Origin of the sequence: Amycolatopsis anabasis (assembly GCF_009765355.1) — a bacterium.
Classification (GTDB): domain Bacteria; phylum Actinomycetota; class Actinomycetes; order Mycobacteriales; family Pseudonocardiaceae; genus Amycolatopsis; species Amycolatopsis anabasis.
On record NZ_VTHK01000056.1, the window covers coordinates 1 to 52241 of the forward strand.

Consider the following 52241-nt stretch of genomic DNA (forward strand, 5'->3'; position numbering starts at 1 on the left):
AGATGCCACACATTGTCCGCGGTCACCGCGAAGAACCACTCCCACATGTTCTGGTCCTGCGCGCTGTTGACCAGATAACCGCTGCCCAGGTTCACCCATTGCCCGGCGAAGACGAGGAACGCGAGCAGCAGGTAGCCCAGCATGACCGCGGCGTCGACGCGCACCCGCGGCCACCAGGGCCGCCGGATCCGCACCGGCGTCGTGGGCGAATCCAGCAACGCGGTTGCATCACCTTCGGTCATGGCCGGACGACGCGGGCGAAGAAGTAAACCATGCCCGTCGTGGCGTGCCGCACGAGCAGCAGGAACGGGCGATCCACTTCGACGGTGACCGGATCGGTGATCGGCATGGACACCAGGCGCATCATCGCGGCGGTCGCCGCGGCGCCCTCCAGGCCCTGCTCGTCGATCCGCAGCACCGCCTGGTGCAGCACATCGGACACCACGATCCGCGGATCGTCGGTGAGACCGGCGAAATCGGCGGCGGTGGTGAACATGGTCCGCACGCCCAGTTCCTTGAGCGCCGTCGTCAGCTCCGCGCGAACGTCCAGTTCGAACTTCGGCAACGCCAGGGTCACCATGGTGTCCTGCTTGGCGGACAACAACTCCGCCAGCACGGAATCGTCCAGAGTGGACTCCTGCTCGGCGAGGTCACCGTCCGGGAGCAGGATCGTGGCGCTCACCCCGCCGACCGCGGGCAGTTCGACCAGTTGCCAGCCCGCGTGTGCCGCGTAGCCGAGCCGTTCCGCCTGGCGCATGGTCGGCACCTGCCGGGTTCCCCCGGGTGCGTGGAAGTCGGCGAGTTCGGTTTCCGCCTCGGGGAACGGAAAGGCCCAGGCGACCTTCAGGTAGAGCGCGTTGACGATGCTCGCCACGGTGTCGGGATCCACCGTCCCCGGGGGCAGCAGTTCCGGGATGAGGCCCCGGGTGGCCCGCTCGACGTCGGTGTTGATCACCCGCCGGGCGCCCTCGGGGTCGGCCACGAACGGCGCCGTGGCGACCGTGCCGCCCGGCCAGGTCGCCAGTTCGTCCGGGAAGGCTTCGTTCAGCGGCAGGTCCGCCCACACCCAGAGGGTGTTCGACACGCCGAGCACCGGCGCCTCGCCGCCGGTGGGCTCCCCCAGCGCGGCCGCGTCGCGCAGCAGTTCGGCGTGTTTGGCGATATCCGGATCGCCTCCGGTGAGCAGGGCGACCACCTCGTCGGCGGCCGGGCCCCGGGCGGCCCGGCTGACCAGGCCGAGCGCGCTCGCGATCGAATACGGCGAGAAGCAGGAGTCCCCGCCGTGCGCCGCTAGTACGCGGTGCAGCGTGAAGCAGAAGTTCAGGTGCGCGCGTTCGGTTCCGGCAAGCTGAGACACACCGCGACGTTACCGGACGAGGTGTGATATCCGTTTCATCCGGGCCGCCCCAGATGCCACGAATGCCATGCCTGTGCCTGCGCGTCGGTCAGCGAGGCGACCTGGTCGATCACCACGCGCAGCCGGGCCGCGTCGTCCGGGGCGGCGTTCCAGGCCGGGTGGAACAGCGAATCCAGCGATTCCGGCGCCCGCCTGGCCAGCACCTCCACCAGTTCGGCGAGCATCTGCCGCTGCCCGTCCTGCATGGCCAGCCGCCGGGGATCGCTCATCACGTACCGCAACGCGAGCGCCTTGAGCAGCGCCACCTCGGCGGCCACCTGCTCGGGCACCGCCAGCTCCGCCGCGTACCGGCACAGCGGGCCGTCCCCGTAGGCCTCCCGCGTGCCGGTGACCGCGGCCGCCGCGAACCGGCCGACCAGTTCGCTGGTGAGCCGTTTCAACGCCACCTGCGCGCCGAGCGTGTAGTCGTAACCGGGCCGGGCGAGCGCCGCGACCACCGGGAGCGCCAGCAGCTCCCGCGCCGCTCCCTCCACAGTGGACACCGGAAGCGGGGAGAAGTGCTTCGCGGCGAGTTCGGCCAGCGACGCCCGCTCCTGCGGATCGGCCAGCACGTGCAGCGAGATCCGGCCGGCGAGCACGCCGTCCTCCACGTCGTGCACCGAGTACGCCACGTCGTCCGACCAGTCCATGATCTGCGCCTCGAGGCAGGTCCGCCGGTCCGGCGCACCCGCGCGCAGCCAGGTGAACACCTCGAGGTCGTCGGCGTAGACCCCGTACTTCACCGCGTCCCGGCCGCTGCCCTTCGGCCACGGGTACTTCGTCGCGGCGTCCAGGCACGCCCTGGTCAGGTTCAGCCCGGCCGCGACGTCGCCGTCGGCGAGCACCTTGGGCTCCAGCCGGGTCAGGATGCGCAGCGTCTGCGCGTTGCCCTCGAAACCGCCGCACGCCCGCGCGGCCCCGTTGAGCGCGGACTCCCCGTTGTGGCCGAACGGGGGGTGCCCGATGTCGTGCGCGAGCCCGGCGGTGTCGACCAGATCCGGATCGGCGCCCAGTTCCTCGGCGATGCCCCGGCCGATCTGCGCGACCTCGAGGGAATGGGTGAGCCGGGTCCGCGGGACACCGCTCACCTCGGCGCCCTCGCCCGGCCCGACCACCTGGGTCTTCCCGGCCAGGCGGCGCAGCGCGGCGGAATGCAGCACCCGCGCGCGGTCCCGCGCGAACGGGCTGCGGCCGTCGGCGCGGGAGCCCGGCAGCGCGGCGCCCTTCGACGGCTCGGCGAGCCTGCGCTCGCGATCGTGCTCGGTGTAGCTCACACGATCAGCGTATGCGCTGGGACGGACAATCTCCGCCGATCAGCCGAGCCCGGTACCGCCGATGTCGTCGGCCGGGTTCTTCGAAAGCCGGTAGTACAGCAGCGCGCCGGTCTCCCGGAAGATGTACTTCGCCTGGGTCTCCCTGGTCTGCACGACCGGGCCCCGGTGCGTCGGCGAACCCCACGCGTCCAGGCCCTGGTCGTTGGCCATGGTGGTCGCCCGCAGCGAATGCCACGGATCGCTGACGATCACCGCCGTGCGCCACCCGCGTTCGCGCACCGCCGCGGACACCGCCTTCAGCGTGCCCAGCGTGTCCCGGCCCTCGCCGACCACGAACGTGTTCGCCTTCGGCACCCCGTGCTCGACCAGCCAGCGCGCCCCGGCGGCGCCCTCGGTGTAGGCGTCCCCGGCCTTGCTCCCGCCCGAGGTCACCACGGTCTTCGCGACGCCGGAGTCGTAGAGCTGCTTGGCGTGTTTGAGCCGGGCTTCGAGGATCTCCGAGGGCCGCCCGTTGTACTGCGCCGCGCCGAGCACCACGATCACGTCCGCGGTGGTCCGGTCGTCCTCCCGGGCCACCTGCCACACGCGCGCCGCGGTTCCGCCGATGACCAGGATCAAGATCAACAGCGTGCCGAAGAGCGCGCGGCGCACCCAGCTGGCCGCGCCCGGTGTGGTGGCGGAAGTCTTCATCGCGGCTATCTTTGCATTCGGCGTCCCGGCGACCGCCGTGGTACCCCTAGAGCCAGCCGCGCTCCTCGGTCAGCCGGATGGCCTCGGCGCGGGTCCGGGAGCCGGTCTTGCCGATCGCGGCGGACAGGTGGTTGCGGACCGTGCCCTCGGACAGGTGCAGCCGCTTGGCCACGTCGGCGACCGTGCCGCCGTCGCGCGCGGCCTCCAGCACCTGCCGTTCCCGCTCGGTGAGCGGGCTGGTCCCGGTGGCCAGCGACTCCGCCGCGAGCGCCGGATCGACCACGCGGAGTCCGTTGTGGACCCTGCGGACGGCGTCCACGAGCTGCTCCGGCGGGGAGTCCTTCACCACGAACCCGGCCGCCCCGGCGGCCATCGCGCGGGCCAGGTAACCCGGCCGCCCGAACGTGGTGCACACGATGATCCGGCAGGCGGGCAGATCGGCGTGCAACTCGGCCGCGGCCGTCAGTCCGTCCTTGCCGGGCATCTGCACGTCCAGCAGGGCGACGTCCGGCTGGACGCGCCGGGCCTCGGGGACCACGTCGTCGCCGGAACCGACCTGCGCCACCACCTCGATGTCGGACTCCAGGTCGAGCACGGTGGCCAGCGCACCGCGCACCATCGCCTGATCGTCGGCGAGCAGCACCTTGATCATGCGGGCGCACCCGAGATCTCGGCGGGACGCTCGGTCACCTCGGCCCGGACCAGGAGCCCGCCACCGGGACGCGGTTCGGCGGTGAGCGTGCCGCCGACCTGATCCAGCCGCTCGCGCAGCCCGCGCAGACCGTTCCCCGCGGTGACCGGCGCGGTGGCCGAACCGTTGTCCTCGATCTCCATCCAGTTCCTCCCGAAGCGGACCTTCACCTGCCCGGCGCCGGAGTGCCGGAGCACGTTGGTGACCGCCTCCCGCAATACGTAACCGAACACCCCCTGCAACTCGGGCCGCACGTTGTCGACCGCATGCGGCAGGTCGGCGCCGATCTCCGCGGCCCGCAGCGCGGCCCGCGCCCCGACCAGCTCGCCGGACAGCGACACCTCGCGATATTCGGACACGGTCGCCCGCACGTCGGACAGCGCGCTGCGAGCGAGGCCCTCCAGTTCGCGCAGCTCGGCGATCGCCCGGCCCTGGTCACCCGAGGTCTCCAGCACCCGGCGGGTGACCCCGGCCTTCACGGTGATCGTGGTCAGGCTGTGCCCGAGGATGTCGTGCAGGTCCCGGGCGAGCCGTTCGCGTTCGGCGGTCGCGGCGAGCGTGCCGATCTCCTCGTTGGCCGCCCGGAGGCCGCGGACCGCGCGGATCAACCGGCCCATGAAGAACATCGCGGAGCTGATCCCGAACACCGTGCCGACCTCACCGAGATCCCAGCGCAGCCAGTCGGGAGCCAGCAGCGCCAGCACCGCCGCGGCGGAGAGTGAGGCGCCGTTGAGGACCAGGACCCAGCCCGGTGGCAGTCCCATCGAGATGACCACGATCGCGTAGAGCAGCACGTACATCGTCTCGAACCCGATCACCGCGATCAGCGCCCAGCCCAGCAGTATCATGCCGACGCAGAAGAGCACCCGCACCCTGATGGTCCGCTTCCCCAGGACCACCGGGTAAGTCAGGAAACAGGCGGTGAACACGGCCAGCACGGCCAGCGCCAGCACCCGCCACACGAGCGGCGCCTCGTCGCGCAACGCGTGCCGGACCAGGGGCACGATGATCGGAAGCATGATCACCGTACCGACCACCGCCCAGCGGACCGGGGACCGGGCCGGGCCGGACGGTTCGGCGGAGGTGTCGTCGCTCCACCAGGCACCCTTGTCGATCAGCCGCTCTCCGTCCACTTGAGACCTTCCTGCCCGCGCGCTCAGACCCGCGCGCTGTCCTTACGGTAACGCCTGATCACCAGCGCCCCGAGCACCACGGTCCACGCGCCGAGCACCGCCACCGCGGACCCGAAACTGACCGACTGGTCGGTGGTGAGCGCGCCCCGGCCCAGCTGGGTGAGCCAGTAGCTCGGCAGGAGCTGGGAGATGTCGTGCATCCAGCTCGGCATGCCGTCGATCGGGATCCACAGGCCGCCGAGGAAGCCCATGCCCATCATCACCAGCATGTTCACCGGCTGCATCGAATCCGGGGTGCCGAACTGGCCGAGCAGCAGGCCCAGCAGCACGAACGGGATCGCGCCGAGCCAGCTGCCGAGGATGATCCGCACCCAGCTGGACGCGTCCAGGTGCACGTTCATCACCACCACGCCGACCAGCGGCACCACGAGCAGCGCGGGCAGCCCGACCAGCATCCCGGAGATCGCCTTGCCGCCGAGGTAACCGGCGCCGGACAGCGGGGTGAGCCGGAGCTGGCGCTGCCAGCCGCTCGCGCGTTCGATCGCCAGTTTCGCGCCGTTCGACATCGCCCCGGCGAGGACGCCGAACGCCATCATGTTCACCATCAGGATCGGCACGATGACCGCGTAGCCCGGATCCGTCGACTTGACGAACACGTTGGCCTGCAACAGGAACATCAGGACCGGGAAGGCGACCCCGAAGAACACGAACCGCACGGAGCGGAAGGTCCGCCGGATCTCCATGCCCAGGTAGCTGAAACTCATCGCGAGGTCTCCTCGGAAGTCAGGGAAAGGAAAGCGCCTTCGAGGCCGATGGCGGTGATCTCGATGTCGTGCGCGGCGGGGAACCGGGTGAGCAGCGCGCGCAGCGTCGCGTCGGAGTCCGGGCTGGAGATCGCGACCCGGTCACCGCGGAGTTCGAACTCGGTCACCGCGGGCAGGCCGCCGAGCGCGGCTTCGGTGACCCCGGGCACGACCGCCCGGAGCGTGCGGCCCCCGGCCAGGGCGCGGACCTGGGCGACCGAACCGTCGGCCACGATCCGGCCGGAGCGCATGAGCACCACCCGGTCGGCGAACTCCTCGGCCTCCTCCAGGTAGTGCGTGGCGAAGAGCACGGTCCGGCCGGAGTTGGTGAACTCGTACATCGACTTCCAGAACTCGCGCCGGGTGCCGACGTCCATCGCCGCGGTGGGCTCGTCGAGGACGAGCACGTCCGGATCGCTGACCAGCGCCACGGCGAACCGCACGCGCTGCTTCTGGCCCCCGGAAAGCTTGGTGCTGCGGCGGTTCGCGAGTTCCTCGACGCCCGCCCGGCGCAGCGCCTCGCCGACCGGCATCGGCGCCCGGTGGAGCGAGGCGACCATGCGGACCATCTCGCCCACGGTGAGGTCGTCCAGCAGCGCGGCGCCCTGCAGCATCGCGCCGATGGCGCCCTGGCCCACCGCTTCGGCGGGGGTCGCGCCGAAGACGGTCACCTCGCCCTCGTCCGGTTCGCTCAGCCCGAGCAGCATGTCGACCGTGGTCGACTTGCCCGCGCCGTTCGGTCCGAGGAGGGCGACCACCTCGCCGGGCGCGATGGTCAGATCGATGCCGTCGACCGCGCGGACCTCACCGTAGTGCTTGCGCAGCCCGGAAAGCCGGACGGCGGCCCCGGCGGCGACGGCCGACCGTCCCGCCCGGCTGGAAATCCCTGTCGTGTCCATGCCACCGAGCTTCGCCCGCGGCGCCGCCCGGCCCCTGGGCCTCCCGTCACGACCTCCCCATGACAAGTGTCACGGCCGTGCGTCCACTTTGGTCGCGGCGTCGCCGAACACGAACGGACTGGGCTCGCATTCGGCGATGAAGTCGCCCGGGAACCCGAGCTGGAACTCCACCGCGGCCTCCAGCCGCCCGATCGCGTCCTCGGGCAGGGCGAGTTCGAGCGCACCCAGGTTCTCGGTGAGCTGCTCCGCCCTGCTCACGCCGACGAGCGGGAGCACCGCCGCGGACCTGCTGCGGGTCCACGCGAGCGCCACCTGCGCGGGGGTCGCCCCCAGTTCCTCGGCGACCGCCCGGACGGCGGCGGCGGCCGCGCGGTCCCGTGGCGTGAGCGCCTCCGGATCGACCCGGGCGGACCGCCGCGAACCCGGGGGCGCGTCGGCGGCGCCGGAGAGCACCCCGGCCGCGAGCGGCGCCCAGGCCGCCACGCTCATCCCGAACGCCTCGGCCATCGGCAGCAGTTCCCGTTCGATGTCCCGGTTCAGCAGGTTGTAGGGCACCTGCAGCCCGGCGAACGGCGTCCAGTCGCGCCACTGCGCGAGCGTGTTCGCGCGTGCGACGATCCAGGCTGGTGCGTCGGAAACACCGGCGTAGAGGATCTTTCCCGCGCGCACGGCGTCGTCCAGCGCGCGCATGGTCTCCTCGATCGGGGTGTGCCGGTCCCAGACGTGCACCCAGTAGATGTCGAGGTAGTCGGTGCGCAACCGGCGCAGGCTCTGCTCCAGCGACAGCACGAGGTTCTTGCGGTGGTTGCCCGCGGCGTTGGGATCACCGGCGTCACGCGACAACGTGTACTTCGTACCGAGCACGAAGCGATCGCGCCGCTCGAGGATCGAGCCGAGCAGGTTTTCCCCGTCGCCGTAGGCCGAGGCGGTGTCCAGGACGTTGCCGCCCGCGTCGGCGTAGGCGTCCACGATCCGCCGGGCCTCGCGCGGGTCGTCGAAGCCCATGGTGCCCAGGAGGAGTTCCGAGACGCGCAGCCCGGTCTGGCCGAAAAGCCGGTATCGCATGGTCATGCCCACAGCCTGGAGCACCCGGCCCGCCGGAGGAAGGCCGGGGCAGGGCCACCCTGAGCGGCGGATTTTGTCGGTGGGGTGGCCTAGCGTGGTCCGAAACCACGATCCACACGCAACTGGGAGGCACCATGACCACGCTCGTCAACCGGCCGAACACCGCCCTGCTCGTCATCGACGTGCAGAACGGCGTCGTGGCGAATGCGCACGACCGGGACAACGTCGTCGCCACCATCGGCGCCCTGGTCGACAAGGCGCGCGCCGCGAACGTCGAGGTCGTCTGGGTCCAGCACAACAGCGACGAACTGCCCCGGGACAGCGCGAGCTGGCAGTACGTGCCCGAGCTCGTGCGGCGCGATTCCGAGCCGCTGGTGCAGAAGGCGTTCGGCGATTCCTTCGAAGACACCGACCTGGAGCCGGTGCTCGCCGCGCGCGGCGTCGGCCGGCTCCTCGTCACGGGCGCGCAGACCGACGGATGCATCCGCTCGACCCTGCACGGCGCGATCACCCGCGGCTACGACGCGACGCTGGTCGGCGACGCGCACACGACGGAGGACCTCTCCCCGTACGGCGCGCCGTCACCGGACCAGGTCATCGCCCACACGAACCTGTACTGGCAGTTCCACACGGCTCCGGGCCGGACCGCGGGCACGGTCAAGGCCGCCGACGTCGACTTCGCTTGACGAACACTATCGAACATACGTGCGAATCGGAGTAAGCTAACAGGCGAACAGAGCGGCTGACGACGTGAGGACACTCCCTTGACATCGGTGACACTAGGCACGTTCGTGGGCTACAGCGTCAGATCGGGCACCTCCCGGATGAGCTTCGTGCACAGGCAACGACGGCTCTACGAGAACCCGGCGACCCCGGCCTTCGACTTCTACCGGCGGCCGGTGAACGCGATCCGCGCCGGGCGGGCGGCCGGGCGCGACCAGGAAGCGATGGCGGCGCTCCTCGCCCAGGCGAACGAGAGATCGCGACCGCACTACGCGGCGATCAGCGAAGGCTGGCTCCGCTACCTCGGGCGCAGGAGGCCTGCGCTCATGGACGTCGCGCGTGCCCGCTGGAACCACGCCGGGATGGACGTCCGGGTGTCCCCGCACCTCGGCCTGGCCGAGGCGGACGGCACCCTCTGGGCGGTTTTCCTCTACTGCAAGGCGGATCCGCTCCCCCGCGACGGCGCGAACGTCGCGCTGTGCCTGCTGGAGGAGACCATGCACGAGGTACTCCCCGGCGGCAACGCGCTCGTCGTCGACGTCCGCCGGGCGAAACCGTTCACCCTGGGACGGCGTGACCGCCCCAGGGTGGGTGCGTGGGCGCGGAGCGAGGCCGCGGCCTTCATGACGTTGTGGGAGGCGGCCGCGTAGTAGAAGCTCAGCAGCCGATCAGGCGGGCGGCGAGGTAGGCCTCGAGCTTGTCGATGGCCACGCGCTCCTGCGCCATGGTGTCCCGTTCCCGCACGGTCACCGCCTGGTCGTCGAGCGAGTCGAAGTCGACCGTCACGCAGAACGGGGTGCCGATCTCTTCCTGGCGGCGGTACCGCTTGCCGATCGATCCGGCGTCGTCGAAGTCGACGTTCCAGTTCTTGCGCAGCGCGGTCGCGATGTCCCGGGCCTTCGGGGTGAGATCCGCGTTGCGGGACAACGGAAGCACCGCCGCCTTGACCGGGGCGAGGCGGTAGTCGAGCTTGAGCACGACCCGCTTGTCCACGCCGCCCTTGGCGTTGGGCACCTCGTCCTCGCGGTAGGCGTCGAGCAGGAACGCCATCAGCGGGCGGCCCACGCCGGCGGCCGGTTCGATCACGAACGGCCGGTACCGCTGGCCGGACGCCTGGTCGAAATAGGACAGATCCACGCCGGAATGGTTGGAGTGCGTGGTGAGGTCGAAATCGGTGCGGTTGGCGATGCCCTCGAGCTCGCCCCATTCCTGACCGGAGGAGAAACCGAAGCGGTATTCGATGTCGACCGTGCGCTTCGCGTAGTGCGACAGCTTCTCCTTCGGGTGCTCGTAGTGCCGCAGGTTGTCCCGCGCGATGCCGAGATCGGTGTACCAGTCGGTGCGGAAGTCGATCCAGTACTGGTGCCACTTCTCGTCTTCGCCCGGCTCGACGAAGTACTCCATTTCCATCTGCTCGAACTCGCGGGTCCGGAAGATGAAGTTGCCCGGCGTGATCTCGTTGCGGAACGACTTGCCGATCTGGCCGATGCCGAAGGGCGGCTTCCGGCGCGAGGTCGTCTGCACGTTGAGGAAATTGACGAAGATGCCCTGCGCGGTCTCCGGCCGGAGGTAGGCGAGCCCCTCCTCGCTCTCCACCGGGCCGAGGTAGGTCTTGAGCATCATGTTGAACTCACGCGGCGAGGTGTACTGCCCGCGGGTGCCGCAGTTCGGGCACGGCACGTCGGACAGGTCGTCCTCGAGGACCTCCTTGCCGGTGCGCTCGGCGTACTCCTCGGCCAGCTGGTCCGAACGGTAGCGCCGGTGGCAGGACAGGCACTCGACCAGCGGGTCGTTGAAGGCGTTGACGTGCCCGGAGGCCACCCACACCTGGCGCGGCAGGATCACCGACGAGTCCAGGCCGACGACGTCGTCGCGCCCCTGCACCATCGCCTTCCACCACTGGCGCTTGATGTTGTCCTTGAGCTCGACGCCGAGCGGTCCGTAGTCCCACGCGGACCGGGTGCCGCCGTAGATCTCCCCGCACGGAAAAACGAAGCCACGGCGCTTGCACAGGCTGACGACGGTCTCAATGGTGTTGGCGGGCACTCCACGCTCCGAGGCATGCGGGGACGGTTATCTGACTTAGTCGTGTCAGCGTATCCGGCCGTCCCCGCCTGCCTGCGGGGGGATTAGCCAAGAGTGACGATCGCGCCCTGCTAGGGCCGGGAGACGAGCTCCGCGGAGACGATCCGGTTGTCCTCGTAGCCGTCGGTGCCGCCGATGTAGTCGCCGCCGCAGGTCACCAGCACCAGCCGGTGCGGACCGTCCTGGCCGAACAGCTCCTCGGCGCGGCTGGCCAGTTTGCTCTTGTGGATGGTGACGATGTCGTTGACCTTGTAGACCCAGTGCCCGCCCGCGGTGTCCACCACGCTCACCTGCTGGCCGTCCCGGACCCGCCACAGCTCGTCGAACGGGCCCTTCTTGCCCTTCCAGTTCACGTGCCCGGACAGCAGTGACGCTCCGTGGTCGGCGCCGAGCTTGACACCCCACCAGGTGGCCTCGTTCAGGCCCTCCGGAATCGGCAGCGTGCCGTCCGCGGTGAGCTCGCGGCGCACCAGCTGCGCGGTGCCGCCCTCGGGCAGCCGGATGGTGCCGGGCTGCTGGCCGAGCGCGCGCTGCCCCTCCGCCTGCTGCCCGGCGGACGGCGCGATGGGCACCTGCCGGCCGTTGTCGGCGACGGGGTCGCCGTTTCCCCCGGTGAAGACCACGAGCGCGACGACGGCCGCGACGACCACGACGGCCGCGACGCCGATCAGCACCCACGGCGGCCGCTTGCGGGACTTCTGCGGCGCCCCATCCGGATCCTGCTGATAACCCGCCAGATCGCCCTCGAACTGATCCGCCAAGGTGGTGCTCCTTCTTCGATTCTTCGATTCAGCACAACCGGTTCGATTCAGCAAAACCGGCCGGTGTCACCCGATCGTGGCACCGGCCGGCTCAGCGTACTCACCTCGGGAACTACTCCGAATCGGCCCGCACCTTGCGCCGCCGGAGCGCCACGGCGGCGCCCGCCGCACCCGCGACGGCCACCCCGCCGAACGCGATCAGACCGATCGGCGCGGTGTTCCCGGCGCCGGGATCGTCCCCGGCGGGGATCTTCACCGGAACGTTCGGCTTCGCCGCCGGAGCCACCGGTGCGGCGCCGCCGGGATCGGGCGCGGGATCCGCGGGCTTCTTCGGCACGAAGTCCTTCGGAATCGAGCACGACACGTAGCCGAACTGGGCGACGTTGACGCGTTGCTGGCCCGTTGGCTTCCCCGCGGCGTCGACCTCGACGTCGACGACGGCCACCGACCACGCCGTGGTGGCCTTGACCACGCCCTCCTCGGCTTTCGTCGCGGCCGGCGGGGGCTCGGGGGTGTTCGTCTCCTTCGTGTCCGATTCCGCCGCGAGCGCGCCGAGTTCCTGCGCGGCCGCGCCGGAGGCATCCCCCACAGTCGCCGCGCTCGTGTCGGCGGCCGCGGTCTTGGCGTCCTCGGCCCGGACGATGTGCACCCTGGTCTGCCACTTCTTGCCGGTGTCCGGCGGGGCACCCAGGTCCACCTCGTCCAGCGCGAGTTCCTTACCGGGCGCGGGCAACTTCTCCTGGTACTGCTTGCCGTCCTTCTTCCGGTAGTAGATGGCGTCGGCGGTGCTCGTGGCGGACGGCTTGTCCGGCGCGGCGCACTCGACCTTGCTGGACGCGTTGCGCAGGTACAGGCCCCACGCCGGTGCGCCGGCTCCGGTCCGGGTCAGCCAGTAGTCACCCTTGGCCTCCGCCGAAGGAACCGTGGTCTCGCCGACCGTGGCGGACAGCGAGTACGGCGTCTTCCCCTGCACTCCTTCGGGCAGTTCCTTGTCCTCGGCGCCGTAATCACTCGCGTGCAGGCTCAGCCGCGTCGGCTTGTCCGGGATGCTCAGCCGGTCCCTGCCGTCCTTCTTCGTTCCCGGTTCCCCGGCCACCGCGACATCGCCGCCGGAATGGATGAAGTCCTTCCCGAGATCGGGTCCCAGCCCTGTGATCCCGAAGCCGAAGGCCACCGGAATACTCGGTGCGTCTTCGGCCACCGCCATTCCCGGCGTGACGGCCAGGGACACGGCGGCCGTCCCCACGGCCAGCCGAGTCAGCAAACGACTCATATCTCCTCGGTTTCTACCCAGGCGGACGCGCGCACGGCACACGCCCGTGAATGTCGGAAAGAAATCACGGGCCCGGCAACGCATCCCCAACCCAGGCCCCAAGAGACCGCCGGTATCCAACGCGGCGGTCAGCACCAACCTGCCACAGATGCTGACCCTGGGTAGAAACAGATCGTCAACTGAACGTGGAGATCACTCGAACGGCCCAGCGCGATCAAACTGGTCGATCAGGGCCGGGCGATCAGGGTTCCGATCACCACGCGGTTGTCCCGGTATCCGTCGGTGCCCCCGAGGTAGTCGCCGCCGCAGGTGACCAGGACGAGCCGCGGCGAACCTTCCTGGCCGAACAGCCGCGGCGCCTGGGCGGGCAGGTCGTCCTTGTGCACCGTGACGATGTCGGTGACCCGGTAGACCCAGTGCCCGCCCGCGGTGTCCACCACGCGCACGGTCTGGCCGGGCCGGATCCGCCACAGCTCGTCGAACGGACCGCGCACCCCGGCCCAGTTCACGTGGCCCGACAGCAGCGCGGCGCCGCGCTCGGCGCCGAGTTTCGCGCCCCACCAGGCGGCTTCGTCGAGGCCGTGCGGAATGGGGAGGGTCCCCTCCGCGGTCACTTCTTCGCGCACCAGCCGGGCCGTGCCGCCCTCGGGCATCCGCACGGTGCCCGGTTCCTGCAGGGGCACCGCGCCGGACGCGTCCCCCGGCAGCTGAACGGGCGCACCGGGTGGCGGTGCGGCGACGGCGACCGGCGCGGGCCGCGGACGCTGGTCCAGGCCGAGGACATACACCCCGGCCACCAGGGCGGCGACGGCCAGGGCGCCGAGGACCCCGGCCGTCCACCTGCGCCACAGCGAGAGCCCGCCCGCGGTTCCGGTGTGCTCCGCGGGCGGGGTGGTCACTTCCTCCATCGGCTACCGCGTCGGCTACTCCCCGGACGACGGCGTGCCGGTGGGGCGGCGGCGCCGGGTCACGGCGATCGCACCGGCGGCGAGCAGCACGCCCCCGCCGAGCAGCGCGTAACCGAGCGGCGACGAACCCGCGTCCTCGATCACCTCCGGCGGCGCGGTCACTCCGGCCGGGATCTTCACCGGGACGTTCGGCTGCTGGACCTGCTGGCCGCCGCCCGCGGCGCCACCGGGGTTCGCCGGGGTGAAACCCTTGGGCAGCGAGCAGCTCACCCCGCCGAGCACGATCGTGGTCTTCACGTCCTGCAGCTTGTCGCCCTTGGCGTCCTTGACGTGGGTGACCAGCTCGACCTGCCAGCCCGCCGCGACGGTCGTGTCCCCGCTCCGCCAGGCCGCCTGCTTGAGCAACTGGTCGAACGCGGTGACCCGGCTGATGGTCAGGTCCGTCTTGGTCTTCGCGAGGTCCGCCTTCGCGTCGACGTCGATGGACGGGCCGGCGGGCAGGTCCTTCGCTTCGAACTTCTTGTCCCCGACCGGGACCTCGACCTGCTCCAGGGTCTTCCCGTCCTTGCCGCGCACCCAGAGCTTGTCCGCGGTGGTACTACCGGTGGCCTTGTCGTTCCCGGCGCAGTCGACGAAGCTCTTCGCGCCCTGGAACGCGAACACGGTGTTGTCCCGCGCCGAGTTCCCGCCGCGCCGGAAGTCGCGCAGCGCGTAGTTGGCCTCCGCGACCGCGGTCGGCACCGTGGTGTCCTTGAGCTGGGCGGACACGTTGTGATCGCGGCTGGCGACGCCCTCGGGGAACGGGTTGTCCACCTCCGGCCCGAACTTGCCCAGGCTGAGCAGGTAGTAGGGGCCGAGGGCCTTCTTCTCCCCCTCGTCCTTGGGCACCGCGGTGCGGTCCTGGGAAAGCTTGGACACGCCCGGTTTGAGCGGTGAACGCTGGGTCTCGCTGATGACGGTGCCGCCGTCCTCGCCCGCGTTGCCCACCTTGAGCGCGGCCGCGTTGGCGAACGCCACGGGGCCGGTCTTCTCGTCGACTCCCGAACTGGTCTGCGCCGCGGCGACGCCCGGGGTGACCGCGAGCGCGAAAGCTGCCGTGCCGGCGGCCAGCTTCGTCACGAAACGCGTCATCTCTCCTCAGTTTCTGTTAGCGGTACGGGCCGTGACGACCCGCCCACCGGCCGTCACGCGTCCTGGTCCCCCGATGTTGCCCAGCCACCAAAACGGGTGCCAAGCCTAGGGGTAATCACAAGACACCACGCGACCACCTTGCCTTGTCGTTCGACCGTTAGGGGCGGAACGCCGGAAATCATCGCCAAGCCACTCGAATGGAGCAGCGGACCCGGCGTGCCCGCCAGATGACGACCACAACCATTCTCAACAAAACACTAGGATGGGTGGTACACCCACGACGCAAGGCTGGAGATCGACATGCCGACGGTGAGTTCGGAGGCGGCCCCATCCGGGCTGCCCGGGGAGGCCGAGCGCGACGTGCACTCGCCGCGTCCGCTGGCGCCGCAGACCCCGCCGCAACCGGCCAGCACCCTGGCCGACGCCGGCGAGCTGCTGCGTGCCCTCGCCGCGCCGGTGCGGATCGCCATCGTGCTGCAACTGCGCGACGGGGACCGCTGCGTCCACGAACTCGTCGATGCCCTGGATGTCACCCAACCACTGATCAGCCAGCACTTGCGCGTGCTCAAGGCGGCCGGGGTGGTGCATGGGGAGCGGCGCGGCCGCGAGGTGGTGTACCGACTGGTCGACGATCACCTGGCGCACATCGTGGTGGACGCGGTGGCGCACGTACAGGAGGGCAAGTGAGCTCACCGACCAGAGGCCGGGCGCCGATGCCCGGTCGCCGGGCGACCAAGCAACGAGCTGCCGTCGTCGAACTGCTCACCGAGATCGACGACTTCCGGTCCGCACAGGACCTGCACGACGAACTGCGCAAACGCGGCGAAGGCATCGGCCTGACCACGGTCTACCGCACGCTGCAGTCGCTGTCCGAAGCCGGGGAGATCGACGTGCTGCGCACCGATTCCGGCGAGGCGATCTACCGGCGTTGTTCCTCGCACCACCATCACCACCTGGTGTGCCGCCACTGCGGCAAGACCATCGAGATCGAAGGCCCGGCGGTGGAGCGCTGGGCGGAGAAGATCGCCTCGGGCAACGGCTTCTCCGAAATCAACCACACCGTGGAGATCGTCGGGACCTGCGCGTCCTGCGGTACGCGCGCCCAGTAAGTCCCGGCGGCGGGGTCCGAAAGTGCTGCCACTTTCGGGCCCCGCCGTTCAGTACTCGTACGGATCTTCCGGCGCGGGCACGCGGCGGACGTTCGACAGCGTGAGGGTCGGCGTCATGCCGTTCTCCCTGGTCGAGGAGCCGGGAACGACCTGGCCGACGGCCTCGATCCAGGTGTCCGCCGGGAGCGCCGCCACCCCCGGCCCGTCCAGCCGCACGGTCTGCGGGCGCGCGTCCGCCGCGCAGCAGCTGATCACCATCCGGGCGAGCAGGGTCGACCCGCCGGAATGCACGACGAACCCGGAGAGCGACACGGTCCGGCCGTTCAGCGAACCGGTCGAGTCCCAACCGGCCCGGGTGACGAACACCGACACCGAAAGCGGCACCACGTCCCCGGGCGGGAGCGGTGGGAACGCCTGGGCGTCCAGGGCCTGCGCGCTACTGCTCGGCAGCCGCGCCTGGGAGCGCGCCACGGAATCCGAGCCGAGCGCGGGCGGCGCGATCAGGAACACCGCGAGCACCGGCACCATCAGCAGCCACGCCGAACGCGCCGAATGGGCCCCGTGGTCGTGCCCGTGGTCGAGCGGATCCGCGGCGGCGGCCCGGCGCGCGGCCAGGACGTCCCGCACGATCGCGATCGCCCCCAGCGCGAGCATCACCGCCCCGCCGCCGATCACCCACGGCTGGTGCGCGGGCCGGACGTAACGCAGGTAGTCGCCGTTGAGCGCGATCTTCAGCAGCGCCCCGCCGAGCAGGATCAGCAGGATGTTCTGGGTTTCGCGGCGCATCACGCACCCCCGAGCAGCAGCCAGCCGGACAGCACCGCGCAGCCGATCGCGACCACGAACGTCACCGGCGCGAACCGGAGCGCGAAGGACCGGCCGAACGTTCCGGCCTGCAACGCGAACAGCTTGACGTCGACCGCGGGGCCGACCACCAGGAACACCAGTTTCGGCAGCAGCGGCAACGCGGTCAGCGAGGCCGCCACGAACGCGTCGGCCTCGCTGCACAGCGCCAGCAGGACCGCGAGCACCGCCATCACCAGCACGCCGAGCACGAGCTGATCGGACAGCACCCCGAACCACTGGGCGGGCACCAGCACCCCGAGTGCCGCGGAGATCAGCGCGCCGAGCACCAGGAAACCGCCCGCCTCCACCAGATCGGTCCGCGCGGTCTCCACGAACGTCTTCCAGCGCCCGCGCCCCTCGGTCTCGGGCAGCCGCCGCAGGGCACGTTCGACGATCCACTCGAGCTTGCCGAACCGCGCCCACAGCAGGCCCATCACCACCGCGGTGCCCAGCGAACCGAGGAACCGGGCCAGCACCAGCTCGGGCTTCCCGGGAAACGCGACCGCGGTGGCCACCAGCACCACCGGGTTCACCGCGGGCGCGGCGAGCAGGAAGGTCAGCGCGGCGGCGGGCGCGACGCCCTGGCCCATCAACCGGCGAGCCACCGGGACGGACGCGCATTCGCAGCCCGGCAGCGCGACCCCGGCCAGGCCCGCGACGCCGACCGCGGCGCTCTGTCGCCGGGGCAGCACCTTCCGCAACACCTTCGCGGGCACGTACGCCGCGATCGCGCCGCTGATCAGCACCCCCAGGACGAGGAACGGCAACGCCTGCACGCACACCGCGACGAAGACCGTGGAACCGGTGCGCAGCGCGGGCACGTCGAGCACCCGCTGCAGCCAGGACTGCGCCAGGATCGCCACGAGCAGGATCGCGCAGAGCACCTCGATCGAGGTGATCCGCCAGCGGCCCCGGCCGGGCGGCTTCTCGCGGCCCACCGCGCTGTCGGAAACGATTTCCACTCCGCCGATGATGCCAGCGAACTAGTCGGCGCCCTCGTCCGGGACCAGGCCGAGCAGATCGGCGCGCAGCTGCGAGGCGGTCGACACCACGAGCATCAGCAACGTGCCCAGCGGCGCGAGATCCATCCCCTCGGCCGGGAAGGCGTAGCGCAACGTCATGTCGAGCCCGCGGTCGGTGTGCACCACGCCGAGCGTGCCGAACAGGCCCTGCCCCGCGCGTTCGGCCGCGGCGATCGCGAGTTTGTCGTCGTCCGGGAGATCCCAGCCGACCACGCAGGTGAGGCTCAGCACGGTGAGGCCCTCGGCGAGCCGGGTCGCCTGCACGAAACACGGCACCCCGGCGTGTTTGAAGGTCAGCACGCCGTCGTCGTCGACGTGCACCTCCAGGTACCGCTCGAGCGATTCGCGGGCGCGGGTGAGCAGGGCGGCGGTATCGGCCGCTTCGGTGGTCATCGTTTGCCCTCCGCGGCCGCGTCGACGGCGGCGCCGAACCGGCGGTCGCGTTTGGCGAACTCCAGGCACGCCCGCCACAGGTGGGTGCGGTCGAAATCGGGGAAGAGCGTGTCCTGGTAGACCATTTCCGCGTAGGCCGACTGCCAGAGCAGGAAGTTCGAGGTGCGCTGCTCCCCCGACGGGCGCAGGAACAGGTCCACGTCCGGCATCTCCGGCTGGTACAGGTACTTGCCGATGGTGCGCTCGTCCACCTTCTCCGGGTTGATCTTGCCCTCGGCGGCGAGCCGCGCGATCTGCCGCACCGCGTCGCCGAGTTCCGCGCGGCCGCCGTAGTTGACGCACATGGTCATGTTCAGCTTGGTGTTGTGCTTGGTCTTCTCCTCGGCGACCTGCAGCTCCTTGATGACGCTGCGCCACAGCTTCGGCCGGCGGCCGGCCCAGCGGATCCGGACCCCGATCGATCCGAGGTAGTCCACCTGGCGGCGGATGGTGTCCCGGTTGAAGCCCATCAGGAAGCGCACCTCCTCGGGGCTGCGCTTCCAGTTCTCGGTGGAGAAGGCGTACACCGAGAGCCATTTGACGCCGAGTTCGACGGCCCCGCTGGCCACGTCGATCATCACGGCCTCGCCGCGTTTGTGCCCCTCGATCCGGGGCAGGCCGCGCTGGTTGGCCCACCGGCCGTTGCCGTCCATCACCAGGGCCACGTGGTGGGGCACGAGTTCGGCCGGGATCTCCGGCGGCCGGGCCCCGGAGGGATGCGGATCCGGTGGCCGCAACTCGTACCGTGACGCCGTGACCTCGCGTCCCCTGCGCCGCACCTGATTCCTCCCGGAGCCGTCGGACTACATCGCCCGACCGACCCTACTTGCCCGCCACGGGGGCCTCGCGAGCGCGCCGCTCCACCAAGGGCAGCGAGCGGAGCTGCCGTTCCAGATGCCACTGCAGATGGGCGGCGACCAGGCCGCTCGCGTCGCGGCGCGGACCGGCGAGCGACGCCTCGGCCACGTCCCAGTCGCCGTGCAGCAGGGCTTCCAGCAGCACCAGGACCTCCGGCGCCGGATGCACCGAACCGGGCACCCGGCAGGTGCCGCACATCGAACCGCCGGCCTGGACGCTGAACGCGTTGTGCGGACCGGGCAGCCCGCAGCGGGCGCATTCGGTGATCGCCGGCGCCCAGCCCGCGAAGGCCATGGCGCGCAGCAGGAAGGCGTCGAGCACGAGCGAAGCGTCCCGCTGCCCGTCGGCGAGCGCCCGCAACGCCCCGGTGACCAGGAGGTACAGCCGCAGCGCGGGCTCCCCCTCCTCGGCCGAAAGCCGGTCGGCGGTTTCGGTGATCGCGCTGGCGGCGGTGTAGCGCTGGTAGTCGCCGACGAGCGGCAGCGCGAAGGCGTCCACGGTTTCGACCTGCGTGATCACGTCGAGCGTGCGCCCGGTGTAGAACTGGACGTCCACGTGGCCGAAGGGCTCGAGCCGGGCGCCGAAGCGCGAACTGGTGCGGCGCACGCCCTTGGCCACCGCGCGGACCTTCCCGTGCCGGCGGGTGAGCAGGGTGATGATCCGATCGGCCTCACCCAGCTTGTGCACGCGCAGCACGATCCCGGTGTCGCGGTACAGACTCACCGGACTATCGTCCCACGACCGGATGACAAAACGCGGTCAGCGCGCCCGAAGCCGCGAGGGCGTTCAGGCGCGCCGACCGCGCGTTGTCCGGTGCTGTCTAGTAGGAAGCGGCCAGGGCGAGGCCGAAGATGACCCAGAGGATGCCCAGCAGGCAGCCGATGCCGCCGATGATCGTCGCGATCAGGCACAGCGTCTTGGTGGTCTTCGAGGCTTCCTGGGCCGCGACCAGGTTGCCCTGCATCTTGTAGGTGTTGACCTCGTTGGACTTCATGATCGCGAAGATCGCGAGGATCCAGCACAGGAAGATGCAGCCGATGGCCCAGCCCTTGTAGTCCGGGATGTCCTGGGCGTTGCCGGGCCCGCCGTAACCGCCACCGGGCGCGCCGTACGCGGGCTGGCCGTACGGGGCCGGCTGGCCGTAGGGCGCGGGCTGGCCATACGGCGGCGAGGGCTGGCCGTACGGCGCGGGCACCCCGCCCGAGGGCGGTCCGTAGCCCGGCGTCGGCTGCGGACCGGAAGGCTGCTGGCCGTAGGGCTGCTGGCCGTATGGATTCGTCATCTAGGGCGCTCCCCCTAAGTCGTTCTTGGTACATCCTGCGGGGAGGGGCCCCAGACAGGAACTTCGGTGGCAAACCGCTGCGCGGGAGCGTACCCTGTGCCGCCGCGCTCGAGGGGCCGAGTGGGGAAATCGGGTGAAACCCCAGCGTCCCCAGGTCGGCTCGCGCCACCTGGCCGCTTCGACGCGGCCGGATGGCCCCCGGTTCCCGCCTAAACGTAGAGACTTGTGAACGGCGCGAAGGGCAGGTTCCGCACCACGAACCACACCACGAACGCCACGCCGACCACGATCGGCGTCCAGCGCCAGTGCAGCCAGCTGTTGACCGCGCGGCCGCGCCAGCGCCCCACCGCCCAGGCCGCCGTGCTCCACACGAACAGCAGCGCGAACACGAACGTGAGCGCGTTGTAGTGCAGCGCGGCGGGCACATCGCCGTGCAGCAGGCTGTACACCATCCGCATCCCGCCGCAGCCGGGGCAGTCGATGCCCAGGTACGCCTTGGTGGGACACACCGGGAGCGGGCCGCCCGGGGTGGTCGGATCGCCCCACCACACCACCGCGCAGCACAGGCCCGCCCCGCCCACCACGGCGAGCGGCGGGCCGACGGCGCGCAGCCGGGACCGCCAGTCGCGGGCCGGGACGCCGGTGTAGACGCTGGTCGTCACGGGCACCCGCCCACGATAACCGGGGTCACGGGGTGAGCTCCCGCAGACTCACCCCGGCGATCACCAGCATCACGACCAGGAAGATGATGTAGAGCAGGATCAGGATCCCGACCGAGATCGCCGACCACATCGCCCACTTCTTCGCGCTCTCGGCCGATTTCCGCGCCTCGTCGTGGAAACCCTGGAACCAGAGCGTGTTGACCTGGCTGGATTTCACGATGGCCACGATGCCCAGCGGCATGCAGCACAGCACGGTGGTGAGGATGGCCCACACCAGGTAGTTCTCCGGTGGCGGGCCGTACGCGGGCGGACCGTAGGGCGGGCCCATCGGGTACTGCCCCGGCTGCTGGCCGTACCCGTCCGGATACTGCGGATAAGGACTCGTCACCGGTCACTCCCCTTCTCCCTGCCACGGACCGGCCCTGAGACTACGGCCGGGGCCCCGGCGGTTCCCGCCGGAGGGGAGAAAACAGGTCAGAACCCGAGACGGCGGAGTTGCTTGGGGTCGCGCTGCCAGTCCTTGGCGACCTTGACGTGCAGATCCAGGTAGACCTTGCTGCCGAGCAGCGCCTCGATGTGCCGCCGCGCCTCGGCGCCGACCTTCTTCAGCCGCTCCCCCTTGTGCCCCAGGATGATGCCCTTCTGGCTGGGCCGCTCCACGTAGAGCAGCGCGTGCACGTCGACCAGATCGTCCCGGTCCTCGCGCGGCAGCATCTCCTCCACGGTGACCGCGATGGAATGCGGCAGCTCGTCGCGCACGCCCTCGAGCGCGGCCTCGCGGATCAGCTCGGCGACCAGGGTCTGCTCGGGCTCGTCGGTGAGGTCGCCGTCCGGGTACAGCGGCGGGCCGTCCGGAAGCCGCCGCACCAGGAGGTCGGCCAGCGTGCTCACCTGGTAACCGTCCACAGCGGACACCGGCACCAGCTCGGCGAACTCGAGCACGTCCTGCAGCGCGAGGAGTTGCTCGGCGATCCGCTCGGGGGTGGCCAGATCGGTCTTGGTGACCACGCCGATCACCGGAGTCCGCCGGGCGATCTTGGCCAGTTCGCCCGCGATGAACCGGTCGCCCGGCCCGATCTTCTCGTTCGCCGGCACGCAGAATCCCACGACGTCCACTTCGGACCAGGTGGAGTGCACGATGTCGTTGAGCCGCTCGCCGAGCAGCGTGCGCGGGCGGTGCAGTCCCGGGGTGTCCACGATGACCAGCTGCGCGTCCGGGCGGTGCACGATCCCGCGGATCGCGTGCCGGGTGGTCTGCGGTTTGCTGGAGGTGATCGCGACCTTGCTGCCGACGAGCGCGTTGGTCAACGTGGACTTGCCGGCGTTGGGGCGCCCGACGAAACAGGCGAACCCGGACCGGAACTCGGGGGCGGCGGTGCTCATCCGTACATTCTCCCGTACCGGAATAGCACCGCCGCCGCCCGGTCGGTCAGCGCAGCGTTTGCTGGACGGTGCCCGACGGGTCCGCGCGGAAGATCGGCGCCTTCCCGGACAGATCCCGGACCGCGTGCACGGATGCCTCCTGCAGCAGCGGCTCGTCGGTGACGACCGCGACCGCCTCCAGCCCCTCGGCCCCGCTGGACACCGCGGCGGCGACCGCCGCCTGGACCGCGGTGATCTTGAACGACGGCAGGTCGATCGTCGTCGCCGCGTAGGTGCGGCCGTCGGTGTCCCGGACCGCGGCGCCTTCGGCGGCCTGGGTGCGGGCGCGGGCGGACCGGGCGAGGGTCACGATCTTCTCGTCCTCAGGGTCCAGATCAGGCATGTTCGACACTCCTGTCGCGCTCGTCGTCATCATTGGCGGGCGGCCGCAACCGGCGCCCGGCGATCCGGTCATCACAAGCGTGCACGACCACCGTGGTGATCCGCATCCGTCCGCGGCGGTCCTTTCCGCCCTCCGCGTGCAGCCGCAAGCCCGCCACCTCGGCCTCCGCGCCCGGCAGCGGAACCCGGCCGAGGCTTTCGGCGAGCAGCCCGCCCACGGTTTCCACATCGTGGTCGTCGAGTTCGATCCCGAACAGTTCGCCGAGGTCGTCGACGCCGAGCCGGGCCGACACCCGCACCGAACGGTCGTCGAGGTATTCCACCGGCGGCCGTTCGTCGGTGTCGGATTCGTCGGTGATCTCGCCGACGATCTCCTCCAGGATGTCCTCGATGGACAGCAGCCCGGCGATACCGCCGTACTCGTCGACCGCGATCGCCATGTGGTTGTGCGAGAGCTGCATTTCCTTGAGCAGTTCGTCGAGGCGTTTGGAGTCGGGCACGAAACTGGCCGGGTTCATCAGCTCGCCGACCTCGCGGCCCGGTCCGCCCTCGGCCATGTAGGCGGGCATCAGGTCCTTGATGTTGGCGACGCCGACGATGTCGTCGACCGATTCGCCGATCACCGGGATCCGGGTGAACCCGGTGCGCAGCGCGAGGGCGAGGGCCTGCCGCACGGTTTTGGTCCGCTCGATCCAGACGATCTCGGTGCGCGGCACCATCACTTCGCGCGCGACGGTGTCCCCGAGTTCGAACACCGAGTGGATCATCTCGCGCTCGGAGGCTTCGACGACACCGCGTTCCTGCGCCAGGTCGACCAGTTCGCGCAGTTCGACCTCGGAGGTGAACGGCCCTTCCCGGAACCCCTTGCCCGGGGTGATCGCGTTACCGAGCACGATCAGCAAGCGGGACAGCGGGCCCAGCACCGAACCGAGCACGCGGACCGGGCCCGCGACGAGCGTGCCGACGCGGTACGGGTGCTGGCGCCCGATGGTCCGCGGCCCGACCCCGATCAGCACGTAGCTGACCACGACCATGACCAGCGCGGCGGTGACGACGGCGAGCCAGACCGGTTCGATCCAGCGTAGGAAGACCACGGTGACCAGGACCGTCGAGGTCAGCTCGCAACCCATCCGCAGCAACAGCAGCAGGTTGATGTGGCGCCGCCGCTCGGCGATCACCGCGGCGAGCTGACGCGCGCCGACCCGGCCGAGCCGGACCAGACCCTCGGCGCGGGCCTGCGACACCGTGCTCACCGCCGCGTCGGCGGCCGCGAAGATTCCGCCCAGCAGCACCAGAACGACCGCGACGATCAGCAGCGCCGTCGAACTCGCCATGATCAGTGCCCTTTCGAGAACGCGCGTCCGCGATCGCGTTGACAGGGCGCTCCCGAGGAGGTCATCTCGCGTTTCAGCGGAATGACGCCCTGCCCCCGCGATAGCGGGACCTTCGGCCGGGCGCGTTCCCCGGGTCGATTTGGTCCGTCATGTACCACTTTGGCAACACAGCCTCAGGCGCCCTCCGCGGGCCCGCCGTCGAGGCCCGCCGCGCCGAGCAGCCGATCGTCGTTGCTGCGCTGCGCGTGCTGGCGTTTGGCGGCGGCCGAGGCGGCCCGGAACTCGCCGAGGATCCGCTTCTGCAGCCCGAACATCTCGCGTTCCTCAGCAGGTTCGGCGTGGTCGTAGCCGAGCAGGTGCAGGACGCCGTGCACGGTCAGCAGGTGCAGTTCGTCGAGCAGCGAATGGCCCGCGGTTCGCGCCTGTTCCTTGGCGAATCCGGGGCACAGCACGATGTCCCCGAGCAGCGCGGGCGAGGCGTCCGCGGCGTCCGGGCGGCGGGCCGAGTCCAGTTCGTCCATCGGGAAGGCCATCACGTCGGTGGGACCGGGCAGGTCCATCCACCGCTCGTGCAGGTCTTCCATCACGTCCAGGGTGACCAGCAGGACGGACAGCTCGGCGAGCGGGCTGACCTCCATCTTGTCCAGCGCGAACCGCGCCGCCGCGACGATGGAGGTCTCGTCCACGGGCACGCCCGACTCGTTCGCGATCTCAATGCTCACGGCTTCTCCCCCGCTCCGCGCGCGTCACCCCGCGAAACGGGATCTCACTTTGCGTGCCAATCACGAGCGACGACCCTTCCAGCCGTTGCCGTTGGCGTCCTGGACGGCCTGCCACTTCTCGTACGCGTCGACGATGTCGCCGACCAGCCGGTGGCGCACCACGTCGTGGCTGGTGAGCGTGGCGAAGTGCAGGTCCTCGACGCCTTCCAGGATCTCGCGCACGACGCGCAGGCCGCTGCGCTGCCCGGTGGGCAGGTCGACCTGGGTCACGTCACCGGTCACCACGATCTTGGAGCCGAAGCCGAGCCGGGTGAGGAACATCTTCATCTGCTCGGGCGTGGTGTTCTGCGCCTCGTCCAGGATGATGAACGCGTCGTTGAGCGTGCGACCGCGCATGTAGGCCAGCGGCGCGATCTCGATCGTGCCGGCCTGGATCAGCCGCGGGATGGAGTCCGGATCGACCATGTCGTGCAGCGCGTCGTACAGCGGCCGCAGGTACGGGTCGATCTTCTCGTAGAGCGTGCCGGGCAGGTAACCGAGCCGCTCGCCCGCCTCGACCGCGGGCCGGGTCAGGATGATCCGGGTGACCTGCTTGGCCTGCAACGCCTGCACGGCCTTGGCCATCGCGAGGTACGTCTTGCCGGTACCGGCCGGGCCGATCCCGAAGACCACGGTGTGCGCGTCGATCGCGTCCACGTACCGCTTCTGGTTCAACGTCTTCGGCCGGATGGTCCGCCCGCGCCGGGACAGGATGTCCATGCTGAGGACTTCGGCGGGCGATTCGGCGCCACCCGCGGACAGCATCGCGACGGTCCTGCGCACGGTGTCCGGGCCCACCTGCTGCCCCTTGCCGGCGAGCGTCACCAGTTCCGCGAACACCCGCTCGGCGAACGCGACCTCGGCGGGCGCCCCGGTCAGCGTGACCTCGTTGCCCCGCACGTGGACGTCGGCTTCGAGGAGGTCTTCCGCCACCCGGAGGTTCTCGTCCCGGGAACCGAGCAGCGTCAGCGCCGCCGCGTCCGGTATCGGAAATCTGGACTGTGCTGCCTTGGTAGCAGTCTCGGTGGTGACCTCTTCGGTCGTCGACTGCGGATCGGGGACGTCCCTGGGAACGTCGGATCGGGCGGCTCCACCCTGTGCGGTACCGGCCACGTGCCCTCGGGCCTGCTTCCTGCGCCTGCTTGCGCTACTCAACTGCGGAACATACGGACCCCACGATGCTAGCCGCATCGCCCCGCCACGCGCAGTCCGGTTTGCACACAGAGGGTGGCTCAGCCCCCGTACCGCCCGAAGAACCCGAGCTGCTCCCCGCCCAGCACATGGGCGTGCACGTGGAACACCGTCTGCCCGGCGTCACTCTCCGTGTTGAACACCACCCGATACCCCGACTCGACGATCCCCTCCAACTCGGCCACCTTCTCGGCCGCCCCGATCACCTCACCGAGCAATCCGGCATCCGCCGCCGCCAACTCCGCCACGTTCCGATACCGAACCTTCGGCACTACCAACACATGAGTTTTCGCCTGCGGATTGATATCCCGAAACGCCAACACCCGCTCAGTCTCATAGACCACCTCCGCGGGAATCTCACGCGCAATAATCCGCTCAAACAACGTCTCCGCGTCACTCATACCCCGCACCCTATCGCCCCCCAAACACGGAACTCCCACGACCGAAACGAGGGACACGCGGCACCCAAAGCAACCACTCACCCAAACCGCGGATGGGGGTCCGGGGGCGCAGCCCCCGGCTGGGGGTCTGGGGGTTTGACCCCCAGAAAGAAAGCGATCATCCCCACCGCAGGGCAGGTGGGCGCGCAGCGAAGCAAAGCGCCCACCAACTAAGACGCCGCGGGGCGATGGAGCCTGGGGGTCGCTCCACCGCCGCCGCGGCTTGCCGCCGGACCGAGGGGGGAGGTGTCCGGCGGGGACGTCAGCACGCCGGGGTTTCGTTCCCCCAGCGCACCGAAACCGTGTGTGGCGCGTTAGTTAACAAGCGTAACGGCTATCCCCGCCTTCGCGCCATAACTCGCCGAAAAATCCACCCAGAAAATTTCCAGGTTTCGAAGACAGGCGGTACCTGAGCTGACAAACGGTCAGCTCCAGCGGCTGGTGAGCGCGCCGAGTGCGCCCAGCGCAACCGCCGCCGCGGTGGAGGTACGCAGGACCGTGGGCCCGAGGCGGACGGGAACGGCCCCGGCCGCGGTGAGCGCGGCGAGTTCCTCCTCGGCGATGCCGCCCTCCGGGCCGACCACCAGCACCAGCTCCCCGTCGGCGGGCAGATCGACCTCGGGCAGCCGCCGTTCCGCGGTCGCTTCGAGTACGAAAGCGGCCGCCGCGCCGCGGACCGTTTCGGCCAGGGCGGCGGTGTCCACCGGCGGGCCGACCCGCGGGACCCGGGACCGCCGGGCCTGTTTCGCCGCGGCCCGCGCGGTGTTCTGCCAGCGGCTGAGTGCCTTGGCGCCGCGGGGGCCGTCGTCCCAGCGCGCGATGCTGCGGGCGGCCCGCCACGGGAGCACCGCGTCCGCCCCGGCCTCGGTGGCCAGTTCGACGGCGAGTTCGCCGCGGTCGCCCTTGGCCAGGGCTTGGGCGACGGTGACCCGCACGCGCGGGGGCGGTTCGGTCCGGCGCCGTTCGACGATCAGCGTCAGCGCGGCGTCCCGCCCGGTCCGGACGTCGTCGACCACGCAGTCGGCGAGCCCGCCGTCGCCGTCGGAGAGCACGAGCCGTTCCCCGGCGCGAATCCGGCGCACGGTCGCGGCGTGCCGGGCCTCCTCGCCCTCGAGCACCGCACGCTCGACGCCGGGCAGTTCGTCGACCAGGAACACCGGCGGCGTGGTCTCGGGCACCTACTTGTGGCTCTTCGCGCGCAGCTTGGAGAACAGCCCGCCGTGCGTCCGGCCGTTGGTGGCCAGCGTCGGCACCTCTTCGCCGCGTTCCTGCGCGAGCTGCAGCAGGAGGTCCCGCTGGGTGTCGTCGATCTTGGTCGGCACCACGACGTCGATGTGCACGTGCAGGTCGCCCCGCCCGTCCACGCGACCGGACGAACGCAGCCGCGGCATGCCCTTGCCGGTGAGCACCAGTTCGGTGGCCGGCTGGGTACCCGGTTCGATGGTGAGGTCGTACTCGCCGTCGATCAGCGTCTCGATCGGCACGGTGGCGCCGAGCGCGGCGGTGGTCATCGGGATCCGGAAGTTGCAGTGCAGGTCGTGGCCCTGGCGGACGAAGACCTCGTGCGGTTCCTCGTCGACCTCGACGTAGAGGTCGCCGGCGGGGCCGCCGCCCGCGCCGACCTCGCCCTGCCCGGAGAGCCGGATCCGCATGCCGTCGCCGACGCCGGGCGGGATCTTCGCGGTCACCGTGCGCCGGGCGCGGACCCGGCCGTCGCCGCCGCACTGCTGGCACGGTTCGGTGATGACCTCGCCGAAGCCGTGGCACACCGGGCACGGACGGGCGGTGACCACCTGGCCGAGGAAGGACCGCTGCACGGACTGGATCTCGCCCTGGCCGCCGCAGGTGTCGCAGGTCTGGGTGGTCGCGCCCTTCGCGGTGCCGGCGCCGCGGCACAGGTCGCAGAGGATCGCCGTGTCGACCGCGATCTCCTTGTTCACCCCGGTCGCGCATTCCTCGAGAGTGAGGCCGAGGCGGATCAGCGCGTCCGAACCGGGCTGCACCCGGCTGCGCGGGCCGCGCCCGCGGCCGCCGCCCCCGGAGGCCGCCCCGAAGAACGCGTCCATGATGTCGCCGAGCCCGCCGAAACCGGAGAACGGGTCGCGCATCCCGCCGCCCCCGGCGCCGTTGTCCATCGGGTCGCCGCCGAGGTCGACGATCTTGCGCTTCTGCGGATCGGACAGAACCTCGTACGCGGTGGTGACCTCGGCGAAGCGGTGCTGCGCGTCGTCGGACGGGTTCACGTCCGGGTGCAGCTCACGGGCGAGCTTGCGATACGCGCGCTTGATCTCCTGATCGGTCGCGTTCTTGGCCACCCCGAGAGTGCCGTAGTAGTCCCTCGCCACCGTCTTGACGTCCTCCTAGTACCCGAAAAGCTCGTTCGCCGGCTACTTGCCGGCCAGGATCCGGCCCACGTAGTTCGCGACCGCGCGCACCGCGGCGATCGTGCTCGGATAGTCCATCCGCGTGGGCCCGACCACCCCCATACCGCCGAGCAGCATGTCATCACTGCCGTAGCCGATCGACACCACCGAAGTGCTGCGCATCTGCTCGTCCTCATTTTCCTCACCGATGCGCACGGTGACCGCACCGGGGTTGCGCGCGGCGGCGAGGAGTTTGAGCACCACGACCTGCTCCTCCAGGGCCTCCAGCACCTGCCGGAGCGACCCGGGGAAGTCCGCGACGTTGCGGGTCAGGTTCGCCGTGCCACCGAGCACCAGCCGTTCCTCGGGATGCTCGACCAGCGACTCCACCAGCACGGTACAGACCCGGGTCAGCACGTCGCGCAACTCGGTCGGCGCCTGCTCCGGAAGCTCGGCGACCGAGGAGGCCGCGTCGGTGAGGCGCCGGCCCGCCAGCGCCTGGTTCAGCACGCTGCGCAGCCTGCCCACCTGCTCCTCGGTGACCACGTCGCCGAGGTCGACCGAGCGCTGGTCCACCCGGCCGCTGTCGGTGATCAGCACCAGCATCAGCCGGGCCGGGGTGAGCGGGACCACTTCGAGGTGCCGCACGGTGGAGTTGGTCATCATCGGGTACTGCACGACCGCGACCTGCCGGGTGAGCTGCGCGAGCAGGCGCACCGAGCGGCGCAGCACGTCGTCCAGATCGATCGCGCTGTCCAGGAACGAGATGATCGCCCGGCGCTCGGCGCCGCTCAGCGGTTTGATGTCGGACAGCCGGTCGACGAACAGCCGGTACCCCTTGTCGGTGGGGATCCGCCCGGCGCTGGTGTGCGGCTGGGTGATGTAGCCCTCTTCCTCCAGCGCGGCCATGTCGTTGCGCACGGTCGCGCTGGAGACGCCCAGGTTGTGCCGGTCCACGATGGCCTTGGAGCCGACCGGCTCCTGGTTGGAGACGTAGTCCGCGACGATGGCGCGCAGCACTTCGAAACGGCGCTCGTCGGCGTTGGCCACCGTCACCTCCGCACCCTCGTCGGCAATCCCGGTACCTCGAGTTTACGGAATCCCGCGTCACTCCGGCTGAGGCGCACCAACCTGCCGCCGAAGCGTGTCCAGGTCGCCCAGCACCCAGGCCTCGGTGAGCAACCCGTCACGCGCGGTGAAGAACGCCGCGCCGGAGTAGGCGATGCGGCGGCCGGTGCCGGGCACCCCGAGCAGTTCGCCCTGGTGGTGCCCGGTGTAGGCCAGCCGGGCGGCCGCGCGGTCACCGGCGACCACGAGATCGGTCACCTCGTTGTGGAAGTCCGGGACGGCGGCGCGGACCTTGTCGCGGTAGGCGCGCCAGCCGTCGCGGCCGCGCACCTCGTCCCCGAGCGATCCGCGGAACACGAAGTCCGCGGCGAGCAGCTCGTCCACCGCGCCGTCGTCCCAGGCGTTCCAGGCGTCGGTGTAGAAGCGGTGGACGAGCCCTGCCAGCTGGCTCATGTGTTGCGCGGGAAACCGAGGTTGACCCCGCCGTGCGAGGGATCGAGCCAGCGCGAGGTGACCACCTTGGTCCGGGTGAAGAAGTGGAAACCCTCCGGCCCGTAGGCGTGGCTGTCGCCGAACAGCGAGTCCTTCCACCCGCCGAACGAGTAGTAGCCGACCGGCACCGGGATCGGCACGTTCACGCCGACCATGCCGACCTCGACCTCGTTCTGGAACCGCCGCGCCGCGCCGCCGTCGTTGGTGAAGATCGCGGCGCCGTTGCCGTACGGGTTCGCGTTGATCAGGCCGAGCGCCGCCTCGTAGCTGTCCGCGCGCGCCACCGAGAGCACCGGGCCGAAGATCTCGTCGCGGTAGATCGACATCTCCGGGGTGACCTTGTCGAACAGCGTGGGGCCGAGCCAGAAGCCGCCCGGTTCGCCGTCGACCTCGATCCCGCGCCCGTCCACCACCAGTTCGGCCCCCGCCGACACCCCGGCGTCCACATAGGACGCGACCCGGGCGTGGTGGGCGGCGGTCACCAGGGGCCCCATCTCCGAGGACGGGCGGCGCCCGTCGCCGACCCGCAGCCGGGAGATCCGGTCCGCGATCTTGCGCACCAGCTCGTCGCCGACCGGGTCCACCGCGACCACCACGGACACGGCCATGCACCGCTCCCCCGCGGAGCCGAACCCGGCGGAGACCGCGGCGTCGGCGGCGAGGTCCAGATCGGCGTCCGGCAGCACCACCATGTGGTTCTTCGCGCCGCCGAGCGCCTGCACCCGCTTGCCGTGGCGCGTCCCGGTTTCGTAGACGTAGCGCGCGATCGGGGTGGAGCCGACGAACGAGATCGCCTTGACGACCGGGTGCTCGAGCAGCCCGTCCACCGCGACCTTGTCCCCGTGCAGCACGTTCAGCACGCCGTCGGGCAGGCCCGCCTCGGCGAACAGCTCGGCGATGAAGTTGGCCGCCGACGGGTCCTTCTCGCTGGGTTTGAGGACCACGGTGTTGCCGCAGGCGATCGCGTTCGGCACGAACCACAGCGGGACCATGGCCGGGAAGTTGAACGGTGAGATCACCCCGACCACGCCGAGGGGCTGCGCGATCGAGTACACGTCGACCCCGGTCGAGGCGCTCTCGTTGAACCCGCCCTTGAGCAGTTGCGCCGCCCCGCAGGCGTATTCCACGTTCTCGATGGCGCGGGCGACCTCCCCGGCCGCGTCCGACTCCACCTTGCCGTGCTCGCTGGTGACGATCTTGGCCAGTTCGTGCTTGCGCGCGGAAAGCAGTTCGCGGAAGGCGAACATGATCCGGGTGCGCGCGGCGAGCGAGGTGTTCCGCCAGGCCGGGAAGGCGCGTGCCGCGGCGGCGACCGCCTCCTCGACCTGTTCGGTCCCCGCGAAGTCGACGTGCGCGCGCACCGAACCGGTGGCCGGGTCGAACACCTCGCCGGTCCGCTCGGCCACCCCCGCCCAGGGCTTGCCGTCGATCCAGTGGCTGATCCGGTTCGTCACTTGGTCTGAGCCTCCTGTGCGCGGGCGATGGATTCGCCGAGAATCTCAAGGCCCTCATCGGTTTCGGCGTCGGTCAGGGTCATCGGCGGGGCCAGCCGGATGACGTTGTTGTGCAGGCCGCCCTTGCCGACCAGCAGCCCGCGTTCCCGGGTCTCCTCCAGCACGGTGGCCGCGGCGGACGGGCTCGGGCCGCCGCCCGGGGCCACGAACTCCAGCCCGATCATCAGGCCCTTGCCCCGGACGTCGCCGAGCACGTCGTACCGCTCCGCGAAACCGCGCAGGCCGCGCAGCAGGCGGTCGCCGAGTTTCGCGGCGTTGCCCTGCAGATCGTGGTCGAGCAGGTAGTCCAAAGTGGCCTTGGCGGCCGCGGTGGAGACCGGGTTGCCGCCGAAGGTGGAGATCGAGTTGGCGTCGATGCAGTCCATCAGGTCGCCGCGGGCGACGACCCCGCCGATGGCCAGCCCGTTGCCCAGGCCCTTCGCGAAGGTCATCGCGTCCGGGGTCACGCCGTGCGCCTGAATGCCCCAGAAGTGCTCCCCGGTCCGGCCCCAGCCGGTCTGCACCTCGTCGGAGATCAGCAGGATCCCGTACTCGTCGAGGATCTCCTTGAACGCGCCGAGCAGCCCGTCCGGCGGCACGTTGAAGCCGCCGACGCCCTGGATCGGCTCGGCGATCAGCGCGGCCACGTCCCCGGCGGTGGTGGTCTGCAGGACGTCCCGCAGATCGTCGACGCAGGCCCGGATGTAGTCGGCGTCGGAAAGGCCGCGGAACGCGTCGCGGTACCGGTAGCCGCCGTGCACGTAGCTGACCTTCACCGGGGACAGCGAACTCGCCGACCAGCCGCGGTTGCCGGTGATGCCGATCGTGGCGAACGCCCGGCCGTGGTAGGAGTTCCGCAGCGCGAGCACCTGGTTGCTGCGGCGGTACTGGGTGGCCAGCATCAGCGCGGTCTCGTTGGCCTCGGTGCCGGAGTTGGTGAAGAACACCTTCGCGTCCGGGATGCCGGAGAGTTCGGCGATCTGCTCGGCAAGTTCGACCTGTTTGCGGATCAGGTACAGCGTGGAGGTGTGCAGCACCCCGGTGTCCACCTGGGTCCGGATCGCGTCGGAGATCTCCGCGACGCCGTACCCGATCGCGTTGGTGAGGATCCCGGCGAAGAAGTCGAGGTAGGTTCGCCCCTGCGCGTCGGTGACGCGCCTGCCCTCCGCCCGCACGATCTCGATCGGCTCCTGGTAGTACAAGGCCAGCCAGTTCGGCAGTACCGCCCGGTGCCGGTCGGCCAGGCTCGCGTCGGTCATCGCGCCTCCAATCGGGTTCGCTGCCGAGTTTCGGGGCGCGCGGCGCGCGGACGCCACCGGCAACATGTACCGAGTCCCGCACGCGGCCGTACAGTCTGCTCTTCCTGGCAGATCAACCCCGGGAGGCCCGATGTACCCGACCGTCGCCGAGGTGCTCGCGCTGCCGGTGCTCCGGCACGGGCGGCCGCACGTGGTCGCGGGCGCCGCCGGCCTCGACGCCCGCGTGCGCTGGGTGCACGTCGCCGAGGTCGCCGATATCGCGCACCTGCTCAAGGGTGGCGAACTGGTGCTGACCACCGGGATCGCGCTGCCCGACGACGACGCCGCGCTCACCCGGTACCTCGACGAGCTGGCCGGGGTCCGGGTCGCCGGCCTCGTGGTGGAACTGGTCCGGCACTGGAGCGACAAACTGCCCCCGGCCCTGGTGGACGCCGCCGAGCGGCACGGCATCCCGCTGGTCACGCTGTCCCGGGAGACGCGGTACGTGACGGTCACCGAATCGGTGAACGGGCTGATCGTGGACGCGCAGGTGGCCGAGCTGAAGGCGGCCGAGCGGGTGCACCAGGTGTTCACCGCGCTGACCGTGTCCGGGGCGGAACCGGACGAGGTGCTGCGGGAGGTCGCCCGCGGCACCGAGCAGCCGGTGGTGTTGGAGACCCTGACCCACGAGGTGCTGGCCTACGACGCGGCGGGCACCGACCCCGGCGAGTTGCTGGACGGCTGGTCCGCCCGTTCGCGCGCGGTGCGGCTCGGCGAACGCACCGGTTACCACGCGGGCGCGGGCTGGCTGGTGACCATTGTCGGCGCGCGCGGGCACGACTGGGGGCGGCTGGTGATCGTCTGCGCCGATCCGCCGCCCGATCGGGACGTGGTGGTGGCCGAACGCGCCGCGTCCGCGCTCGCGGTGCACCGGCTGGTGGCCCGGGACGCGGACAGCCTGGAACGGCAGGCGCACCGCGCGGTGCTCACCGGGTTGCTGGCCGCGCCGGTGCCCACGGCCGAGGTGCTCGCCCGGGCGTCCGCGCTGGCCGTTCCGCTGACCGGGCGGCAGCTCGTCGGGGTGGCGATCCGCCCCAGCCTCACCGCGGCGGCGGCCCCCTCGCCCGCGCTGTCCGCCCAGGCCGTACTGCGCGAGATCGCCGACGCGACGGCGATCGCGGCCCGCCGGGCCCGGGTGCGCGCGCTCGTCGCCGCGGTGGACGACACCAGCGTGCGCGCGCTGATTTCCCTTTCCCCGCAGGCGAATTCCGATACCGTGCTGCGCCGCCTGGCCGCCGACATCCACCAGACGCGCACCAGCGCGCCGAGCGTGATCGCGGTCGGGACGACCGTCGATTCGGTGGCCGAGGCGCGGCGCAGCCTGGTCGAGGCCACCCAGGTCGCGTCGGCGGCGCTGCACGCGGGGCGGACCGCCGAGCTGCACCGGCTGGAGGACGTCCGGCTGCGCGGCCTGCTGCACCTGCTCGCCGACGACGAACGGCTGCGCGCGTTCGCCGAGCGCGAGCTGGGTCCGCTGCTGTCCCGGGACGTCACGTCCGGCAGCCGGTTGGTCCAGGCGCTGCGGCACTACTGCGAACAGGGCGGCAACAAATCGGCGGCCGCGGCGGCGGCGCACACCTCGCGCACCGCGTACTACCAGCAGCTCGCCCGGATCGAGCAGGTGCTCGGTGTGCGCCTGGAGGAACCGGAGTCGATGCTCTCCCTCTACGTCGCCCTCCTCGCCCACGACATCGCCGCACCTGAGGGCGAAAGACCGTAACCACCCGATCGGGATCTCAATGACACCCGTTCGGGTAACACAGGAAATCTCGTCGGCGCGCCGATAGCACCCTTATGGCCCTATTCGCTATCGAACCGATAACGGCTTGTGCGCTAGCCCTGGCGTCTCTCGCCGGACCGGCCCAACCAGCCTCATTCGACCTCACCACGACGAACACCAAGAACGAAACACAACAGGTGTCGCTGACCTGCGACCCGGCGGGCGGCACCCATCCGAAGAGCGGCGAGGCCTGCGCGGCGATCGCCAGGGCGAACGGCGACTTCGACAAGCTGCCCGTCCGCAGGCAGGCGTGCACGCTGGAGTACTCCCCGATCACCGCCACGGCCAAGGGCAACTGGCGTGGCAAAGCGGTGGACTTCACCCGCGAGTACCCGAACAAATGCGCCGCGGACGCCGAGTCCAGCGGCGTCTTCAAGTTCTGAGCGAAGACCCGGTGCGGGCCCGCCGGTGCCACGGCGGGCCCGCACCTTCCTTTTCGCCCCCGGTAACCACCGGGTAACGGCAGCTCAGGCAACACGCACACTGCTCACCAACCGGGGCAACGGTGAACACTGTGACTCTGCCCTCATGGGCCGGTGCCGCACAGGATGCTCGGATGGAACTCCAGTCGCACGGCCCCCGACGAGCGGAGTGAGCGATGACCGGACCGGCAGGCGCGAAAACGCAGGTCGAACATCCCGACGGCCGGGTCGAGCTCGGCGACGTTTCCGCCATCGCGGGCAGCCGTTTCTGCAACGACGAACTGGCCCCGGTCCCGGTCGGCAAGCGGACCTGGACGACCTACAACTACTTCGCGCTGTGGATGGGCATGGCGCACAACATCCCCAGTTACGCGCTCGCCGCGTCGCTCATCGCACTGGGCATGGACTGGGTGCAGGCGCTGATCACCATCACGCTCGGCAACCTGATCGTGCTCATCCCGATGCTGCTGAACAGCCACGCGGGGACCAAGTACGGAATCCCGTTCCCGGTCTTCGCCCGGGCCTTCTACGGCGTCCGCGGCGCGAACCTGGCGGCCCTGCTGCGCGCGTTCATCGCGTGCGGCTGGTTCGGCATCCAGACCTGGGTCGGCGGTGAGGCGATCTACATCCTGGTCGGCAAGCTCACCGGCCCGGCCTGGCGGGACTCCGCGGTCGTCCTCGGCCAGCACTGGACGTTGTGGCTGTCCTTCGCGCTGTTCTGGCTGGTGCAGATGCTGATCATCTGGCGGGGCATGGAGGCCGTGCGCCGGTTCGAGAACTGGACCGCGCCGCTGGTGTCGGTCGGTTTCCTGGTCCTGCTCGGCTATGTGCTGGTCAAGGCGGGCGGGTTCGGCCCGATCCTGTCCGAACCGGGAAAGCTCGGCTGGGGCACGGACTTCTGGAAGGTCTTCGCGCCGTCGCTGATGGCGATGATCGCGTTCTGGTCCACGCTTTCGCTCAACATGCCCGACTTCACGCGCTTCGGCGGCAGCCAGCGCACCCAGGCCCGGGGCCAGGTGCTCGGGCTGCCCACCACGATGATGTTCATCGCGATCGTCGCGATCCTCACCACCTCCGGCGGGCAGGTGCTCTACGGCGAGCAGATCTGGGATCCGGCGAAACTGGCCGACAGGTTCTCCAGCCCGCTGCTGGTGGTGATCGCGCTCGTCGCGCTGGTGCTGGCGACGATCTCGGCGAACCTGGCGGCCAACGTGGTCAGCCCGTCCTACGACTTCTCCAACGCGTTCCCGAAACGCGTCACGTTCGCGGTCGGCGGGCTGATCACCGGCGTCATCGGGATCCTGATCCAGCCGTGGCGGCTGTACTCCGATCCGAGCATCTACATCTTCGCCTGGCTCGGTTTCTACGGCGGCGTCCTCGGCGCGGTGGCCGGGGTGCTGGCCGCCGGGTACTGGGTCGTCCGCCGCACCCGGCTCGACCTGGCCGGGTTGTACACCGAGGGCGGGCGGTACTGGTTCCGCGCGGGCTGGAACTGGCGGGCCCTGGTGGCCACGCTGGTCGGCGCGGTTCTGGCCGTCGGGGGCGCCTACACCGCGCCCGGCAGCCAGGGCCCGTTCCCCGCCGACGGGCTGATCCCGTTCCTCAAACCGATTTACGACTACAGCTGGGTGGCCGGACTGGTCGGCGCGTTCGCCGTGTACATCATGCTTTCGCTGCCCGGCAAGGCCTCGGAAACAACGAAGGAGGACACAAGTGACCGATCTGGTGAGAGCAGGCTTGGTACAGCAGCGGTGGACGGGTGACAAGGAGTCCATGATCGCCGGCGCGGTGGACGCGATCGGCAAGGCCGCCTCCCAGGGCGCGCAGGTGGTCTGCCTGCAGGAGCTGTTCTACGGCCCGTACTTCTGCCAGGTGCAGGACACCGACTACTACTCCTACACCGAGGGCATCCCGGACGGGCCGACGACCAAGCTCATGCAGGAAGTCGCCGAACGGCACGGAGTCGTGCTGGTGGTGCCGATGTACGAGGTCGAGCAGCCGGGCGTGTACTACAACACCGCCGCGGTCATCGACGCCGACGGCACCTACCTCGGCAAGCACCGCAAGAACCACATCCCGCAGGTGAAGGGCTTCTGGGAGAAGTTCTACTTCCGGCCCGGGAACCTCGGCTACCCGGTGTTCGACACCGCGGTCGGCCGGATCGGGGTGTACATCTGCTACGAGCGGCACTTCCCGGAGGGCTGGCGCGCGCTCGGCCTGGCCGGCGCGAAGATCGTGTTCAACCCCTCGGCGACCAGCCGCGGCCTGTCCGAGTACCTGTGGCGCCTCGAGCAGCCCGCCGCCGCGGTGGCGAACGAGTACTACGTCGGCACGATCAACCGTGTCGGGGTGGAACCGTTGGGCGACAACGACTTCTACGGTCAGTCGTACTTCGTCGACCCGCGCGGCCAGCTCGTCGGCGAGGCCGCTTCGGACACCGAGGAGGAAATCGTGGTGCGCGATCTGGAAATGGGCAAGCTCGCGGAGGTCCGCGATCTGTGGGCCTTCTACCGCGACCGGCGGCCGGACAGCTACGGACCACTCGCGGAGGCGTGACCATGCGGACCTTGATCAAGGGCGGCACGGTCCTGGACACCACCGGCGGGATCACGGCGGACGTCCTCGTCGAGGACGAGAAGATCGCCGCGGTTACCGCGCCCGGGGTCTTCGACGAGGCGGCGGCCGACGAAATCATCGACGCCACCGACCGGTACGTGCTGCCGGGCGGGATCGACGCCCACACGCATATGGAGATGCCGTTCGGCGGCACGTTCTCCCACGACACGTTCGGCACCGGCACCACGGCCGCGGCCTGGGGCGGGACCACCACGATCATCGACTTCGCGGTGCAGGCGAAGGGCACCTCGCTGCTGTCCACTCTGGACAAGTGGCACGAGAAGGCGGACGGCAACTGCGCCATCGACTACGGGTTCCACATGATCGTGTCGGACGTCAACGACACGACGTTGAAGGAGATGGAAACCTGCATCGACGGCGGGGTCGGCAGCTTCAAGATGTTCATGGCCTACCCCGGCGTGTTCTACTCCACCGACGGCGAGATCCTGCGCGCCATGCAGAAGGCTCGCGAGACCGGCGCGACGATCATGATGCACGCGGAGAACGGCATCGCGATCGACGAGCTGGCCGCGCAGGCGGTGGCCTCGGGGAAGACCGATCCGGTGCAGCACGGTCTGGTCCGGCCGCCGGAATTGGAGGGTGAGGCGACCTCGCGCGCGATCACGCTGGCGAAGGTCACCGGCGCGCCGCTCTACATCGTGCACCTGTCCGCCGCGCAGGCCCTGGCGGCGGTGGCGCAGGCGCGCGGCGAGGGCCAGAACGTGTTCGCCGAAACCTGCCCGCAGTACCTCTATCTGTCCATTGAGGACATGGCGAAGCCGGACTTCGAGGGCGCCAAGTTCGTGGCTTCCCCGCCGCTGCGCGAGAAGAAGCACCAGGCCGATCTGTGGCGGGGGTTGCGCACCAACGATCTGTCCGTGGTGTCCACCGACCACTGCCCGTTCTGCTTCAAGGACCAGAAGGAGTTGGGGCGCACCGATTTCCGGGCGATCCCGAACGGGATGCCCGGGGTCGAGCACCGGATGGACCTGCTGCACCAGGGCGTCGTGGCGGGCGAGATCTCGCTGGGCCGCTGGGTCGAGGCTTGTTCGACCACCCCGGCGCGGATGTTCGGCCTGTACCCGCGCAAGGGTGTGCTCGCACCGGGTTCGGACGCCGACATCGTGATCTACGACCCGACCGCGCGGCAGACCCTGTCCGCGGCGACGCACCACATGAACGTGGACTACTCCGCCTACGAGGGTTTCGAACTCACCGGCAAGGTGGAGATCGTGCTCTCCCGCGGGAAGATCGTGGTCTCGCCGGCCGGTTTCAGCGGTAGCACGACCCACGGGAAGTTCCTGTCCCGCGACCTGTGCCAGTACCTCAACTAGGGAGCCCGCTCGATGGATTTCGGCGTCGTACTGCAGACCGACCCGCCCGCCCGGGAGGTCGTGCGGCTGATGAAGGAGGCGGAGGACCAGGGCTTCCGCTACGGCTGGACGTTCGACTCGCCGGTGCTCTGGCAGGAGCCGTTCGTCATCTACTCCCAGATCCTGGCGGCCACCTCGTCGATGATCGTCGGCCCGATGGTGACCAGCCCCGGGCCGCGGGACTGGTCGGTCACCGCTTCGCTGTTCGCCACGCTGAACGACATGTTCGGCAACCGCACGGTGTGCGGGGTCGGCCGCGGCGATTCGGCGCACCGGGTGGTCGGCAAGAAACCGGCGACGCTGGCGGGCCTGCTGGAGTGGATGCGCGCGGTCAAGGAGATGGCCGAGGGGCGCGAGGCGATGCTCGGGGACACCCCGGTGCGGATCCCGTGGGTTCGCGACGGCCGCCTGGAAATGTGGATGGCGGCCTACGGTCCGAAGGCGCTGAAGATGGTCGGCGAGCACGCCGACGGGTTCATCCTCCAGTGCGCGGATCCGGCGATCGCCCGGTGGACCATCGGTTCGGTGCGCGACGCGGCGCGGGCGGCGGGCCGGGACCCGGGCGGGATCACCATCTGCGTGGCCGCGCCCGCCTACGTCGGTGACGATCTGGCGCACCAGCGGGAACAGCTGCGCTGGTTCGGCGGGATGGTCGGCAACCACGTGGCCGATCTCGTCGCGCGCTACGGCGATTCCGGTCCGGTGCCGAAGGAACTGACCGACTACATCAGGGGCCGCCAGGACTACGACTACTCGCACCACGGCCGGGCCGGGAACCCGTCCACCGATTTCGTTCCGGACGAGATCGTGGACCGGTTCTGCCTGCTCGGCCCCGCGAGCGCGCATGTCCAGCGGCTGCAGGAACTCGCCGAACTCGGGGTCGACCAGTTCTCGCTCTACCTGATGCACGACGACCGGGACCGGACCCTGCGGTCCTACGGCGAGGAGGTCCTCGGCAAGCTCACCGCGTGACCCGGCCACCCCCTTCCGGTATTTTCGTACTGTGCAGGGGGTGGTCGTATGACCGAGCGAAAACCGCCGGGGGTTTCCTTCGACAGCTGGATCGATATGCAGATCCGCGCCGCCGAGGAGCGGGGCGAGTTCGACGATCTGCCGGGTGCCGGGAAACCGTTGCCCAAGAACGACCGGCCGGGCACCGAACTGGACTGGCTCGCCCAGAAGCTGTACGCGGAGCACCAGGACGTGTCCTCGCTCCTGCCGCCCTCGCTCGCGCTGGCCCGGGAGGTCGAGGATCTGCCGCAACGGGTTCAGCGCGAACGGACCGAGGACAAGGTGCGCGAGATCGTCGAGGACCTGAACGAACGGATCCGCGACGCCTACCGGACCCCGCATCCCGGCCCGCCGATCCGGACCGTTCCGGTGGACGTCGAGGAAGTGGTCACGGCCTGGCGCGAGGCCCGGTAGGGGGCTCGTCGACAAGCGCCTGGTAGACGAGTTGCCGTAGTTGCTGGCGGAGCGGATGGGTGCTTGAGGGCAGCAACTGGGTGAAGAACAGGACCGTGATGTCCTCGGCCGGATCCACCCAGAACGCGGTGCTCGCGGCGCCGCCCCACGCGATTTCCCCGGCGCTGGACAGGGTTTTCGCCGCCACCGGGTCGAGCAGGACGGAGAAGCCGAGGCCGAAACCGTGGCCGTGGAACGGCATCTCCGCGAACAGCGGGCGGCCGAAGCTCTCCAGATCCGCGTTGCCGGGCAGGTGGTTGCGGGCCATCCGGGCGAGGGTGCGCGTGCCGAGCAGGCGGGTGCCGTCGAGTTCGCCGCCGCGCCGCAGGAATTCGGTGAACCGGAAGTAGTCGGCCGCGGTGGACACCAGGCCGCCCCCGCCGGAAAGGAGATCCGGGCGCCGCTTCGCCAAGTCCCCGAACCCGTCGTGGCGCCGCGCGAGCCGGGTACCGGGTTCCGGCACGTACAGCGCGGCCAGTTTGCCGAGGGAGGCCTCGGCCGCCTGGAAAGCGGTGTCGGTCATGCCGAGGGGGCCGAGCACGTGCTCGGCGAAGTACTCGTCGAGCGGCCGGCCGGAGACGACCTCGATCAGGCGCCCGAGCACGTCGGTGGCGACCGAATAGTTCCATTCGCTGCCGGGCTGGTGCACGAGCGGGAGACTGGCCCAGATCCGCGTGCATTCGGCCAGATCCTTGCCCGGCGGGGTGTCCCATTCGAACCCGGCCGAGCGGTACATGGCGTCGATCGGGTGCGCGTGGTGGAAACCGTAGGTCAGGCCCGCGGTGTGGGTGAGCAGGTGCCACACCCGGATCGGCTCGATGGCGGGCTCGGTGGCCGGGCGCAGCGCCGATCCCTTGGCGTAGACCCGCATTTCGGCGAATTCGGGCAGCCAGCGCGCGATCGGATCGGTCAGTTCGAACGCGCCCTGCTCGTACAGCACCATCGCGGCGACCGAGGTGATCGGTTTGGTCATCGAGAAAAGGCGCCACCGAGTGTCCGGTTCGACCGGCAGGCCCGCTTCCAGATCGCGTTGCCCGTAATGGGAAAGATGCGCGATCCGGCCGTGCCTGGCGACCACGGTCAGCCAGCCGGGCAGCAACCCGTCGTCGACATAGCGCGCGAAATGCCGGTCGATGCGCGCCAACCGGCCCTGGTCGAATCCCAGTTCGGCCGGATCCGCCACCGCAAGATCAGTCGCCATGATCTTGTTCTACCCGAGCGGCGACGGGCGCACTCAACGCCCGCGTTCGGCCGCCTTCTCCGCGCGCCACTCCTCGTCGTTCTTGCCGAGGCGCCAGTAGCCGGAGATGGAGAGCAGGTCCTTGCGCACGCCCCGCTCGTCGAGCAGGTGGCGGCGCAGTTCGCGGACGAAACCCGCCTCGCCGTGCACGAACGCCTGGACCACGCCCGCCGGGAAGTCCAGCCCGCGCACCGCGCGCACCAGGTCGTCACCGGCGGAGCGGTGCAGCCAGTGGATCTGCGCGTCCCCCTTGGTCGGCAGCCCCTGCTCCTCGGCGGCGTCGGAGACCAGGATGAACGCCCGCACCGGCACCCCGGCCGGGATCGCCTCCAGCGCGGCGCCGATCGCGGGGAGCGCGCTCTCGTCGCCGACGAGCAGGTGCCAGTCGGCCTCCGCGCCCGGGGCGTAGGCGCCGCCGGGCCCGACGAAGAGCAGTTCGTCGCCCGGCTTCGCCGCCTTTGCCCACGGTCCGGCGATGCCCTCGTCGCCGTGGACCACGAAATCGAAGGCGAGTTCGCCCGCCGCCTGGTCGAAGTAGCGAACGGTGTAGGTCCGCAGCTTCGGCTGGTGCTCGGGCGGCAACTGCGCGCGGACCGCGTGCAGGTCCAGCGGCTCCGGGTACTCCACCCCGGGCTCCTTGAACACCACTTTGACGTAGGCGTCGGTGAATTCGTTGGGGGTGAACGCGGCGAGGCCGTCACCACCCGCGATGATCCTGATCATGTGCGGGGTGAGTTGCTCGGTCCGCAATACGGTCAGGCGAATGACCGACATGTTCCGGCGACCGCGCGCCTCCGCCATTTGCCACTCCTCACTACGTTCAACACTTGAGGCAAGGCTACCCTAATCGTGATCGACGCGCCCGTTCCGGATCTCCGGGGATTTCCCCGATGGCACACCAATTCTCCGTCGTTAGCCTTTTCGCCATGACGGGACTTGGGGGAGATCCGGCGAATCTGCGCGTATCGGACGCGGAACGGGAACATGTGGTGTCCTTGCTCAACAAGGCAACCGGACGCGGCCTGCTCGATCTGGACGAATTCACCACCCGCACCGATCTGGCCCTCGCGGCCCGCACCCGCGGCGAACTGAACTGGGTGCTGATCGATCTGCCGGGCCTCGTGCGCACCGCGGCCCCGGAGTCCGGCGAACGCCTGGAACTGCGCGAGGCGGGCAGCGCCATCACGCGGCGTGGCGCGTGGGCGGTCCCGAAGGTCCTGGTGCTGCACCCGAAGCACCGCACGGTCCGAGTCGACTTCACCGAAGCGCGCATCGACCACCGGGTGGTGCGTATCGAACTGCACGGCGGCGCGACGCAGGTCCGGCTCTGGCTGCCCGAAGGCGCCACGATCGACATCGACGGGTTGTGGACCAAGCGAAAGCCCGCCCAGGTACGGGACAGGGGTGGTTTCGTCGGCTCCGGCGGGACGCCGCATTTCGTGCTCGCCGGACGGGCGGCGAACGGGATGGTCTCGGTGCTGCCGCCTCCAGTCCGCTCATGACACGGGACTGGGCGACCAGTCATCGAAGTGACGTCCGTACCCCGCTCGGTGTCGACCATGGGAGTACCCCGTGGTGTCTGCCCTGGCCGGACGCGCCCAGCCCCGCCGAAAAGGCACCGTAACCGCCGGGACGACTAACCCGGAACGAGAGGTGCGGCAATGGCGGGGAGAACCAGGGCACGGGAGTTCTTCGCACTCCCGGCGGGGCGGCTGGCGAAGCGGATCACGATGGGGCTGTGGCTGCTGGCGCTCGCGGTCGCGCTGCCGGTCGGGCTGAACATCGGCTCGGTGCAAACCGACCGGACGACCGATCGGCTGCCCGCCGACGCCCAGTCCACCCAGGTCGCCGAACTGGCCGACCGCATTCCCGGCGGGGACGGCGACCAGGTCCTGGTCGTCTACCACCGCGACGGCGGGCTCACCGGCTCGGACCGGGCGGCCGCCGAGGACCACCGGACGACCCTGGGCGTGCGCATGCCGCTCGCGTCCTCGGCCGACGGGGCCACCGCGATGTTCGCCGCGGGGCAACCGAACCCGGGCGACGACGAGCAGGCCACCGCCGAGTTCGTCGACCGGGTGCGCGGGGCGGTGGCGGGGCATCCGGACGGGGTGAGCGTCCAGGTGACCGGTCCGAGCGCGATCGGCGCCGACATCGACGCGGTGTTCGAGGGGCTCGACGTCACGCTGATGCTGGTGACCACCGCCGTGGTGGCGCTCCTGCTGATCGTCACCTACCGCAGCCCGTTCCTCTGGCTGGTGCCGTTGCTGGCGGTCGGCGCCGCCGCGGTGCTGTCCATGGCCGTGATCTACGCGGTGGCCCGGGCCACCGGGATCACCGTGTCCACGCAGAGTTTCGCGATCACCATCGTGCTCGTCTTCGGCGCGGGGACCGACTACGCGATGCTGCTGGTGGCCCGCTACCGCGAGGAACTGCGCCGGAACGCCGACGTGCACCAGGCGATGCGGACCGCGCTGCGCGGGGTCGGGCCGGCGATCCTCGCCTCCGCGTCGACCGTCACGCTCGGCTTGCTGTGCCTGCTCGCCGCGCGGATGAACGACATCTCCGGACTCGGCCTGTGCGGTGCGCTCGGCATCGCGTGCACGCTGGTCACCATGCTGACCCTGTTCCCCGCGCTGCTGACCGCGGCCGGCCGGCGGGTGTTCTGGCCGCGGATCCCGCGGTTCGGCACCACGGCGCCCGCGGGCGCGAACCGGTGGAGGCGCCTCGGCGGCCGGGCGCTCGCCGCGCCCGCGCGCACGGCGGCGGTCAGCACGGCGGTGCTCGGCGCGCTCGCCTTCGGTGTGCTGGACCTGCGCGGCGATCTCGGCCAGACCGACCAGTTCACCTCGCCTCCCGAATCGGTCACCGGATACGCGACGCTCGGCGCCGCGTTCCCGGAACAGTCCGGGCGGCCGATGACCATCGCCACGCGCACCGGGGACGCCGACCGGATCGCCGCGCTCGCCCGCGCGGTGCCGGGGGTCGCGCGGGTGGAAACCGATCGTTCGGGTGCGGGCTGGACGCTGCTCGAGGCGTCCCCGGCCGCCGCGCCGGACACCCCGGCCGAAACCGGCACCGTGGCCGCCTTGCGCGCCGCGGTGGGCGCGGACGCGCTGGTGGGCGGGGACGCGGCGGAGAAACTCGACAGCCGGGACGCGACCGCGCGCGACAACGCGCTCGTGCTGCCCCTGGTCCTGGCCGTCGTGCTGCTCGTCCTGGTCCTGTTGCTGCGTGCCCTGGTGGCCTCGCTGGTGGTCGTGGCCACCGTGGTGCTGTGCTTCGCGGCCGCGCTCGGCATCGGCGCGCTCGCCTTCGACGGGCTGTTCGGATTCGCCGGGACCGAGCCGAACCTGCCCGCGCTGAGTTTCGTGTTCGGCGTGGCGCTCGGCGTCGACTATTCGATCTTCCTGGTGGCCCGGATACGCGACGACGCCGCCCGGTTCGGGACCGCGGAGGCGACCCGCCGGGCCCTGCGGTCCACCGGACCGGTGATCGCCTCGGCCGGAGTGGTGCTGGCCGCCACGTTCGCGGTACTCATGGCACTGCCGTTCGTGCCGATGGTGGAGGTGGGCTTCGTGGTGGCCGCCGGGGTCCTGCTGCAGACGCTGGTCGTGCAGCCGCTGCTGGTCGCTCCCCTGCTGGCGCGCCTGGGCGAACGGGCCTGGTGGCCCGCGGTGCGCGAACCGGCCCGCGCACCGCGGCAACCGGAGACGATGGGGGCGTGAACTCCGCCGCACCGGATCGGCGCCGGATCGGGAAAACCGATCTGGCGCTGACCGCCGCCCTGCTCGCCGCCGAACTCGCCACGGCCGGGCTGGCCCCGTCGTCCTGGTTCGAGGGGCGGCCGCTGGATCCGCTGGGCGTGGCGCTGCTGGCGGCGACCGTGCTGCCGGTCCTGCTGCGCCGGCTCCGGCCGATGCTCGCGCTCGCCCTGTGCGCCGCGGCTTCCATCGCCTACCACGCGGTGGACTACCCGCACGAGGTGACGCTGCCCGCGGCGATGGTGTTGCTGTACACCGTCGCGGTCACCGGCAGCTGGCAACGGCTGCTCGTCACCGTGTTGCCGATGTTCCTGCTCATCTCGCTGGTCATCGGCCTCACCCAGGAGGGCCCGCCCGGGGCGGAGGTGGCCGCCCCGCTGGGCTGGCTGGCCGTCGCCGCGGTCTTCGGCGCGGCCGTCCGGTCGCACCGGGCGTACGTCGGTTCCATCACCGAACGCGCGGAACGGGCCGAGCACACCCGGGAGGAAGAGGCGGCGCGCCGGGTCGCCGAGGAACGGCTGCGGATCGCCCGCGACCTGCACGACGCGCTGGCGCACACGATCGTGGTGATCAACGCGCATGCCGGGGTCGCCGCGCATCTCCTCGGTGAACGTCCGGACGATCCGGCGCTGGCCCGCGTCGCCGAACCGCTGCGCACCATCGCGGCGGCGAGCAGCACCGCGCTGGCGGAACTGCGCACCACGCTGGATGTGTTGCGGGGCAACGATTCCGAACCGGATCGCCAGCCGACGCCGGGGATCGACCGGCTGCCCGAACTCGCCGAATCGACCCGTGCCGCGGGGATCGAGGTCGCGGTCCGGGTGCTCGGCGAACCACGCGAACTCGGTCAGGGCGCCGAGATCACGCTGTACCGGATCGCCCAGGAAGCGCTGACCAACGTCGTCAAACACGCCGGCGCCACGGCGGCCACCGTGCTCCTCGAGCACACCCCCGGCGAGGTCCGCCTGGAGATCACCGACAACGGCCGCGGCCCTGCCACGCGATCGGGCGGGGGTTACGGCATCATCGGCATGACCGAGCGCGCGCACGCCCTCGGTGGCGGGCTCACCGCGGGCCCCGGCCGGGACGGCGGTTTCACGGTCACCGCGATCCTGCCGATCCGGAAGCGGGAGGGCACGTGACCATCCGGGTACTGCTCGCCGACGATCAGGCGCTGGTGCGCAGCGCGTTCGCCCTGCTGATCGGTTCCGCACCGGATCTGGAGGTCGTCGGCGAGGCCGGGGACGGCGCCGCCGCGGTCGAGCAGGCCCGGGCCACCCGCGCGGACGTGGTGGTGATGGACATCCGGATGCCCGGCGCCGACGGTATCGAGGCCACCGCGCGGATCGCCGCGGACGAGGATCTGACCGGGGTGCGGGTGCTCATCCTGACCACGTTCGAAAGCGACGAGAACGTGCTCGCCGCGCTCCGCGCCGGGGCGAGCGGTTTCCTGGTCAAGGACACCCAGCCCGCGAACCTGCTCGCGGCGATCCGCACGGTGGCGGCCGGGGACGCGTTGCTCTCCCCCGGCGCCACCCGGTCGCTGATCACCAAGGTGCTCGCGATCCCGGACACCGGCACGCACGAGGTGCCCTCGCTGGACGTGCTGACCGACCGGGAACGCGAGGTGCTCGCCCTCATCGGGCGCGGGCTGAGCAACGCCGAGATCGCCGATGCGCTGGTGATCAGCCCGCTGACCGCGAAGACCTACGTGAGCAGGCTGCTGACCAAACTCGATGCCCGCGACCGCGCGCAACTGGTGATCACGGCGTACGAATCCGGTCTGATCAGAATCCGCGAACGCGAGTGATCTCGATCCGCACCGGAACGAAGTAGACCGCGCTGAATTCCTCGGGGCTGCCGCTGACCTCGACCATGGCCTCCGCGTACTTCTCCAGGTAGGCCGGGTTCTCGTGCGGCAGCGGCTGGTCCTCGAGCTGCCGCGCCCGCCCGCGCAGCACCACGATGTCGCCGCCGTCGGAGGCGGCGTCGAAATTCAGCGACACCTGGGGCCGCTCGCGGATGTGGTTGAGCCGGTGCGCGTCCTGCCGGTTGTAGATGAGGATGCCGTCGTCGTCCTGCAGGAACCACACCGGATTGGGCTGCGGGGTGCCGTCCGCGCCGACGGTGGTCCACCAGATGAGCCTCTCGTCGCGCAGGCGGGTGCGGACGCGTTCGCCGAAGGGGGTCGACGGGTCGGGGAGAGCGGTGATCGTCATGGCTTCATCGTAGGCGCGCGTGCGGCGCGGAATTCCCGTTGTGCCAAGCTTTCTCAGGTGACCGCACCGCGCCGCCTCCCGTCCCCGCAGATCCTGGCCGCGATCGTCGTCGTGGTGGTCGCCGCCGCGGTGGCGGCGCTGGTGATCTGGGGAGCGAACCGGACGGTGCCGGGCACCGCGTCACCGATCCCCTGCCCGCGCGAGATCCTGACCTACTTCCACACCGACGCGGACATGCTGGCCGCGCAGGACAAGGTGCGCGATCCGCGCATCCAGTCGACGACCTCGGAGACCCAGCTCCAGGCCTACGAGCGGTTCAAGGTGATCTTCAAGGACCAGCCCGAGCTGGTGGAACTCGCGCGGCCGGAGGCCCTGCCCGCCTCGATCACCGTGTTCCCGACCGCCGAAGCCGACCGCGAGCAGCTCGTCGCCTGGCTGCGCGCGCAGCTCCCGGCGGCCCAGGAGGTCGACGGGCTCCGCTGCCCGTGGCGGCGACCGGCCGCGAACTAGCCGACCAGCCTGCGCACCACGCCGTCGGCCAGCAACCGGCCCCGGTCGGTGAGCACCGCCCGCGCGGAACCGTCCAAAGCGGACGGTTCGAGCAGGCCCTCCGCCGCGGCGGCCCGGGCGGCGCGCACCCCGGCCGGGTCGAGGGCGTCCAGCGGCAGCCCCTCGGCGAGCCGGAGTTCCAGCATCACGCGTTCCAGGTGGCGGTCGTGGCCGGTGAGCACTTCGCGCCCGGCCGCCGGGGATTCGCCGGAACCGAGCAGGGCCGCGTACCGCGCCGGATGTTTGACGTTCCACCAGCGCACCCCGCCGACGTGGCTGTGCGCGCCCGGCCCGGCGCCCCACCAGTCCCCGCCGAGCCAGTACCCGAGGTTGTGCCTGCACCGCGCCGCCGCGGAGGACGCCCAGTTGGACACCTCGTACCAGCGCAGTCCCGCCCCCGCGAGCACCTCGTCGATCAGCTCGTAGTCGGCGGCGAGCACGTCGTCGTCCGGCGCGGGCAACTCGCCGCGGCGAACCCGCCGGGCGAGCGCGGTCCCCTCCTCGACGATCAGCGCGTACGCGGAAACGTGGTCGACCCCGGCCGCCAGGACGGCGTCCAGGGAGGCCCGCAGATCCTCGGCCCGCTCCCCCGGTGTGCCGTAGATGAGGTCCAGGTTGACGTGTTCGAAGCCCGCGACCCGCGCCTCACCGGCCGCCGCGACCGGGCGGCCGGGTGTGTGCACGCGGTCGAGCACCCGCAGCACGTGCTCGGCGGCGGACTGCATGCCCAGCGAGACCCGCGTGTAGCCCGCGTCCCGGATCCCGGCGAAGAACTCCGGGGAGGTCGATTCGGGGTTCGACTCGGTGGTCACCTCGGCGCCGGGGGCCAGCCCGAAAGCGCCGCGGACCGCGTCCAGCACCTCGGCGAGGCCGTCCGCGCCGAGCAGGGACGGCGTGCCACCGCCGACGAACACGGTGTCCACGGCCGGTGCGGCCCCGAGGACCCGGGCGCCGAGTTCGAGCTCGCGCCGCAGGCCGTCCAGCCAGGACCGGGGCGACGATCCGGACCCGAGTTCGCCCGCGGTGTAGGTGTTGAAGTCGCAGTACCCGCAGCGCGTGGCGCAGAACGGCACGTGCACGTAGACGCCGAACGGCCGCGTCCCCAGCCCGTCCAGGGCGGATTCGGGCAGGGCGGCGTCGGGCGGTGTGGTGGTCTCGGGCACCCGTCCAGTGTCGCCGAGCGCTCCCCCGGAGCCGCTCCCGGGCACCCGAAGTGGCGTCGAAGTCAACCCCGGGTGACGTTGCTCCCAGCATTCGGGCACGCCTGGACCACATTGTGGGCAAATGGCACCCTGGGCGGGTGACTTCTGCCGGTGTGCCGCTCGTGGCTCGACGACACGTCGACCTGCGCCGCGTCGCCAGCGCGCTGTGCCCGGCGTCGAGCTGACCTCCCGCCGCTTCCGCCCACGATCACGGACCAGCCGGCGTCGAGTTCGCCGCGGATCGCTCCCACCACCTTTGACCAGGGCGTTCACGGTGCGCACGGCGCCTTCCACCCGCCCCGGAGGACGACAGATGGCCTCGCCCACCCGCGAAACCCCGAACGCAGGCCGCGCCGCACGCCCCAAGCAACGGCGTGGGGAGGGGCAATGGGCGCTCGGCTACCGCGAGCCGCTCAACCCGAACGAGCGGTCCAAGAAGGACGATCATCCGCTCAACGTGCGCGCGCGGATCGAGAACATCTACGCGCACCGCGGCTTCGACTCGATCGACCCGGGTGACCTGCGCGGCCGGTTCCGCTGGTACGGCCTCTACACCCAGCGCCGTCCCGGCATCGACGGCGGCCGCACCGCGACGCTGGAGCCCGAGGAGCTCGACGACCGCTACTTCATGCTGCGCGTGCGCGTGGACGGCGGCGCGCTGACCACCCAGCAGTTGAACCTGCTCGGCGAGATCTCGCAGACCTACGCCCGGGACACCGCCGACATCACCGACCGGCAGAACATCCAGTACCACTGGATCCAGATCGAGGACATGCCGACGATCTGGCAGAAGCTGGAGAACCTCGGGCTCACCACGATGACCGCGTGCGGCGACAGCCCGCGCGTGATCCTCGGCTCGCCGCTGGCCGGAATCGCCGAGGACGAGGTCATCGACGGCACCCCGGCCATCGACGAGATCAAACGCCGCTACCTCGGCAAACCCGAGTACGCCAACCTGCCGCGCAAGTTCAAGACCGCGATCTCCGGGCTGCCGGACGTGGCGCACGAGATCCACGACGTCGCGTTCGTCGGGGTGCACCACCCCGAGCACGGCCCCGGGTTCGATCTCTGGGTCGGCGGCGGCCTGTCCACCAACCCGATGATCGGGCAACGGCTCGGCACCTGGGTTCCGCTCGACGAGGTTCCCGAGGTCTGGGCGGGCGTGATCAGCGTCTTCCGCGACTACGGCTACCGCCGCCTGCGCTCGCGGGCCCGGATCAAGTTCCTGGTCAAGGATTGGGGCGCGGAGAAGTTCCGGCAGGTGCTGCAGGACGAGTACCTCAAGCGGGAACTGATCGACGGCCCGGCGCCGGAGGTTCCCGAACTGCCGCACGACCACGTGGGCGTGCACCGGCAGAAGGACGGGAAGTTCTACGTGGGCGCCGCGCCGATCGCCGGTCGCGTCTCCGGCGCGACGCTGATCGCGGTGGCCAAGGCGGCCGAGCGGGCCGGTTCCGCGCGGGTCCGGCTGACCCCGTTGCAGAAACTGGTCGTGCTGGACGTGCCGGAGTCCGAAGTCGGCGGCCTGCAGGCCGAACTGGCCGATCTGGGCCTGCAGACCGAGCCGTCGCCGTGGCGGCGCGGGGTGATGGCCTGCACCGGCCTGGAGTTCTGCAAACTCGCGATCGTCGAGACCAAGGCCCGCGCGCACGAACTGGTCGCCGCGCTGGAGAAGCGGCTGGCCGATGTCCAGGCGGACGTCGACACCCCGGTGAGCGTGCACCTCAACGGCTGCCCGAACTCCTGCGCCCGCATCCAGACCGCGGACATCGGGCTCAAGGGCCAGATCGTGACCGACGCCGACGGCAACCAGGTCGAGGGTTTCCAGGTGCACCTCGGCGGCGGGCTCGGCCTGGACGCCGGGTTCGGCCGCAAACTGCGCGGGCACAAGGTGACCGGCGACGAACTGGTCGGTTACGTGGAACGCGTGGTGCGCAACTACGTCGAGCAGCGCACCGAGGGCGAGCGGTTCCCGCAGTGGGTGGCCCGCGCGGACGAGGAAGCGTTGCGGTGACCGGGACCGAACGCGCGGTCCCGTTCTACTGCCCGTACTGCGGCGACGAGGACCTTCGGCCGGAGGAGGAATCCGAAGGCGCCTGGCTGTGTTCTGCATGTAGGCGGGTGTTCTCGGTGAAATTCATCGGCCTGCGGCTTGGGGAAGGAGTTCGATGACCACGGCAGCGACCCGGACCGAAGAACTGAAGGCATTGGCGGAGAAGGCATCCGCGGAACTGGCGGACGCGAGCGCCCAGGAGGCCCTGGCCTGGGCGGTGGAGACGTTCGGTGATGATTTGATTGTTGCGTCGAATATGCAGGATGCGGTGTTGATCGATTTGGCTGTGAAGGTCAAGTCTGATGTGGATGT

The 52241-nt window shown here is 70.6% G+C and carries 56 protein-coding genes and 2 pseudogenes; 20 read left to right on the forward strand and 38 right to left on the reverse strand.

The window, feature by feature from the left end:
* The 9 genes and pseudogenes from FXO23_RS41360 to FXO23_RS41400 all read right to left on the reverse strand — a co-directional run.
* Positions 1 to 242: pseudogene (locus FXO23_RS41360) on the reverse strand (glycosyl transferase); the annotation flags it as partial.
* On the reverse strand, positions 239 to 1357 hold the full coding sequence (locus tag FXO23_RS41365) for a serpin family protein (protein WP_158892751.1): 1119 nt from the start codon (positions 1355 to 1357) through the stop codon (positions 239 to 241). The pseudogene FXO23_RS41360 and the gene FXO23_RS41365, both read right to left, overlap by 4 nt.
* Positions 1358 to 1392: 35 nt before the next feature.
* On the reverse strand, positions 1393 to 2670 hold the full coding sequence (locus FXO23_RS41370; RefSeq protein ID WP_158892753.1) for a deoxyguanosinetriphosphate triphosphohydrolase: 1278 nt from the start codon (positions 2668 to 2670) through the stop codon (positions 1393 to 1395).
* A gap of 39 nt (positions 2671 to 2709) precedes the next feature.
* Positions 2710 to 3360 carry a YdcF family protein gene (locus tag FXO23_RS41375; RefSeq protein WP_158892755.1) on the reverse strand — a complete coding sequence of 217 codons (651 nt, stop codon included), beginning with the start codon at positions 3358 to 3360 and terminating at the stop codon, positions 2710 to 2712.
* Between the two features lie 46 nt (positions 3361 to 3406).
* Positions 3407 to 4012 (reverse strand): response regulator transcription factor, encoded by a 606-nt coding sequence (locus tag FXO23_RS41380; protein ID WP_158892757.1) that lies wholly within the window; start codon positions 4010 to 4012, stop codon positions 3407 to 3409.
* Positions 4009 to 5184 (reverse strand): sensor histidine kinase, encoded by a 1176-nt coding sequence (locus tag FXO23_RS41385; protein WP_246258334.1) that lies wholly within the window; start codon positions 5182 to 5184, stop codon positions 4009 to 4011. Before FXO23_RS41385 ends, FXO23_RS41380 begins: the two co-directional genes overlap by 4 nt.
* A gap of 23 nt (positions 5185 to 5207) precedes the next feature.
* Positions 5208 to 5948 carry an ABC transporter permease gene (locus FXO23_RS41390; protein ID WP_158892759.1) on the reverse strand — a complete coding sequence of 247 codons (741 nt, stop codon included), beginning with the start codon at positions 5946 to 5948 and terminating at the stop codon, positions 5208 to 5210.
* Positions 5945 to 6886, reverse strand: a complete 942-nt coding sequence (locus FXO23_RS41395; protein ID WP_158892761.1) for an ABC transporter ATP-binding protein — start codon at positions 6884 to 6886, stop codon at positions 5945 to 5947. Before FXO23_RS41395 ends, FXO23_RS41390 begins: the two co-directional genes overlap by 4 nt.
* A gap of 69 nt (positions 6887 to 6955) precedes the next feature.
* A complete protein-coding gene (locus FXO23_RS41400; protein WP_218952316.1) occupies positions 6956 to 7957 on the reverse strand; it encodes an aldo/keto reductase in 1002 nt (333 codons plus the stop codon).
* A 128-nt stretch (positions 7958 to 8085) separates the two neighbouring features.
* Between FXO23_RS41400 and FXO23_RS41405 the strand changes: the two genes are divergently transcribed.
* Together FXO23_RS41405 and FXO23_RS41410 are read left to right on the forward strand one after the other, a co-directional pair.
* Positions 8086 to 8637, forward strand: a complete 552-nt coding sequence (locus FXO23_RS41405; protein ID WP_158892763.1) for an isochorismatase family protein — start codon at positions 8086 to 8088, stop codon at positions 8635 to 8637.
* A 138-nt stretch (positions 8638 to 8775) separates the two neighbouring features.
* Positions 8776 to 9324 (forward strand): hypothetical protein, encoded by a 549-nt coding sequence (locus tag FXO23_RS41410; protein ID WP_246258335.1) that lies wholly within the window; start codon positions 8776 to 8778, stop codon positions 9322 to 9324.
* A gap of 7 nt (positions 9325 to 9331) precedes the next feature.
* On the opposite strand, the gene FXO23_RS41415 is transcribed toward FXO23_RS41410, so the two are convergent.
* The 5 genes from FXO23_RS41415 to FXO23_RS41435 form a co-directional block, all read right to left on the reverse strand.
* On the reverse strand, positions 9332 to 10720 hold the full coding sequence (locus tag FXO23_RS41415; RefSeq protein WP_158892767.1) for a glycine--tRNA ligase: 1389 nt from the start codon (positions 10718 to 10720) through the stop codon (positions 9332 to 9334).
* Positions 10721 to 10830: 110 nt separating this feature from the next.
* Positions 10831 to 11520, reverse strand: coding sequence for a class F sortase (locus FXO23_RS41420; RefSeq protein WP_425484955.1), 690 nt, complete (start codon positions 11518 to 11520; stop codon positions 10831 to 10833).
* A gap of 112 nt (positions 11521 to 11632) precedes the next feature.
* Positions 11633 to 12793 carry a hypothetical protein gene (locus FXO23_RS41425; protein ID WP_158892768.1) on the reverse strand — a complete coding sequence of 387 codons (1161 nt, stop codon included), beginning with the start codon at positions 12791 to 12793 and terminating at the stop codon, positions 11633 to 11635.
* A 227-nt stretch (positions 12794 to 13020) separates the two neighbouring features.
* Positions 13021 to 13701 (reverse strand): class F sortase, encoded by a 681-nt coding sequence (locus tag FXO23_RS41430; RefSeq protein WP_158892770.1) that lies wholly within the window; start codon positions 13699 to 13701, stop codon positions 13021 to 13023.
* Positions 13702 to 13716: 15 nt separating this feature from the next.
* Positions 13717 to 14832 (reverse strand): hypothetical protein, encoded by a 1116-nt coding sequence (locus FXO23_RS41435; RefSeq protein ID WP_158892772.1) that lies wholly within the window; start codon positions 14830 to 14832, stop codon positions 13717 to 13719.
* Between the two features lie 300 nt (positions 14833 to 15132).
* Between FXO23_RS41435 and FXO23_RS41440 the strand changes: the two genes are divergently transcribed.
* Both FXO23_RS41440 and FXO23_RS41445 read left to right on the forward strand, forming a co-directional pair.
* Complete coding sequence (locus tag FXO23_RS41440) at positions 15133 to 15519, forward strand: ArsR/SmtB family transcription factor (protein WP_158892774.1); 387 nt, start codon at positions 15133 to 15135, stop codon at positions 15517 to 15519.
* A gap of 26 nt (positions 15520 to 15545) precedes the next feature.
* A complete protein-coding gene (locus tag FXO23_RS41445) occupies positions 15546 to 15941 on the forward strand; it encodes a Fur family transcriptional regulator (protein ID WP_158892848.1) in 396 nt (131 codons plus the stop codon).
* A 48-nt stretch (positions 15942 to 15989) separates the two neighbouring features.
* Here FXO23_RS41445 and FXO23_RS41450 read toward each other — a convergent pair whose 3' ends face one another.
* The 20 genes from FXO23_RS41450 to FXO23_RS41545 form a co-directional block, all read right to left on the reverse strand.
* Positions 15990 to 16727: a TIGR03943 family putative permease subunit gene (locus FXO23_RS41450; RefSeq protein ID WP_158892776.1), complete on the reverse strand. Its 738-nt coding sequence runs from the start codon at positions 16725 to 16727 to the stop codon at positions 15990 to 15992.
* Positions 16727 to 17749, reverse strand: coding sequence for a permease (locus tag FXO23_RS41455; RefSeq protein ID WP_158892778.1), 1023 nt, complete (start codon positions 17747 to 17749; stop codon positions 16727 to 16729). Before FXO23_RS41455 ends, FXO23_RS41450 begins: the two co-directional genes overlap by 1 nt.
* A gap of 21 nt (positions 17750 to 17770) precedes the next feature.
* Positions 17771 to 18202: a hypothetical protein gene (locus FXO23_RS41460; protein WP_158892780.1), complete on the reverse strand. Its 432-nt coding sequence runs from the start codon at positions 18200 to 18202 to the stop codon at positions 17771 to 17773.
* On the reverse strand, positions 18199 to 19020 hold the full coding sequence (locus FXO23_RS41465) for an isoprenyl transferase (RefSeq protein ID WP_158892782.1): 822 nt from the start codon (positions 19018 to 19020) through the stop codon (positions 18199 to 18201). The genes FXO23_RS41460 and FXO23_RS41465 overlap by 4 nt, the downstream gene beginning before the upstream one ends.
* Before the next feature lie 43 nt (positions 19021 to 19063).
* Positions 19064 to 19822, reverse strand: coding sequence for a DNA repair protein RecO (gene recO, locus FXO23_RS41470; protein ID WP_158892784.1), 759 nt, complete (start codon positions 19820 to 19822; stop codon positions 19064 to 19066).
* A gap of 97 nt (positions 19823 to 19919) precedes the next feature.
* Complete coding sequence (locus tag FXO23_RS41475) at positions 19920 to 20381, reverse strand: CD225/dispanin family protein (RefSeq protein WP_158892786.1); 462 nt, start codon at positions 20379 to 20381, stop codon at positions 19920 to 19922.
* Positions 20382 to 20590: 209 nt separating this feature from the next.
* A complete protein-coding gene (locus tag FXO23_RS41480; protein WP_158892850.1) occupies positions 20591 to 21043 on the reverse strand; it encodes a DUF2752 domain-containing protein in 453 nt (150 codons plus the stop codon).
* A gap of 25 nt (positions 21044 to 21068) precedes the next feature.
* On the reverse strand, positions 21069 to 21431 hold the full coding sequence (locus FXO23_RS41485) for a CD225/dispanin family protein (RefSeq protein ID WP_425484956.1): 363 nt from the start codon (positions 21429 to 21431) through the stop codon (positions 21069 to 21071).
* Positions 21432 to 21517: 86 nt separating this feature from the next.
* Positions 21518 to 22426 carry a GTPase Era gene (gene era / locus FXO23_RS41490; protein WP_158892788.1) on the reverse strand — a complete coding sequence of 303 codons (909 nt, stop codon included), beginning with the start codon at positions 22424 to 22426 and terminating at the stop codon, positions 21518 to 21520.
* A 46-nt stretch (positions 22427 to 22472) separates the two neighbouring features.
* A complete protein-coding gene (locus tag FXO23_RS41495; RefSeq protein ID WP_158892790.1) occupies positions 22473 to 22808 on the reverse strand; it encodes a cytidine deaminase in 336 nt (111 codons plus the stop codon).
* Complete coding sequence (locus FXO23_RS41500; RefSeq protein ID WP_158892792.1) at positions 22801 to 24141, reverse strand: hemolysin family protein; 1341 nt, start codon at positions 24139 to 24141, stop codon at positions 22801 to 22803. Before FXO23_RS41500 ends, FXO23_RS41495 begins: the two co-directional genes overlap by 8 nt.
* 173 nt (positions 24142 to 24314) lie before the next feature.
* On the reverse strand, positions 24315 to 24863 hold the full coding sequence (ybeY, locus tag FXO23_RS41505; RefSeq protein WP_158892794.1) for an rRNA maturation RNase YbeY: 549 nt from the start codon (positions 24861 to 24863) through the stop codon (positions 24315 to 24317).
* Positions 24864 to 24923: 60 nt separating this feature from the next.
* Positions 24924 to 26015 (reverse strand): PhoH family protein, encoded by a 1092-nt coding sequence (locus tag FXO23_RS41510; protein WP_158892796.1) that lies wholly within the window; start codon positions 26013 to 26015, stop codon positions 24924 to 24926.
* A gap of 119 nt (positions 26016 to 26134) precedes the next feature.
* Positions 26135 to 26494, reverse strand: coding sequence for a histidine triad nucleotide-binding protein (locus tag FXO23_RS41515; RefSeq protein ID WP_158892798.1), 360 nt, complete (start codon positions 26492 to 26494; stop codon positions 26135 to 26137).
* Positions 26495 to 26958: 464 nt separating this feature from the next.
* Positions 26959 to 27711 carry a 16S rRNA (uracil(1498)-N(3))-methyltransferase gene (locus tag FXO23_RS41520; RefSeq protein WP_158892800.1) on the reverse strand — a complete coding sequence of 251 codons (753 nt, stop codon included), beginning with the start codon at positions 27709 to 27711 and terminating at the stop codon, positions 26959 to 26961.
* Positions 27712 to 28878 (reverse strand): molecular chaperone DnaJ, encoded by a 1167-nt coding sequence (gene dnaJ, locus FXO23_RS41525; protein WP_158892802.1) that lies wholly within the window; start codon positions 28876 to 28878, stop codon positions 27712 to 27714.
* Between the two features lie 42 nt (positions 28879 to 28920).
* Positions 28921 to 29946 carry a heat-inducible transcriptional repressor HrcA gene (gene hrcA, locus FXO23_RS41530; protein WP_158892854.1) on the reverse strand — a complete coding sequence of 342 codons (1026 nt, stop codon included), beginning with the start codon at positions 29944 to 29946 and terminating at the stop codon, positions 28921 to 28923.
* Positions 29947 to 30003: 57 nt separating this feature from the next.
* Positions 30004 to 30417 carry an ester cyclase gene (locus tag FXO23_RS41535; protein ID WP_158892804.1) on the reverse strand — a complete coding sequence of 138 codons (414 nt, stop codon included), beginning with the start codon at positions 30415 to 30417 and terminating at the stop codon, positions 30004 to 30006.
* Positions 30414 to 31910: a CoA-acylating methylmalonate-semialdehyde dehydrogenase gene (locus tag FXO23_RS41540; protein ID WP_158892806.1), complete on the reverse strand. Its 1497-nt coding sequence runs from the start codon at positions 31908 to 31910 to the stop codon at positions 30414 to 30416. The genes FXO23_RS41535 and FXO23_RS41540 overlap by 4 nt, the downstream gene beginning before the upstream one ends.
* Positions 31907 to 33208 (reverse strand): aspartate aminotransferase family protein, encoded by a 1302-nt coding sequence (locus FXO23_RS41545; RefSeq protein WP_158892808.1) that lies wholly within the window; start codon positions 33206 to 33208, stop codon positions 31907 to 31909. The genes FXO23_RS41540 and FXO23_RS41545 overlap by 4 nt, the downstream gene beginning before the upstream one ends.
* 130 nt (positions 33209 to 33338) lie before the next feature.
* Between FXO23_RS41545 and FXO23_RS41550 the strand changes: the two genes are divergently transcribed.
* The 7 genes from FXO23_RS41550 (at position 33339) to FXO23_RS41580 (ending at position 40863) form a co-directional block, all read left to right on the forward strand.
* Entirely contained in the window at positions 33339 to 34967 is a 1629-nt protein-coding gene (locus FXO23_RS41550; RefSeq protein ID WP_158892810.1) for a PucR family transcriptional regulator, read from the forward strand.
* A gap of 74 nt (positions 34968 to 35041) precedes the next feature.
* A complete protein-coding gene (locus FXO23_RS41555) occupies positions 35042 to 35410 on the forward strand; it encodes an SSI family serine proteinase inhibitor (RefSeq protein WP_158892812.1) in 369 nt (122 codons plus the stop codon).
* A gap of 215 nt (positions 35411 to 35625) precedes the next feature.
* The gene (locus tag FXO23_RS41560; RefSeq protein ID WP_158892814.1) at positions 35626 to 37212 is read left to right on the forward strand and encodes an NCS1 family nucleobase:cation symporter-1; all 1587 of its coding nucleotides are present in this window, start codon (positions 35626 to 35628) and stop codon (positions 37210 to 37212) included.
* Positions 37163 to 38005 (forward strand): nitrilase-related carbon-nitrogen hydrolase, encoded by an 843-nt coding sequence (locus FXO23_RS41565; protein WP_158892816.1) that lies wholly within the window; start codon positions 37163 to 37165, stop codon positions 38003 to 38005. The genes FXO23_RS41560 and FXO23_RS41565 overlap by 50 nt, the downstream gene beginning before the upstream one ends.
* Before the next feature lie 2 nt (positions 38006 to 38007).
* Positions 38008 to 39399: a dihydropyrimidinase gene (gene hydA, locus FXO23_RS41570; RefSeq protein ID WP_158892818.1), complete on the forward strand. Its 1392-nt coding sequence runs from the start codon at positions 38008 to 38010 to the stop codon at positions 39397 to 39399.
* A 12-nt stretch (positions 39400 to 39411) separates the two neighbouring features.
* Entirely contained in the window at positions 39412 to 40410 is a 999-nt protein-coding gene (locus FXO23_RS41575) for a TIGR03842 family LLM class F420-dependent oxidoreductase (protein ID WP_158892820.1), read from the forward strand.
* A gap of 48 nt (positions 40411 to 40458) precedes the next feature.
* Complete coding sequence (locus tag FXO23_RS41580) at positions 40459 to 40863, forward strand: DnaJ family domain-containing protein (protein WP_158892822.1); 405 nt, start codon at positions 40459 to 40461, stop codon at positions 40861 to 40863.
* Here the strand turns inward: FXO23_RS41580 and FXO23_RS41585 are convergent.
* The gene (locus FXO23_RS41585; RefSeq protein ID WP_158892824.1) at positions 40838 to 42103 is read right to left on the reverse strand and encodes a serine hydrolase domain-containing protein; all 1266 of its coding nucleotides are present in this window, start codon (positions 42101 to 42103) and stop codon (positions 40838 to 40840) included. The two genes, FXO23_RS41580 and FXO23_RS41585, sit on opposite strands and share 26 nt — an antisense overlap.
* A 33-nt stretch (positions 42104 to 42136) precedes the next feature.
* Complete coding sequence (locus FXO23_RS41590; protein WP_158892826.1) at positions 42137 to 42943, reverse strand: siderophore-interacting protein; 807 nt, start codon at positions 42941 to 42943, stop codon at positions 42137 to 42139.
* Between the two features lie 125 nt (positions 42944 to 43068).
* Here FXO23_RS41590 and FXO23_RS41595 point away from each other — a divergent pair, with 125 nt between their 5' ends.
* The 4 genes from FXO23_RS41595 to FXO23_RS41610 all read left to right on the forward strand — a co-directional run bounded on the left by FXO23_RS41595 (position 43069) and on the right by FXO23_RS41610 (position 47716).
* Complete coding sequence (locus tag FXO23_RS41595) at positions 43069 to 43644, forward strand: DUF1707 SHOCT-like domain-containing protein (RefSeq protein WP_158892828.1); 576 nt, start codon at positions 43069 to 43071, stop codon at positions 43642 to 43644.
* Between the two features lie 159 nt (positions 43645 to 43803).
* The gene (locus tag FXO23_RS41600; RefSeq protein WP_158892829.1) at positions 43804 to 45870 is read left to right on the forward strand and encodes an MMPL family transporter; all 2067 of its coding nucleotides are present in this window, start codon (positions 43804 to 43806) and stop codon (positions 45868 to 45870) included.
* Positions 45867 to 47048 carry a sensor histidine kinase gene (locus FXO23_RS41605; protein WP_158892831.1) on the forward strand — a complete coding sequence of 394 codons (1182 nt, stop codon included), beginning with the start codon at positions 45867 to 45869 and terminating at the stop codon, positions 47046 to 47048. Before FXO23_RS41600 ends, FXO23_RS41605 begins: the two co-directional genes overlap by 4 nt.
* Positions 47045 to 47716: a response regulator gene (locus FXO23_RS41610; protein ID WP_158892833.1), complete on the forward strand. Its 672-nt coding sequence runs from the start codon at positions 47045 to 47047 to the stop codon at positions 47714 to 47716. The genes FXO23_RS41605 and FXO23_RS41610 overlap by 4 nt, the downstream gene beginning before the upstream one ends.
* Here the strand turns inward: FXO23_RS41610 and FXO23_RS41615 are convergent.
* Positions 47694 to 48125: a TIGR03667 family PPOX class F420-dependent oxidoreductase gene (locus FXO23_RS41615; RefSeq protein WP_158892835.1), complete on the reverse strand. Its 432-nt coding sequence runs from the start codon at positions 48123 to 48125 to the stop codon at positions 47694 to 47696. The two genes, FXO23_RS41610 and FXO23_RS41615, sit on opposite strands and share 23 nt — an antisense overlap.
* 57 nt (positions 48126 to 48182) lie before the next feature.
* On the opposite strand from FXO23_RS41615, the gene FXO23_RS51965 reads away from it, so the two are divergent.
* Positions 48183 to 48635, forward strand: a complete 453-nt coding sequence (locus FXO23_RS51965) for a permease-like cell division protein FtsX (RefSeq protein WP_246258337.1) — start codon at positions 48183 to 48185, stop codon at positions 48633 to 48635.
* On the opposite strand, the gene hemW is transcribed toward FXO23_RS51965, so the two are convergent.
* Positions 48632 to 49837, reverse strand: a complete 1206-nt coding sequence (gene hemW / locus FXO23_RS41625) for a radical SAM family heme chaperone HemW (RefSeq protein ID WP_158892837.1) — start codon at positions 49835 to 49837, stop codon at positions 48632 to 48634. The genes FXO23_RS51965 and hemW overlap by 4 nt on opposite strands.
* Before the next feature lie 152 nt (positions 49838 to 49989).
* Between hemW and FXO23_RS52805 the strand changes: the two genes are divergently transcribed.
* The 4 genes and pseudogenes from FXO23_RS52805 to FXO23_RS41640 form a co-directional block, all read left to right on the forward strand.
* The gene (locus tag FXO23_RS52805) at positions 49990 to 50061 is read left to right on the forward strand and encodes a putative leader peptide (protein WP_425484957.1); all 72 of its coding nucleotides are present in this window, start codon (positions 49990 to 49992) and stop codon (positions 50059 to 50061) included.
* 128 nt (positions 50062 to 50189) lie between these two features.
* Entirely contained in the window at positions 50190 to 51890 is a 1701-nt protein-coding gene (locus tag FXO23_RS41630; protein WP_158892839.1) for a nitrite/sulfite reductase, read from the forward strand.
* Complete coding sequence (locus FXO23_RS51970; RefSeq protein ID WP_158892841.1) at positions 51887 to 52048, forward strand: Insertion element protein; 162 nt, start codon at positions 51887 to 51889, stop codon at positions 52046 to 52048. The genes FXO23_RS41630 and FXO23_RS51970 overlap by 4 nt, the downstream gene beginning before the upstream one ends.
* Positions 52045 to 52241, forward strand: a pseudogene (locus FXO23_RS41640) (phosphoadenylyl-sulfate reductase); the annotation flags it as partial. The gene FXO23_RS51970 and the pseudogene FXO23_RS41640, both read left to right, overlap by 4 nt.

Excerpts from the sequence above, each read along its gene's own strand:
- FXO23_RS41375 (WP_158892755.1), bottom strand. The coding sequence starts at position 3,360 with ATGAAGACTTCCGCCACCACACCGGGCGCGGCCAGCTGGGTGCGCCGC.
- FXO23_RS41380 (WP_158892757.1), bottom strand. The coding sequence starts at position 4,012 with ATGATCAAGGTGCTGCTCGCCGACGATCAGGCGATGGTGCGCGGTGCG.
- FXO23_RS41390 (WP_158892759.1), bottom strand. The coding sequence starts at position 5,948 with ATGAGTTTCAGCTACCTGGGCATGGAGATCCGGCGGACCTTCCGCTCC.
- FXO23_RS41395 (WP_158892761.1), bottom strand. The coding sequence starts at position 6,886 with ATGGACACGACAGGGATTTCCAGCCGGGCGGGACGGTCGGCCGTCGCC.
- FXO23_RS41400 (WP_218952316.1), bottom strand. The coding sequence starts at position 7,957 with ATGACCATGCGATACCGGCTTTTCGGCCAGACCGGGCTGCGCGTCTCG.
- FXO23_RS41405 (WP_158892763.1), top strand. The coding sequence starts at position 8,086 with ATGACCACGCTCGTCAACCGGCCGAACACCGCCCTGCTCGTCATCGAC.
- FXO23_RS41410 (WP_246258335.1), top strand. The coding sequence starts at position 8,776 with ATGAGCTTCGTGCACAGGCAACGACGGCTCTACGAGAACCCGGCGACC.
- FXO23_RS41425 (WP_158892768.1), bottom strand. The coding sequence starts at position 12,793 with ATGAGTCGTTTGCTGACTCGGCTGGCCGTGGGGACGGCCGCCGTGTCC.
- FXO23_RS41430 (WP_158892770.1), bottom strand. The coding sequence starts at position 13,701 with ATGGAGGAAGTGACCACCCCGCCCGCGGAGCACACCGGAACCGCGGGC.
- FXO23_RS41435 (WP_158892772.1), bottom strand. The coding sequence starts at position 14,832 with ATGACGCGTTTCGTGACGAAGCTGGCCGCCGGCACGGCAGCTTTCGCG.
- FXO23_RS41440 (WP_158892774.1), top strand. The coding sequence starts at position 15,133 with ATGCCGACGGTGAGTTCGGAGGCGGCCCCATCCGGGCTGCCCGGGGAG.
- FXO23_RS41445 (WP_158892848.1), top strand. The coding sequence starts at position 15,546 with ATGCCCGGTCGCCGGGCGACCAAGCAACGAGCTGCCGTCGTCGAACTG.
- FXO23_RS41450 (WP_158892776.1), bottom strand. The coding sequence starts at position 16,727 with ATGCGCCGCGAAACCCAGAACATCCTGCTGATCCTGCTCGGCGGGGCG.
- FXO23_RS41460 (WP_158892780.1), bottom strand. The coding sequence starts at position 18,202 with ATGACCACCGAAGCGGCCGATACCGCCGCCCTGCTCACCCGCGCCCGC.
- FXO23_RS41475 (WP_158892786.1), bottom strand. The coding sequence starts at position 20,381 with ATGACGAATCCATACGGCCAGCAGCCCTACGGCCAGCAGCCTTCCGGT.
- era (WP_158892788.1), bottom strand. The coding sequence starts at position 22,426 with ATGAGCACCGCCGCCCCCGAGTTCCGGTCCGGGTTCGCCTGTTTCGTC.
- FXO23_RS41495 (WP_158892790.1), bottom strand. The coding sequence starts at position 22,808 with ATGCCTGATCTGGACCCTGAGGACGAGAAGATCGTGACCCTCGCCCGG.
- FXO23_RS41500 (WP_158892792.1), bottom strand. The coding sequence starts at position 24,141 with ATGGCGAGTTCGACGGCGCTGCTGATCGTCGCGGTCGTTCTGGTGCTG.
- FXO23_RS41515 (WP_158892798.1), bottom strand. The coding sequence starts at position 26,494 with ATGAGTGACGCGGAGACGTTGTTTGAGCGGATTATTGCGCGTGAGATT.
- FXO23_RS41535 (WP_158892804.1), bottom strand. The coding sequence starts at position 30,417 with ATGAGCCAGCTGGCAGGGCTCGTCCACCGCTTCTACACCGACGCCTGG.
- FXO23_RS41545 (WP_158892808.1), bottom strand. The coding sequence starts at position 33,208 with ATGACCGACGCGAGCCTGGCCGACCGGCACCGGGCGGTACTGCCGAAC.
- FXO23_RS41550 (WP_158892810.1), top strand. The coding sequence starts at position 33,339 with ATGTACCCGACCGTCGCCGAGGTGCTCGCGCTGCCGGTGCTCCGGCAC.
- FXO23_RS41555 (WP_158892812.1), top strand. The coding sequence starts at position 35,042 with ATGGCCCTATTCGCTATCGAACCGATAACGGCTTGTGCGCTAGCCCTG.
- FXO23_RS41560 (WP_158892814.1), top strand. The coding sequence starts at position 35,626 with ATGACCGGACCGGCAGGCGCGAAAACGCAGGTCGAACATCCCGACGGC.
- hydA (WP_158892818.1), top strand. The coding sequence starts at position 38,008 with ATGCGGACCTTGATCAAGGGCGGCACGGTCCTGGACACCACCGGCGGG.
- FXO23_RS41575 (WP_158892820.1), top strand. The coding sequence starts at position 39,412 with ATGGATTTCGGCGTCGTACTGCAGACCGACCCGCCCGCCCGGGAGGTC.
- FXO23_RS41580 (WP_158892822.1), top strand. The coding sequence starts at position 40,459 with ATGACCGAGCGAAAACCGCCGGGGGTTTCCTTCGACAGCTGGATCGAT.
- FXO23_RS41585 (WP_158892824.1), bottom strand. The coding sequence starts at position 42,103 with ATGGCGACTGATCTTGCGGTGGCGGATCCGGCCGAACTGGGATTCGAC.
- FXO23_RS41590 (WP_158892826.1), bottom strand. The coding sequence starts at position 42,943 with ATGGCGGAGGCGCGCGGTCGCCGGAACATGTCGGTCATTCGCCTGACC.
- FXO23_RS41595 (WP_158892828.1), top strand. The coding sequence starts at position 43,069 with ATGACGGGACTTGGGGGAGATCCGGCGAATCTGCGCGTATCGGACGCG.
- FXO23_RS41600 (WP_158892829.1), top strand. The coding sequence starts at position 43,804 with ATGGCGGGGAGAACCAGGGCACGGGAGTTCTTCGCACTCCCGGCGGGG.
- FXO23_RS41615 (WP_158892835.1), bottom strand. The coding sequence starts at position 48,125 with ATGACGATCACCGCTCTCCCCGACCCGTCGACCCCCTTCGGCGAACGC.
- FXO23_RS41630 (WP_158892839.1), top strand. The coding sequence starts at position 50,190 with ATGGCCTCGCCCACCCGCGAAACCCCGAACGCAGGCCGCGCCGCACGC.